We start from the raw sequence: 53,118 nt of genomic DNA, 5'->3' as shown, positions 1-53,118 counted from the left end.
TGTCTTGTCTGTCGGTACAAGTTTCCAAGAATAGATAAATTGTGGCTTTCCGTATATATCGGTATATTTATAAACGTATCTTCCGTCTTTTCGCTGGCTCTCTCCATTACGCAAATTGCGATTTTTACTGTCTTTTCGTTTTACATTAGACATAGTGTAAAGCTCCTTTCCGTCATGGAACGAGCCGTGATACGCTATATTTATTATACCATATCTACGGCTCAATGACATTAGATTTCGTCCAATGTATCTATGATTTTTTCAAATTGTTTTCGCTTAATCTGAATACGGTTGCCGTTCACGATAACCCAGCCAGCGTCAAGATTTTCTTCGGCTAATTTACGCAATTTCTTTTCGCCAATGCGGAAGTATTTGGACGCTTCTTCAACCGTCAGCGTATATTTTTCCCAAATAGGCACATCAGTATTGTTCATAATCTATGCACCCCCCTTTACTGTGTGTCGTTTTTTACAAGCAGGCAGACGGCTTTGGAAAGCTCCATTAGTATCTCAACTATTCCCATTCTTGTGGGCAGAACCGCACCATGCGGACGTATCATTATTCTGTGAGGATAGGTCGTGGCAAAACAACTTTTCCAACAGTCGCTCTCGGATCACTGCGTGGGTCGCTCGCTTTCTTTTGAAAAGGTCGTGGCGTACAGTCCCCGTGGCTCGCCATCTCACAAACGTATCTGTCTGCTTTATTCAGTTGTCAAAGAGCTGTGGTGAAAGCGTGTTGCTTTCATATAAAAGCAGGTGGCAGAGCAGGAAAGAGGGGGATATTAAATCATGCTCCGCTAAAAACTGCTTATTCTTCTGGTTCTAAGTCCATATCTTCAATATCAAAACCTAAAATCATTTTGATAAGTGCTTCTCTGATACGTCCTTTTAATTCCATATCTACAACGATATAAACATTGCCGTATTCATCATAAAGTGAACGCAAACAGCACTTTGATATGTAAGGGTCATAAAATGCCAGTAATTTTTCAATCGCTTTTTCGTTTCCGTCCATAGCTGATGAAATCAAGTAATAAGACGGTTTCTTAAATAACTGTTTCATTTTCTAATGTTCCTCCTTGAGTATTTTTTTCATAGTTTCCAAAGCGTGATGTCGGTTTCTAAATACACCGCTTTGCGTGATTTTCTGCAAGTTGGCATTTTCACTTTCTGTCATTTCCAAGAAGTAATACATCAACAGAGTATTGCGTTTTCTTTCTGGAAGTTTCTTCAAGGCTTCTGCCAATTCATCATCAAGGACACGAATATCAATGCCACATACTGAAAAGATTGTATAATCTGTTTCGTAGTCGTCCCAAACAGCCATTTTATCAACAAGGACATCTGGCAATTCGCTGAAAGATATTTCTTTATTCTTACGACGGTTTAATTCCTTGTAATAATCTTTCACGACACTACGGACAACTTTCTTTAAACAACTTTCAAAACGACATTGAACTGTTTTCTGGAAGTCAGACGGTTTCATCAATCTCACCTCCTTTCCTTTATGATTTGAAAAGTGTTTATCCCTCTTTCCGCACCATATAAGGACAGCTAGGTGTGATTTAATGACCTCTTTTGAAAAATTTTTTAAATTTTTTCGGGTATGAAAAAAGCCCGCACAAAACATATAGTCTGTACGAGCCTTTAAAGCTAAAACATAGTAATATTGTATCATTAAGAATCACAAATCACAAGTGATTTGTGATTAATCACTTGTGATTTGTGATAAGTGATTTGTGATTAATATATAAAAGCCCTCTTTAAAGGGCTTTTATGTTTATTTTGAAAAAGAGATAAAATCAATATATCCCTTTTCCCCAATTTTTACAACGGCATTGTAGGGCTTTTTCTCTTTGTTTTTGATTCCTTTTACCAGGGTTTCTTTTCCCTCCAGTAATTCTTTTACATTCGTTTTGGTTAGTTTTTTCTTTCTAAAATGTTCAGCTAAAGTAAACTTACATTCAGGATAATTTGAACAACCATAAAACGATTTTTTTAATACAATATTGTTGCCACACTTAGGACATTTTCCTACAAGGGGTCCCGAGCGCTTAGTGGGAATTTGTACCCCTTATCGATACAAATTCCCCGTAGGCGCTAGGGACCTCTTTAGCTTCTTGGAAGCTGTCAGTAGTATATCTAATAATTTATCTCCATTCCCTTTAGTAACGTGTAACTTTCCAAATTTAAAAAAGCGACTCATAGAATTATTTCCTCCCGTTAAATAATAGATAACTATTAAAAATAGACAATACTTGCTCATAAGTAATGGTACTTAAATTGTTTACTTTGGCGTGTTTCATTGCTTGATGAAACTGATTTTTAGTAAACAGTTGACGATATTCTCGATTGACCCATTTTGAAACAAAGTACGTATATAGCTTCCAATATTTATCTGGAACATCTGTGGTATGGCGGGTAAGTTTTATTAAGACACTGTTTACTTTTGGTTTAGGATGAAAGCATTCCGCTGGCAGCTTAAGCAATTGCTGAATCGAGACTTGAGTGTGCAAGAGCAACCCTAGTGTTCGGTGAATATCCAAGGTACGCTTGTAGAATCCTTCTTCAACAATCAGATAGATGTCAGACGCACGGCTTTCAAAAACCACTTTTTTAATAATTTGTGTGCTTAAATGGTAAGGAATATTCCCAACAATTTTATACCTCTGTTTGTTAGGGAATTGAAACTGTAGAATATCTTGGTGAATTAAAGTGACACGAGTATTCAGTTTTAATTTTTCTGACGATAAGTTGAATAGATGACTGTCTAATTCAATAGACGTTACCTGTTTACTTATTTTAGCCAGTTTCGTCGTTAAATGCCCTTTACCTGTTCCAATTTCGTAAACGGTATCGGTTTCTTTTAAATTCAATTGTTTTATTATTTGGTTGAGTACTTTTTCACTCGTTAAAAAGTTTTGAGAATATTTTATATTTTTGTTCATGTAATCACTCCTGAAGTGATTACATCTGTAAATAAATACAGAAGTTAAACGATTTGTTTGTAATTTTAGTTATCTGTTTAAAAAGTCATAAGATTAGTCACTGGTAGGAATTAATCTAACGTATTTATTTATCTGCGTAATCACTGTTTTTAGTCTGTTTCAAAACAGTAGATGTTTTATCTACATTACGCATTTGGAATACCAACATGACGAATCCCTCCTTCTTAATTACAAATTTTTAGCATCTAATTTAACTTCAATTCCTATTATACAAAATTTTAAGATAACAGTCAAGAACATATCTGCACAAGTTGTAGATATACCATAAATGCTGATAATCAACATGATTACGCTTACCATCAAATAAGTAAGTGTTTCTTGCTTATTAAAATTATCCATAGTACAACGTGAATTCCAGAGAAAAAGAGAAATCGCACCAAGAATAATACTTAAAACAAAAATGACATTTCTTTTTTTACTGTCACGGAACATTTTCTTTTCATTTTGTTTGTCAAAATAAAGAAAATCACGTATCGTCATTTTACTTATTCTTCTTAATAGATTAAGCAAAACCAAAACATAAATAGTTAAAAAATAAATTATCAATAGTCCAATAGAAACGAAATTCAAAGAAATAAAGAGAGTTTTTGGAATACCCAGTAAGTTTACAATTACTAACGACACAAACTGGCTGAATAAAAAGCCAATAGGAATAGCTAATACAAATGCTAAAATTCCCAACAGTATATTTTCAATTACAACTAAGTGGGCAATTTCTTTTTTCTTAATGCCAAGAAGCATATATGTTCCTAATTCTTTACTTCTTTTTTCAAACATAAATTTCGTTGTATAGTTGATCAAAAAGCATATCACAAAAATAATAAGAATATTTACAGCGAACAATGAATTCTTAAATGCATCCATACTGGAACATAACTTTACAATTTCATCAGAATTTGCCACCAAATTAAAAGCAAATATAAGAGAAAAGGATGCAGTAACGGTTATCAGATAAATCAAATAATCTTTAATATTTCTTTTTGTATTTCTATACGCTAACTTACCTAACATTTCCCACTTCACCTCCGAGCAAGGTTAATATATCCAGTATTTCATTGAAGAAATCTTTTCTGCTTTTTTCCCCTCTGAAAATTTCATTGAATATTTTACCGTCTTTCAAGAACAAAATACGTTCACAGAAAGACGCACTAAACGGGTCATGTGTTACCATTAAAATAGTAGCCTGCATTTTCTTGTTGATTTCAGACATTGTTTCCAGTAATAATCTGGAAGCTTTTGAGTCCAAAGCTCCCGTCGGTTCATCAGCTAAAATCAGTTTCGGTTCATTGATTAAGGCTCTAGCACAAGCACAACGCTGTTTTTGTCCGCCAGAAACTTCATAAGGAAATTTCGATAAAATATCACGAATACCCAATTTATCGGCGATAGCATGAACTCTTTTCTCAATATCAGTAGGGTTCTGTTTGTTGATAACCAATGATAAAGAAATGTTTTCTCCAATCGTTAAAGTATCTAAAAGGTTGAAATCTTGAAAAATGAACCCTAAATTTTCACGTCTGAAATCAGCAAAATCTTTATCCTTGATTTTGGTAATATCTTGATTATTGACTGTAATGTGTCCGCTGGTTACAGTATCAATCGTAGAGATACAGTTTAATAGGGTAGTCTTTCCAGAACCACTAGCTCCCATGATTGCGACAAATTCGCCCTTATCTACATACATAGAAATACCGTCTACTGCCTTTGTGATATTTCCAGAGTTACCCCCGTAGTATTTTTTTACTTGCTCTAAATTTAAAATGTGTTCCATTAAAAATCGCTCCTTTCTTCCTGCCACATTTATTTGTTTTGGAATACAATTAAATTATAGCAAGGGCAGTATTCAATTACACTTACAGTTTTGAAAGTAAACAGAGAGTAAAAGAGCCGTGATAATGCAGATCACAATTTTGTGAAGCATTTCCACGACCCTTTTATTATAATTTTGCCTTTGTCTTTTTCGTAATGATATAAATATATTCTTCTGGTGTAGGGCGTTTATTCCCAAAATACTTTTTGAAATTTGCCTGCACCTCTGGGTCGGTGCTATTCATAGCTTCATCAATCGTAGCTTCAATATCCGCCCGAACATCAGCCAATGATACACCGCCAGCTTTTGCACCAGCTTTCAATGCCTTTTTTATATCTCTTTTGTTCAGTCCTATCATATTCATACCTCAATTCTACTTTTTAAAGCTAATAAGTTTTCCATTGTATTTTACAATGATGAATATGATATAAAACACTCCTACAACAATCAAAATAAGACCTATGTAATAGCCTAATTCAGAATGAGAGATTAAATTGATAATCGGCATAACAAGAATACCAATACTAACCAGTAAAGTGCCTATTCCTATTTTTTTTGTAAACACCTTTTTATCTTTAGGGTCAAGTTGTGTATAATGATAACCATGTAATAAAGTAATATTCTCTTTTATACCTATTTGATAAGATGTAAAAAGTAAAAACAATCCTATAACTATTTCAACAATCAATTCCTCTAATTCCATAATCGTTCTCTCCTTTAATCAAAATAAAATAATTCTTCAAATTTTTTATCTAAAGCTATACAAAGCACTAATGCCAATTTTGCTGTTGGATTAAATTGTCCAGTTTCAATAGAACTAACTGTATTCCGAGAAACCCCGACTAGTTCAGCTAATTCTGTTTGTGATAATTTTTTTTCTTTTCGTACAGTTTTTAATCTGTTTCGCAAAATTAAATGTTCGTCCATTCTATAAACCTACCATTAAAAATTTATAAAAGTAATACCCCATAAATAGAAAAAAGAATAAAGCAATAACAAATTTGGATTTATTTTTTGAAATATGTGCTTCATAACCCATAGAGCCAAATGCCACAGACCCAATAATTGTCATTATGTCATAGTAAGGTTCTTTACAAACTGCTTTAATGAAAAGAATTAAAATGCAGATAAATAAAACAAACATTAAGCCAAAAGATTTCCCTTGAAGTTTAATATGTTTTTCGTATTCATCAAGATATAGATTCTCTTTTTTGTTTTGTGATAGTATTTTTTCTTTATCCATTATATAACGCTCCCTTCAAATAATACCAAGTACACTTGTCATTTATATTATAGCATTCGGTCATTACAAGTCAATATTTTTGCACAGTTTTCTTGTCGTTTTGTAAAAGCGTGCAAATCTGATAGGAAATGCACGCTATATCATTTATCCTACAATCTTCCAGTTACTATCCTTATGTAGCACAAGCTCATACTGCGATACCTGCGTCGCTTTTGTCTGATTATCAATGAATTTTACCGCAACCTTGACTTTCACATTGTCGCCGTCCTTTATAAAGATAGGGTTTACCAGTTCAGAATAAAGGTAGTCCCTGCCGATAGGTTCAATCACATTTCCCAATACATAGTAAGCAAGCTCTTTTTCCGTCGCTGTTGGGTACAGCTTAAAGAATGTTTCCAGAAAAGCGGTAGCGTCATTTACCGTATCAGCGTCCACGCTTGCGTCTGCTTCTGGTGTCTTAGGCTCATAGTCTGATTTTTCAACTGCTGGTGCAAGGGTAGGGTTTTGAACGATTACCATATCCCCGTCTGCGTCCACATAGACTTTTACAGTATAGGTTGCTTTCACATTGCTTGTCTGTTCTCCCTCTTTTATCTGCTGATCTACTTCGTAGGTAGCAGAAAAAGTGTCCGCTCCCGATTGCTCGATATGCCATACAATCACATCTGTAACCGTGGAGCTGGTCGGTATATCGGTTCTAATGGTGTCTACATTTAAGTCCTGCAATTCCTTTGTCAGATAACCGCTGATTGCCTGCGTCCTTGCTTCGATAGCTTCTTTGCTGTTATCCCATGTGTAATAGGACTTCGCAAAGTTTTTCACGAAATTTTCTATCCCGTTGGTGTCCTGCAAGCAAAGTTCAATGATTTCTTTTTCATGGGTGGTGTGCTGGTCGATAGCCGTAAAATTCTTATACACCCCAAAGCTCACGCTTGCGACAAGCACCACCCACAACGCAATCACGGTTTTCTTATGTGTGCCTACCTTGACAGTACGCACCTTTTTTTCTTTTGGTTCTTTGATAGTTTCTGTCTGTTTCTTATTCTTCTTAAACATATTTTTCAAGTCCTTTCTATTGTTTTACTCGTCCTGCACCGATTAAGTGCTGTTGCCAGTAACTACTACTTAGGTCTGCATATCCTATCGGGTCGCCTGCGTGGTACATCTGTGTCGGCGAAACAAGAATACCGACGTGTGTTACATACGAACCAGCGTTATAGGTGGAATGGAAAAACACCAAATCGCCTGCTTTTGCCTGCGAGAGTGGCAGATGTTGGGTTGCGTCATACTGTGCTTGTGCTGTTCTCGGTAAGGAGATACCAGCTTTTCCATAGCACCATTGCGTCAATCCCGAACAATCAAAGGAAGTATTCGGGTTACTGCCACCATACACATACTTCCAGCCTTGATATTTCAACGCTTCATTCATTACCTTTTGTGCCAGTTCTCCCGATACCTGCGGAACTGCTAAATACTGATTGACTACTTCCACATAGAACATATTTCCATAGCCATACCGCCAGCCCCCATTCTTAGCAACGGCTATCGGGTTGGTGTAGGTTACTTTCTTTCCACCCGATTTCTCACGGGCGAAGCTCTCTGCAAGATTAAAAGTGTGTTTTTTTCCTTTTCCTGCCACATATCCCACATAGCCACCGCCATAGTTATAAGACTGTATCGCTACATTCAAGTCGTCGATACCTTGATTTTTGCAGGAAGAAAGCAGGGACGCAAAATACTTACACCCCTGCTTGATTGAGCTTTCCGTATCTAAGGAATTAGGCGGTAAACCAAGACTTTCCGAACTCTGCATAACATCTTCTGCCGTACCGCCACTTTCTACTTGAATGATAGCAAGTAACACATTGACATACTCGGAGATACCGTTTTCTCTGGCGTATTTTTCTACCATAGGCTGATGTTTCAAGACTTCTGCGGATAGGTTCATACCCGTAATGCCAGAAGAAAAATTGCTGTTCTCGTCGTCGCTGTCCGCACTAATGAGGACGCCAAAGAAAAGCACCAGAGAAAAGAGGATAGGAAACAGACTGCCAATGATAGCGATATGTTTCAGTTTCATTTTTTCTTCTGTCCTTTCTTCGTTACAAGGTTACGGGTTTTCTCTATGGTCTGCTGGTTCTTCTGGACGCTCTGGGTCTGCTGAACCTTTATCCTGCGGTCTTTGGTGTCATTCTGGCGTGTTTCCTGCGATACCACTTTTTCTACATTCTGCCTATGTACTGTCTGTGTAGGCTGGGGTGCTTTCTTATCAGAAGCACCAGAAGATAACGGACGCTCTTTGATAACATTTGTCTTGACTGGCTCACTTGCTTTCGGAGTTGGAGCTGTGGCTGGGCGTTTGACTTCCTGCATTTTTTCAACACTCGGCTTTGGAATGGTTGAAGCTGTGACTGGTCGCTCATGGGGACGGGTAGCTCCCGTTGTCGCTGATCCGTCAGCCTTTCGCTGTACCTGCCTTGCTTCTTGTGCCTTTTGAAGCTCCATACGTTTGTCAGCGATATTTTTCTTACGCTGTTCCTGCTTTTCCAAGCGTCCCGTCTGTCTGGACTGCTGTTCCTGCACCATGCCACGCTTGAAGTCGGACACGCTGGACTTTGCCTTTTCCTTTGCGGAATACACCGCATAAGCGGTCTGTGTCGGCATATCCTTGATATTCTCTTTGACAGCGTTTGCCTTGTCTTTCACTTTATTTTTCGTATCTAAAACAGCACCGACTTTTGAACCTGCACGCTGTCCCATGCTGGAAGTGGTATTGCCCCGATTTTCTTTAGAAGCCGTATTTTTTCTTTCGGCTCTCTTGCCAGCAACGGCACTTCCAGCCACCGCACCAGCTACACCGCCCGAAATACCGCCAGCACTTACCGCCCTTGCAATACGGTGTTCCATACGCCTAGCCCGATGTCGCATAAACAGATACGGTCTGCGGAATATGCGTCGTCCCATGCTTTGACTGTCGCCAGCATTAAGTGAGAACATACTCATTAAGTCGCCCAGCTTCATGTAGATACCAGCGAAACATACTATCTGCAAGAACGCCACCATAAAGAATGGGTAGTCTGTGGAAATGTTGTAAAACATACTGGAAATACTAAATGCCACCGTTACAATGAGCGTTATTCCTGCCCGTGTCATTATGGTATTAAATACTCTCACGATTGCCTGCTTTGCCATGCTTTCATAGCTCGGTATCATGGAAAGTAAAAAACTGATAGGTAAAAACATTGCAAAGATAATAAAAAGTATCTGGCTGAACAACATCATGCCCGTAAGCAAGAATACAAATATCGTGATACCCAAGTTAAAGAACAAGAGGAAGAACACCATACCCAAACGGTTCACGACCTGCGGTATTGTCAGATTGTTATTGTCGTTGTCCTCGATTTCTGTTTTCACGACTTCCTCTCTGGTTTTCCCGTCCTCGTCCTCTGGACTTGCCGATACGAGAGCTTCTACACGGTCTGTCCCGATTTCTTCTGCGTTGCTGTTCCCGAATTGAAGCAAGAGCCACGGCTGTTCCACTTGAATAGAAAATAGGCTGTCCCGTATCAAGTCCACGCTGTCCTTACCCTCGCTGTCGGAGTTAGGGAGCATGATTTTTGTTCCCAAATCCAAAGAAGCGGTACTGATGTCTGATGAAAATTCATTTATCTTCTTGATATAGTCGGGAGCATAAGCAATAAATGAAGCGGACAGCACGAACACCACCACAAAGTTGATAACAGCGTGAAGTGCTTTGCTGGTTTCCCGTTTTATCAGTCCCGTATAAGCAACGTACATTCCCACCACTAAGATAATGAGAAGCAGGAAACCAACATAGAAGCCCGTAGAAGAAAAGCCGTTCTCGGTAACGCCTGCAAGGGTCTGTATGCTCTTTCCGATACTGTCTGCCATATCATTGATGAAGTCCAGCTTATAGGCTTCCTGCACCACATAGCCCGTTGCATTACTCAAATACAAACTGATAGTCCAGACAAAGTTGGTAATGCAGTACAGCCCGTATTGTACCGATTTTCCGATACCGTCGAGCCAGTTCCACGGAAGCCACGACCAGCTATTATCGACGAAAAAATCAAGCTGGTAGTTGGAAAGGGGATATTTTGAATAAAGATTTTCTGCGTTTATGGTATCGTCTACAAGCCCCGTCGCATGAGCCACCGTCCCCAAAAGTGAAAGCAGGATAAGGGAGAGTGCCACCACGAACAGAGCCATTTTGAGAAAGTGGAAAATCTTCTTTTTTGTGAACACACCTTTTATCCTTTCTTTCATCACTCCACCTCATTTCTCTGTACGGGCGGTCTGGTATCAAAGGCGTGTAGCAGTTCTTCAAAGACTGGGTGTATCTGCACCACACCGACACGCCCGTATAAGTCCTGCAATAAGCATTGTCCGTTCTCCAAATCACGCAAGCGTTTCTGGTTGTTCTCATCGTCCTTGTCGATACCGAAAAACTCTAAGGTCTGCTTTATCTCGTTTATATCCGTGCTTCTAAATGCAAACTTTAAGCCGATATTGTTTTTCAGACTTTCCTTTGACACGTCATAGGCAGACTGGGTAACGAAATAAACGCCTGCCTGCATAGCTCGCCCAGCACGAACCAGCTTATTTGATAAGGTTTCTCCTTGTGCCACATTTAAGAACGCCCACGCTTCGTCTAAATCGACAATCTTAAAAATGCTTCTGTCCGAATGGATAAAATCAAGGGCAAAGGTACTAATCACAATCAGCATAGACACAGACAACAATTCAATGGTCGTGTATTCTTCAAAAGTGGTATCTTTATCTGGCAGTACAAGGTCGGCTACTTGAATGATATTGAGCTGATTATCCAGACTGATAGCATTTTCTACCGTACCGTCTGAAAACAGCAGGTGTGCAAAGTCGTAGTCCGTGAAGCTGTCGATATGGTCTGCGATATTTCTTGATATGGGCGTATCTTCACGGCGTAGCTCGTCTATCACATGGAGCAAGCCCCGACTGTCGCTCTGGGTAACGGAGCGTACTGCCTTACGAAGTACGGGGAATTTTTCGCCGTCCCTTGAAGAAATACCCGTAAGGAATGTTAAGATGTCGATTGCCAGACTTTCAGCGTCTTTTACATTCTTCATAATCACAAACGGGTCAAGAAGCCCTGCATTGTCCTTATCGCTGGTAAGATTTACGATATTGATTTCATGTGCAATCTCTGGGAGCGTTTCTTTCCAGTTACCACGCTCACTTTTAGGGTCTAACAGAAGTGCTTGACCGCCAAACAGCACCGCATAATATACCAGAAGATTGTTACAGAACGATTTCCCACCGCCAAGCGAACCGACAAAAGCAGACGCTAAAGCGTTGGTAACTGTACCTTTTACACCTTGACTGGCAAGGGACGGTTGCAGGTACACATTTCTTCCCGTATCAACAGAATAGCCCATATAGATACCCGTAGTTTCTCCTAACTGCTGTGTCGCACCAAAGCCAAGCCCAGCTAAAAAATCTGATTTTACATACTGCACATAGTCATTGATATATCGCTTGCTGGCTGGTAAAAATTCAGAATGAAGCCCCAGCATATCCCCAGCAGGACGCACCAGCTTTACATTGAGGTCGTCGTAAAAGTCCTTGACTTCATCACAACGGCGTTTCAGCTCGTCAAGATCGGGTGCAGACACCCGTATGACGTAGCTTAACTTATACATACTTTCTTTTGTCTGGTCTAAATCAGTTTCCAGCTCGTCCACGCTGTCTAAAGCGTCCACCACATTTGAGCTGGTTTCACTTCCTGCTTGATAGGCGTGATTATCAAGGTCTTTCAGTTCCTTTTTCTTGTTGCGGACGGTCGTTAATGCTTTCCGATTTTCCACGATTTCTACATTCATGCTCGTATCAACGGGGAATGTGAATTGCTGTTGCTGGAAATAGAAGATTTCAGACGACGGAAAATCAAGCTCTCCTACAATCGCATTGACGGTAAAATAGGACACATAGCTTTCCTTGTCCTCATGTTCCAATCGTAAATACCGCTGGCTTTCCTCAATCACACACCTTGTCGGACGGATAAGGTCGTAGTATTTTATCAGCGTCTCTTTGTTCAATTTTTTCTTTGGTAGCTGGTACTCATAATCTTCATAAGCGATACCGTCCCTGCCGTAAAGATGTTCCATGAGATACCCAAAATCATGGATTTCCAAGCGACGCACCTTAAAGCGACGGGAGATTTTATTTTCCAGTAACTTTTCCATTTTTATGTAACGGTTGATTTCATCATTCGGCATGGAAACAAAATCATTCATCAGCGTGTGGTTCACTTCATGGAGAAATTCTGTGAACGTCAGCCACACCGATTTTTTGATGTTCTTCAGATTGAGCTGTTCTTCCGTAACCATGAGCTTAAAGCCAAGAAAAAAGCGGTAGTCCACTTGATTGTCCCCAATCATAGATACTAACGCTTCGGTCTGTTCGTCTATCTTCTGGCAGGCAACTTCCTTTAATTTTCCAGTTACCAGCTTCTTTGACTGTTCCTGCATACTGCGGATTGAGCTTTCTGTGGCAATCTGCAACGCATGAATTTTACCCTCACGGGACTGTGCGATAAGCTGTCGGAAACTGTCATGCACGATAAATTTCTGCTCTGCGGATAGAAAAGAATAGTTGTATGGTATCAGCTCATAGTAGGCGAACACCTCATTGTCCTTGTTCCAGACAAGGTTATTGTCAATATATTTTATCGGGAACATAGTTCACACTCCTTACTGCCGTGATTGTTTCATTCAATATCTGCTTATGCAGTTTTACGGCTTTTCCTGCATAAGTGATTTTTGGTCGCAGGGCATAGGTTATCTGTGATTTCAAAAAGCTGTACGGCTTCTTTCCGTCAAAGGTTTTCTGCGACATGAACCAAGTGAGAGCAACGGGAATACCAAAGTATTTGAGAAATGCTCCCTCAATCATGGAAAGTGGGGGAATATCCCCAAACAGAATGATGATAAATTCCGTAATCACAAACCATGTAATCTGTGTAAAAGTAACGGGAAAGGGTAAGTTAAAGTCATTGATTGCATACAAGACTTTTTCCACGTTCCAGATACCCGTGTAGCTTTTAATCTTTTTCAAGTTCTTTCAGCTCCTTTCAAAATAGAAAAGGACAGCCATTTTCAGACTGTCCCTTAAAGAGAAATACGCTGTCAGTAGCAACAATGCTTGTCGCTGATCTTCCAGCGTTAATATGGTATCTCGCACATACCTCGGCTTGTTTCAATAAAGCAACCGCCCATATCCAAATCTCGCCCGTAGGCTTCATAGTCAATGTAATTCTGTAAGCTGGGTGGAATGTCCCCAAGTGCCTGCAATTCGTCTATGTAGTAGTAGGCAACATCTGTCATGGTTTCACAGTCGGGATAATAGTAAATATCGTCCTTATGTTCCACGACTTCTTCCAGCGTCCCATAGTGGCTGATAAATTCGTCCAGACACTCTACAATATAGTCGGGAAGTTCCTCTATCATTTCATACATCTCATTGAGTTCTTCAATGGAAACATACTCGCCAATCGCAATGGGAAAGTTGTCGGTATCATGGATAGCGTATTCCTCATACTGTTCATTCAAGCCGATTTTTTCTTTCACATCTTCCTCGTCAATGGGGAACGTGAACCAAGCACCGACTAAATAGCCCTCATTGTATTTGCCAAGATTAGCAATATAAACCGCCATATCATCAATCATAAGCACCACCTCATTTCCTACTCTGGCAGTTCAAAGATACCGTGTTCTGTTACTAAAAATTTCCCGTGTTCCTGCAAGTGAGAAGCGTAGGCTTCAAAGTCAAAGTAGTATTCTTGACAGTCCTCGGATAAATGCTTGAACATCGGGTCGTTCATCAGCTTTTGCCTTGCAACATCTATCATGCTTTTACAGTCGGGATAAACAATAATCACGTTCCTGCAAATATAAAGTGCTTCTAAATTTTCAAACACCGTAAGTAGTGATACATATTCTTCCTGCATATCACTTGAAAGCTGGCGGTACATAAAATCTAATTCGTTGAGCTGGTACACGCTGGTGTGTTCGTGGACTTCATCAGCATAAGGCAACACCTTTTCGATAATACGATAATCCCCACTTTCTGCACCGATACCTAACTTTTCTTCAAACTCGGCAACATCTATCGGCAGGTCGAACCAGTATGATATTGTTTCTTCGCCAGTTGTTCCTCTCGTTTCCACCAGCACCCTTGTTTCCTGCATTGTTCCTCACGTCCTTTCTGTTGCTTCATCACATCTTTTAAGCTCTGGTACGACATACCAAACACATACTTTGAAAAATCTTCTAACTGTTTTATATCATAATTCGTAAGCGGTAATCGCTTCATTTCATGCCACACTTTACGCTTGTAAGAGGGCAGGTTAGAAATATAATCACAGCCGACGTTTGCCTGCATATCCTTAAAAATATCGCTCATTTCATCACTCCAATCTGATTTTAGGTAAGAAAAAAGCAGTCAATCCTAAGACTAACTGCTTTATGTATATGGATATAATTTGATTAAGTTTTAAAACCAGTTTGTTTTTTCATCTCTAAATTGAGGGTTATCGCTGTGTTGATATGGATTATAGTTATTCAGATTGCAACCATATTCTTTTAATGATTTGATTTTGTTATCTTCTGTCCATTCAATTAAGGAAATACCGTCAAATTCTTCAACGCTTCCCGTATTCATTTCATTTTTAAAATACCATTCTACGACAGTTTGATTTTCTTTATGAAAGAACTGTTTAATATCCCAAATAATGACTTTACCACGAGTATTCCATTCATTAAACCAATGTTTTACTGTTTTAAGATTTTCATATTTAGGACACCAGCTTTCCGTATAAACAACATCTTCTGTAAAAATTTTATCTATTCCTAAGTCTTGCTGTTTCAACCACATATCAAACCATAAACGAATAATTTTTTCTCTCTCATTCAAAATAGAACACCTCGATTACTTCTTTTTTCACATTATAGCACCCATACATCAGCCCCACAATAAAATTTTATGCACCGATAATCTTATTGAACAGCTCTAACAGTACATCTTTCACACCGCCAGCATTGAATACCAAGCCGACAGCAATCAAGGCAACTACCAAGAAACCGATAAGTTTTGAAAACTCACGCTTGAACCCTAAGTAGATACCGATAACCACAATCGACATAAGCACTAAGCTCTGTGCGTTGCTTAAAAACCATTGATACAAATTTTGCCCGAAATTCATGTTATTTGTCCTCGCTTTCTTTTAATTTCTTCATTTCATAGTCAGCTCCTTTGCCAACACTTAAAATACACATCAAGGCTACGCCGATACCCGTTCCAACAGATACCAGCAGGAAGTCTTTCAATAATTCCCACATTTTTTCATCACTCCTAACTTTCTACTAAATCTTTTGCAGGGGTCGTCTGCTGTTTGATTATCATTTCATGCTTTTCTGTGAGCTTTGCCTGCTGTTCGATAGTTTTCATGTAGTCTGTTCCGTTTCCCTTATCAATCCTTTTCAGCATTTTCAAGGTCGGTGCTACCTGCCGTTGTACCCACCGCAATGTACGGTCTAAGGTGTAAGGCTCTGGCTTTGTCGTCAGCTTCAAGCTCTGTCTGTTATCGCCGATAAACCACGCCCAGCGGTCATTGAGTTTCCAGTCATTTTTTCGCTTGTCTGCTTCTTCATCAACAAACCGCACATACTGGTTGATGATAGAAAAGGCAGTCTGCTCTGCGTCATAATAGGTCAGCAAATCTCGTACTGCATAATAGGCACGTTCATTTCTAAGCCGTATCTCAAAACGGTTGATAATGTCGGCTTCTTCCAGCGGTGTCCCTAACTTGACGTACTGCTCATAGTCCTTTTCATAGATACAGAAATACACATCTGATTTTAGCGAACCAAGATAAAGGGTGCGTCCCATATATTCTCTGTCGTCCTCTCTATGCTTGATAAGCTCGCCCGACTGATAAAACTTATAACTTCTGGACTTTCCGATATATTCCCGTTTCCTGCATTTTTCCGCAAGCTCTGGAATATCCAAAATACCCGTATGGTCGTTGATAGCAAGGTCGATACGCTTCATCACGCCACCGTCTATGAGTGCGTCCATGAGAAAGTCATACCAACTTCTTTGTTGTGCCAGCAGGTAACTTTCAAACTGTCGGCAACCACGCCCCTTTAACTCTAAAAGGACACCTTTTTCTTCGTCAGCCGACGTATAGATAAAGATGTCCCCTAAAGAATAATGCTCCGTATAACTGTAATGTCCGTAATCTTCATGGAGCATATAATTGATATTCAGTTTTAATATATCTTTGATGATGTGCTGTATATCCAGCGTGGGAAAACGAATTTTCACATAATCAAACAGCATGGTAAGCGGTACTTCTGGATTGAACCTTGCCAGTTCCTTATGCAGAGTTTCCAGAAGTTCCTTTGACGGCTTCATTTTTCCACTTTCTATCTTGTTGAAATATTCCCTTGTGATACCAGAAGCCACCGCCAGCCTGCCTTGTGAGATACCGTAAGCAATCCGTTTCTCCCGTAATTCTTTTATCCGTTGTTCTTCATTCAGAACCATACCCCCAATCTGTAAAGTGTGAAGTTTTTTAAGGCGACTTCACAGCCGATTTTTGCTAGAAAACCATGCCAGAAGCCTTATGTTTCCTATGTTTTTTGTCTATTGTCTATTTGCAAACGTACCCCTCTGTTAGATACCGAGGGGTTTTACCTGCTGGCGTGGCTGACGCCACACCAGCAACGGCTAGTCCGTGCCGTCGCCTTTCGCTTCGCACGTCGCCGTCCCGTCCTGCCTTGCTTGTGCAAGAGAGCTGATAGTCTGTAAAAAATCATGTCCTTTTGGGACTAAAGGCGTGTAAAACTCACTTATGACGCTTGTTCCCACATCACAATAGCCACGCCCCTTGATACGCTTCTGGAAAAACTGCTTTTTCACATCTGAACCAAACAGCATACCGTAACCTAATTCGCTGATACGCCCAAGTCCCACACGGAAATTGAAGTTATCTCTGATACCATCTGAAAAATACTTTGCGTCTGGACGCTGGCAGGCAACAATAAGGAAATAACCTGCTTGTCGCCCTAACATAACGATTTTCTTTAACTGGCTAAGTAAGCTCACGCTTTCTTTTGTCCCCAACATTTCAAAAAACGCTACATATTCATCAAAGATAAGAAAGCAGGGTGGAAGTCCCAGATAGGCGTAGTTTTCGCCCGTCTTATAGTTCGGGTGTTGCTTCATTTCCTCACTTCGCCGTACCATGCCCTCATAAAAGGCATTGACGCAATCAATCATTTCTTCTTTGGTGTGATAGACATTAGGCATGACTGTTCCCAAGTCTGCAAGGTCGCTGTTCTTTGGGTCTAAGATATAAAGGACAGCGTTGGTATGCAGTAAGGCTTCAATGAGCGTCAGCAGAAAATAAGTTTTACCGCCACCAGTCCCACCAGCAATCAAAGCGTGAGGGAGTGCGTCATATTCCCACACAAGATTTTTCATCAGCCTAAGACAGCCGTTTTCTGCCCATACTTCATCAATGGTAATGCGGTTTGCTATCATGTCATAAAGCAGGGTGTATTCAATATAGCCGTCATGTAAGGTCTTGTCGGTCAGCTCGCAATACAAGCCACTTTCCAATTTATCCTCTAACCGTAAAAGCTGGTCTTGATATTTTCCTAACGTGATTTCACAGCGGATATGGAGCAATCCCTTTTCCATTTGATAATAAATCTTTGGAAACCAGACGATTTTTTCCCTTGATCTGCTTTGCAGGTCAGTAAAAAAACCGCTGTCTTGTACGGTATCGGCTTCATACCACTTATTTTCCAGTATCATTCGTGCCAGCTTTTGACGGTGCAATAGCTTCTTGAAACTGTCGTAACAGAAGCGGTAATACAGAAAAGCGACCAATGCACAAACACCAGTCGCTATCAGCACAGTTATGAAGTTGTAAGGGGAAAGCGTCAAGCCGTTTTCTAACAAGCTGAAATGTTCCCAGTCGGTACGCATGAGCTGTTTGATGTTCAGTAGCAGAAGAACCGCCATGAATACAAACAGAAGCGTCCCTATGGAAAAGTGGTAGACAAGGTGCTTGTCGCTGGCTCTGATACGGTGTCCTTTGTTCCAAATCATACGCATAAATCAATCCTTTCTAGGTATGAAAAAAGCAGTCAATCCTAAGACTAACTGCTTAATCAACAATAAAGTGTAAATTTTATTGTTTCTTTTCTTCTTTTTTATCTTTTTTATTTTTTCTATCCCACCAAGTACCTGCTAATGAACAACTTCCGCCCATAACTATAAAGCCAATCATAATAAGCCAAAATTCCATGATTTCTCCTCCCTTTTAATTTGTTAAATGCTGGCAAATAAAAATTACAACAAAACATATAATAAGTGCGATTACACCTGCAATGAATGCAAATATGATTTTTTGATAATTTCTTTTTCCTATTTCTTGTTGTGTTTCATCATGCGTTAATTGCTTTCCGTCAATAAATGCCAAAATTTCTTTATAGGTTTGAATGTCATGGCTCTTTTTGAATTTTTCAATCTTACTTGCCGTATAGAGCGTTATTGCAAACAAGCATAACCAAATAATAATTCCTATATTTCCCTTAATACTAAATAAAGGATAGGCACTTATGGCTACGACTATCAATTCAATTAGGAAAACTACACTTATCACATTAAACTTTTTAATAGTTGCTTTTTCTACAATCTCCCTCATCTCCTTTATATCTTCTTTTATAAAATTATCTAAAGACACATTGAAGATATTAGATAAAGTAATTAAACTTTTAACATCTGGACAACTTTTATTTGTTTCCCAGTTAGAAATTGTTTGTCTTGAAACAAATATTTTAAGAGCCAGTTCTTCTTGAGAAATTTTTTGTTGTTCCCTAAATTTTTTGATTTGTAATCCAATATCCATCTTGAATCTTCTCCTTTATTGTATATGAATATAGCTATTTTGTCTGTCAAAAGCCTTTGACATTGCCATTTTCCCTTGTCAAAATAGTTTTACATGGCTTAAAACAGAACTTTTCAACTAATTATATCGGTTCTATATATAAGTTACAAGAAAAATATGGGCTCACATTTATTTTTTCATCTGTCCTTGCGGTACATGGTTCTGTGGATTGCCTGCGTTCTGATTGCCTTTATTCTTCAACACAATATCCTCTGCCTTTACATACCAGTCCACATCTGCACCCGTATAGGTTTTTCGTGATACCGTATCGGCTACTGGATTGACAAGCTCCACAACTGCATTGTACGGAAATTCCCTTACTGGTACTTCTGGCGGTACAGACACGGGGATAATTCCACCATGCAGACTGCACTTCAAATCATAGATACGCTTTTTAAGCTGGGTACTCGGTGTCCCGTCCTCATTCTGCAAGAATACATCACGCACTGCTGTAAATTTTAATTCTCCAAATGTTTTCTCTTTGTCAATAACAAAACCGTTTGATAATCTCATAATATTTTCACTCCTTTACTTTTCTTCAACTGCTACAATATCATCAGCAAGTAACACATAATCGGTATGTCCCATATCCCCAATTGCGTAACCTCTGCCGTATAATTTCGGATTGACAAGTTTTACTTTCTGTTCATACTTGAAATGCTTTTCGCCAGCCTGCACGGGAATTTCCACGACAACATTTTCGCCTTTCTGCACATCAGAATAAAGGTTGTAGCTTCGTCTGGCTAAGACCCTGCGGTTATTTTTATCTCTTTCAAAGATAGGCTCGCTTTCGCCTGCAAATTCAAGTGTTCCAAAAGACTGTGCCATATCTGGCACGACATATTTCATTTCCATATTGTTTTACCTCGTTTCTTTCTATATTTGATAAGTTTTTGATAGTGATTTCTTATTCTGGCGGTTAGGGAAGTACCAGCAAGTCCCCAGATAGTAAAGGGTAAAATAAATGCTTACGCACCCTTGACTATCCGTGTTCTTGCAGGTAAGTAGCAGACAAGCCAGAATAAGCGGAAGTCTGCCGACACGGTATCGGCGGAGAACGTGATTTTTCTTTTCTCATATCGTTACCGCCTTATGATTTCTTCATTTTACGGCGTTTGCAGAAGAAGATACCTGCCAGTCCAGCACCAGAAGTTAGTAATAATGCAAGCAGTCCGTAAAGGTTCGTGTTATCGCCCGTTTTTGGACTGTCTGTTTTATGCGGTGTATCTGGTGTCTGTGGTGTTTTGGGTTTCTCTGGTTCTTCTGGGACTTCGGGTTTTTCCTTAAAGGTAATCGTCTGTCCCTCGTTGTCAATGTCTTTATGCTCGGTAACTTTCTTCGGCTCGTCTGGATTGCTTAAATCGTACAATTCTTCAAAAGTTACAAGCTGTTTGCCGTCAAGAGAAGTAGCGTCAAAGGTAAAGGCAACTTCCGCTTTCATAGTTTCGCTGTCTGCGGTAAAGGTGTAATCACTTTCCACACGTTTTCCATTGATAAGAAGCTCTGCATTTTCTTCTTTCAACATCTGCCAGCCTACAAGTTTGTACTGTGTGCCGACTTCTAAGCCCTCTAAGGTTATGGTATCAATGATTGTTACCTCTTTTCCAGCTTCAAGCTCTTTGTTGCCGTCCTTATCGGTAGCAGTCGTATGAATTTTGATGATACGCTCTGTGATAAGTACCGTCTGTCCGTCGTCCTCAATGTCTTTATGTTCCGCAACTTTTACGGGTTCTTCTGGATTGCTCAAATCGTATAATTCCTCGAATGTTACCAGATTTTTACCGCCAAGCTCGGACGCATTGAATGTATAAGTAATTTCCACTTTCATAGCTTCATCATCAGCGATAAAGGTATAGTCATTTTCTACACGCTTTCCATTGATAAGAAGCTCGGTGTTTTCTTCCTTTAACATCTGCCAGCCTTTGAGCTGATATTTTGTGCCTTTTGTAAGTCCGTCTAATTTGACGGTATCAACGATTGTTACCTCTTTTCCTGCAAGGATTGTCTTTTCGCCGTCCTTACTGGTCGCTGTGGTATGGATAGAGATTTCTTTTTCGTATTCATCAGTCAAAGTACCTAAATCAATCACAAGGTTATTTCTTGATACCACGATTTCAAAAGGTGGGATAAGCTCAAAGCCTTTGTTACTATCGCAACGCATTTCTTCAATGATGTAGGTATCATAAGGCAACGCCCCTTTGCTGTCGTCTGGTTTAGAAGTTCCAAACCATACACCGTCCTCGCTGGTCTTTCCTGCGTTGGTATTATGCTTATGAGAAGCCCAGTCAGAAGAAGTGGAGAATTGCCCGTTATCATCAGTTACCACAACATGACTTTCGCCCGTTGTCTTGCTTGTGATCCTAAAGGGAACATCAGCAAGACGCTTGTGTGTGCCTGCTCCGATTTTTACGCCCTCAATATCTCCACGCTTAATCTGATTGTAGATAGAATGGGCTTCGTCGGTTAAATCAACGATTTTTCCATTCTCTGTGATTGCAAAATCAATCGGTTTTGCACCGTCTGTCAAATATCCGTTTGGAGCTTCACTCTCAACGATACGGAATTTTCCATAAGGTAAAAGGTCAGCAGACGTAGAAGCGACACCCTCAATGTCTGTATGGATTGTCTTTACCACTTCATTTTTCTTGTATAGCTTGCCCTCAACCAGTACCGCATTATCATTTAAGGAAATGATGTCAAAGGCAGTATCTTTCAAAGTGGCACTTCCTTGTGGTTTTGTATCGCCCGTTTCTAAATCTCGTTTCTGAATTTTCACACCGCCACGGATAACCTTGTCTGATACAGAAAACTGGTTACTTCCAGTCAATACGGCAAGGTCGCCGTCCTCGGTAATCTGTGTTACATATAAGCCCTTAATCTGTTCGGACTTATCGCCAGCCTGCATATATGCACCGTCCAGCAAGTAACCGTTTGGAGCTTTTGTTTCTTCTACGGTTAGTGTTCCAAGTGGAAGAACGGCTTTGCCGTCCTGCATATAGAAACTGTCGCCAGATACCTTGTATGCGTCCGCTAATTTTGTAACATAGTGGATTGTACCGTCGCTGTCTGTTTCGGCGATTGTCTTTGTAACCCATGTTCTTGTAGCTTCGGCAGGGAGATTGTCTTTATTGTAGAAGCCAGTATAATACTTCCATGTAAATTCCGCACCTGCTAAAGAAGCGTTCCCCTGCGGATTGTCTTTCTGTGTTTCCATATCAATCTTGAAGAGTTCAATCAAAGTGTCTGTTACCTTTGGTGTATCTGATACGTTCAAGGTCGCTGTCTTTCCAGCTTCAACCTTTAAGGAATATATATTTGTATCAACCTTATATCCTGCTGGTGCGGATAATTCCTTGATATAGACTGTGTCAGCCGTTACCTCTACGACATCTGTATTTCCGTTTTCATCAGTCGTAAGGGTGGCAAGCTGTTTCGTGCAGTCCTTATCAGCAAAGACACCGTATGTCGCACCAGCGATAGAGTAATTCCCGTTACCGTCTGTAATGCTGGTATTACTGGAAGTCTTTTGAAGTTTCGCATTTCCAACATTGAGTTTCGCCCAGAATTGTCCCAATTCCTGCCCCTCGCCAGAGTAGATATAACCGCCACATTCATAGCGTCCTTTATTCTCTTTGACAAAGGCTTTTGCACCAGCGAAAACTTCGTCCTGCGTTGCCTTTGGAATTTCATCATAAGAAGCTCGCACGTTATCGCATTGCCAGCCAAGATGTACGCTTAATCTCTGCCAGACAACAAGCTGTCTTAAAAGGTAGGCGTGGTTTTTGCTTATTCCGTTGTGGCTGTCTGTGTACTGTTTTACATATTCGATAGATAAGGCAACGTCGCTTATCTGGTCGGCACTCATACGGGTGCTTGCGTCAGCTCTGGTCTTGTAGCCATTCTTAAAGTCTGTGTTAATGTCGATACAGTAAGCGTCCTCGCCCTCAACGGTCAAATGTCCCTCATTAAAGGTAGAACCAATCGAACCGTCATTCATTACTTTTTCAACGATACCGACACGCTCTTTTGACTCCGTCCAGTATTGCTTACTTTCTGCATGAACGGGTGTAGTCGGCAAAGCAGTAACGACAGTTGCAAGAGCTAAGAAGCCCGTACACAATCGTTTTAACATCTTTTTCATAAATCTAATGCTCCTTTCATTTTTGGTAATAAAATAACCGTCCATAATGAACGGCTGAAAATAGAAAAGGAACGTCATTTTAGGCGTTCCATAGTCTATGAGTTATTCAATTTTTCTTGTTTCAATACTGATGTGCTGTACCATATCTTTGCATATCTAGGAAAACTTGCGTATCAAGGCTCATTCAATGGTAGTAAATAAGTAGTAAATTGATGTGTTTGTTTCCTTGAAAATGCTGATAGATACTGTGTTTTAGCGGATAATCAGATTTTTATTGTGTTTTTGGGTTAAAAATTTTCCTGTGTCAGGTATGCATCCAGATCCTTATCTGTTCTTGAAAAACGAACTCTGTTACATGGATACCCATATTCGCTGACTGTTTTTTTTGAAAGTTCATAAATAATGCTTTTCCCATCCTCTGTTTCCTTCGAAGAAACTGCATTTGTCCGAATCAATTCCAGGAATTTCTGTGCTTCTTCTGCCCTTCTGTCAAAATTTCCTGCGTAATGCACTTCCTGTTCTTTCTCCCTCAGGCTGTTCCCCGCCATCAGAACACCTGTCATGCACGCTCCCAGAATCATTGCTGTACGGATTCTGAATTTCTGATTTTTATTCTTTTCCTTTTGATTTGTGGACCATTCCGGTTTCTTTTCCTCCAGAAGTGCTTCTTTCAGTTCTTTTATAGAAGCATAACGGTCATGACCATCCAGTGCCATTCCTCTGAGCAGTGCCTTTTCCTGTTCCGGTGTGATCTCTGCCCCATACATAGATGGTGGATACAGGGTATCCTTTTCTTTGCGGAGCAGAGAGTCTTCCGGAATCGCTCCTGTGATCATCTCATAAAGCACCGCACAGAGACTGTAAACATCCGTCCATGCTTTCTGTTTCCCATGTGCCTGATATTGTTCCGGTGGAGCATACCCGCTTTTAAAGAGAACCGTCTTTGTCCGGTCATCCTCTGTAATTTCCCGTGCAGAACCAAAATCTATAATACAGAGACTGCCATTTTCCCGAAGCATCAGGTTATCCGGTGTCAGGTCTCTGTGCAGGATATGTTTCTTATGCATCTGTTCCAGTCCATCCATAACCGGAAGGAGCAGATTCCGCGCTTTTTCAAAAGACAACGGTTCATCCTGGCATTCCAGATAATATCTCAGACTTGTCACCCTCAGGTATTCCATCACAATATACGCATTTCCCTGTTCCTCAAAATAATTTAAAACCTTTACGATTTCTTTTACAGAATGCAGAGAAGCCATCACTCTCGCCTCACGAAGAAAATTTCGGATTTCTTTTTCCCTTGTTTCTCCAGGCGGAGGACACAATTCTTTTATTACAACTTTTTGCTCATTTTCCTGGTCGACTGCAAGCCAGGTAATTCCAAAACCACCTTTTCCAAGTGTTTTTTCCAGACAATATCGATTATTTCCTACATATCTTTTTTGTGTTGTTTTTCCCATATCTTTTTCCATCAGTGAAGAAGTCCTGCATCAGAAGCAGCTATTTTGACATAATATTGTACCACTTTATTCTCTGCATCAATCTGACTAAAAAAATTGATCCAGCCGTGAGGTGCCGCCTGAATAATGATACTGTCTTCTGATTCATTCAGCTGTTCCCGAATATCTCCAATCTCATCTGTCGTCAGATATCCCTCCGGACAGCAGACCGGAAACAATGCTTTCACAAAACTTTCCAGCCGCCTGGGATCAGTCATGCTTCCATACAGGCTGATCACTCTTTTGTCTGTCGGATCATAGACGATTTTGTATGTTTCTGTTTCTTTCTCGGGAAACTGCACACGATATGTCTCTTCTGCACTGGAAGTATTCTTAAGCATTTCATAAGATCCGTCCACACTGCGGCTGACAAAACCTGTGCAGTCTTTGTCTGTTTTTATCTGAATATCTTCTTTGTAAAATCCCATCTCCAGAAACAGTGCTTTTCTGATCGACTCTTTGTCAAGATACATTTTCCGTCCGAAGTTATCCGGCACATTCCATTTAAGCAGCTGCGCTTCCGTAAGTTCGCAGGAAATACTGCCTGCTTCCAGTTTCTCTCCGGCTTCCGGTGCATACTCTGTAAGCTGTTCCAGAATCTTGCTGTAATTCTGGCTGAGACTGGAAACCAGCCTGTCATCCTCTCTGGCAACGCCTGCCTTTCTGGCATTATCGGCCTTTCTTTTGAAATACTGTACCGGATAATGATTCTGGAACCACAGATCACCACCATAAAACAAAGCTCCCGCCAGAACAATTCCCATCGTTCCCAGCGCAATTCTCCTTACCATACGCCGGCTTCGCTTCTGGCCTTCACGATGATATCCGATTCCCTGCCCACTGATCTGAATCCATTTCTGCCCCCAGAAATGACGGGTACTTCCTGCAAGGGCTTCCAGCTCTTCGGCCGCGGTTCCAAATCCATGAAGAAGAAGTTCTATACTGAAATATCTCTGTTGTATTTCCAGCCGCAGACCATGCATAACTGCCAGCTCCGCCTGTCGGTTTATTTTAATGTATGTAGAAAGAGGTCTCAGTTCATCTTTCTGGAGGCGTTGTGCTGCCGATGGGATTTTCTCCCCACTCAATGTTTCATAAAGAACCGCGCAGAGTCCGTAAACATCCGTCCATGGTCCAATCCGCTCTGTGTCCGTGTACTGCTCCGGTGCACTGTATCCATCTTTCAGAAATTTTTTCTCGCAGGAAATCCCACTTCCACGGCAGGCTCCAAGATCAATCAGCTTCAGATTCCCCGTTTCATCAAACATCAGGTTATCCGGGCTTAAATCACAATGAACCAGCCCTTCGCTGTGCAGAAAAGCCAGCCCCTCCATCACCTGTTTAAATAAATCCAGGATTTTTTCAGGAGATTTTTCGCTGCGGATCGTGCTCATCTGTTCTTTCAGAGTCCCACCCGGCAGATATTCCATGACCAGAAAATTCATTCCGGCTTTTTCAAAATAATCATAAATCTTTACGATCCCGGGAATGCGTTCTTCCCGCAGAAAAGGACTGTTTTCATATGAAAAGATTTCTGTCTCACTTCCTGCCTTCCAGACTTTTATCGCAGCTTCCCGGTGGTTCTTTTCATCCAGAGCATGGTAAATCACTCCGAAAGCTCCCTGCCCGATCTGTTCCCGGATAAGATAACCGCTTTTTACCATTTCTTCCATAGGTCAGTCCTCTCCCTTTTGCTGCCATCGGCTTGCCGCATATGGAAAACTTTCGTCATCCAGAAGTCCGTGTGGTGCAAGAATAAGCCGCGGTACCCGATCATCATCTGTAAGGATCATCCAGCTGAGATCACCACAATTCTCCTGTGCCAGCGAGGAAGCTTCCAGTTCTGATGCATTCTGTTTCAGTTCTTTCGCAAGCTTTTCTTCTGATTTCCTGTTGTCATCAGAAAGTGCCCCGATCAGTTCGGCTCCAAGTCCATAATTCCACTCTCTCGCAGAATCAACAGAACCCAGACAGATCTGGACAATTCGTTCTGAAAGAAAATCATACTGAAGAAAAATTCTCTCTCCCTCTGTTGTTTCAATCCGCACCTCCCGCACAAATTCCGCTTTCAGCGCACCAATTCCGGCATCTGTCACCTGGAAAATATCTTTTTCGGATTTTATCTCAAAACTGCAGCCGGATTTTTCCAGCGCCCGCATAAAATCCGTTCTGGTCTTTTTCAGAAGTGGCACATTAGATGGCTGGTTCCAGTTCCGCACCGCTTCCTCTTTCAGTTTATAAATAATCGTATCTGATATCATTTCTGTCTTTACTGCATGTTTTTTTACAAAATCCATGAATTCCCTGTATTCTTTGGAATCTCTTGCATAGCTTCCCGCTGCTTCCTTTTCATCCTGCGGTTCTCTGGCACAGGCAGTAAGGCTTAAATGATACCATTCCTGCTCTTTTTCTGTTTCCCCATAACTTTTCTTCTTCCACAATGTCATCTGAAATTTTCCATGTGCATCAAAGCGGTAAAAGCCATCCTGGGTTCTGTCAAAAGTTCTCTCAATTTCTTCCTCTGTCAGATAAGTTTCCGGAATGATCTGCGAAAAAATCTCCTGAAAAAACAGCTCCATTTCTTCTTTCGAAAGAACAACTTCACAGGAATTTACCCTTCTGTCTTCTTTGTCACTGAAAATTTCTATCTGCTCTTTTCCTGCTTTTTCCGGCGATGCATAAGTACAGCTTTCCTGATAGGGCATCTCCGAATAAGAATTGCGGCTTTTTTCTTCCAGCGAAATTCCAAGTGTCTGTTCCATTAATTTCTTAAGATGAATGTCTCCAATTGCAAATCCATCTGTTTCCTTTCCGGATATCCTGTGATATTTTGTGCGGTCTTTCTGAATCTGCCATTCCAGGATCTGCCGTTCATGTGTATGGGTATACCAGAAACCCACACACCCTGCGACAGCAATACTCACCAGAAAAATCCCCGTTATGTTCAGAATATTTCTCCATTGTTTCCTGGTCAGAAATGCGTGTTCTTCGTCCAGATATGCTTCTTTCTGATACTTTTCTGTCAGGTTCAGCCAGGATTCGCCCCACACAGACTGAATTGCTCCAAGATAGACTGCCAGAGGTTCATTCTGCATTCCAAGCTGTTCTGCCAGTGCATAGAATCCGAAACAGCCGCCTCCAATCCCATAATTCAATTCGCGCAGAAGCGTCTCATCTACCCTGCTGCTGACGGTAGTCCAGATACTGACTGATCTGATTTTCTTTTTGTTCCAGAGACATCCTGCCTGCAATGGAGACTTGCCGGTAAGACATTCGTACAGGATTTCTGACACGGCTCTTACATCCGTCCACGGACCATTTGCCTCTGACTCTCTGTTTCTCAGAAAACAGTCACCGATCCCCGTCAGACATAATCTGTCATTCTCATCAAAAATCAGACGGCTCATCCTGATGCCACCGTGAACCATACCGTTGCTGTGCATCCAGGAAACTGTATCCAACACAGGAAAAAGCAGTGTCCATGCTTCCTCTATTGTGATCTGGCCCTTTTTTTCAGCATTCAGGTACTCTCTGAGATTTTTCCCCGGCAGATATTCTATTGCCATATAAGCATGTTCCTCGTCGCGGAAAACATCTGTCACTTCTGCAATTCCCTGATACTCATAAACTCCGAAGAATTTTCCTGCTTCCTCTATAAAGTTCCCGGTATCTGTTTCCGCCATATCAGGATTCTCAGGAACAAATTCTTTGATCGTGATCTCCTGATCCAATACCGTATCATATGCACGGTAAATCCGGCTGTGTTCTCCTTTTTTGAGAAGATCACCAATCAGATAACGGTCTTTCAGCAGATGATATAACTCCAGTTTCTGTTCTTCTGTAACGCTTTCTTTCATTTTCACGGTCCCCAGGAGTAGGCTGCGTGATAGCGGAAATATGCATTATAGTAGCTCTGGTATCTGCTCTTTGATACGGATCTTCCGTCAATCCAGTAATTTACTTTGATCCTGCCATTTGACTGACGCTGTCCGACATAATCAGACATGGTAAGATTGATATAAAGTGTACGTCCTTTGATCTTAAAAATATTTCTGGAAACACTTCTTCCTGTGATAAGGGTCTTTACGATAAATGTCTTCTCTCTTTTATTGTAAAGAAGCTTCTGAGGTCCAAAATAGGAAGTACGCATGGTTGCAACCGGCTGTACCTGTCCTCTGTAAATTGTCCAGACCAGCATTACTCTTGCGCGTTCACTGTAGAAAAATGCTTCCGGAATATTGTCGCCATTTACATCACGGAAAATGTAGCGGAGGTTATTATCACAATGCACTGTTTTCATGGAAACATTCTTTCCGCAGTCATTATATTTCCAGCCGGAACGGCTTCTTAAATCGTAGTTGATATTCAGGCGTGTGCCTCTTCTTCCCCAGTAGCTTAATTTGTTGTTGTACATTCGAACTGCTTTCTGATAACTGATTCCGGCTGCCTGTACCGGTGTTGCTGTGATTCCTGCACTCAAAAACAGTCCCGCCATAATTCCTAAGATTGTTCTGATAAAAAATGTTCTGATCTTTTTCATTCTCTTTCCTCTCCTTTGCTTTATTTCCTGTGTTCTTTATATGATTACAGTATATAAGACCATTTGGAAAATTTGTTTTTTACACAAGATAATCCAGCAATTCTTTCTGATGACAGTAAGAATCACGGTATACTTTGTAGAGATAGAAATTCTTTCCCTGGATCACCTGCTTCTCCACCTCTTCTTCCAGAACATCCAGCGGTTCTGTAGAGCGGAGAAAACGGATCACAAACCGGTCAAACTCCTGGTCTGGTTTCAGAACAGAAAATCCACAATTCATCAGAATACGGTTGAGACGGTTCATTGTGATCTTGTTCTCATCGTCCAGCGGAACTCTGACCTTGACAAACAAAAGGAAGCTGATCAGAGTCGCCCTGTTGATATCTCTTCCGCCTGTAATAAATTCCCGGAAGAAATCCTCTCCGGAACGACCTCTCTGATAAGCTTTTTTGCGTTCTCCTTCGTTTCTGCCTCCGACAAAATCTTTTGCCTCTTCTTTCTTTCGCTGTTCTTCTTCCATCTGGAAAAGTTTCTGTGAAGCAGTTTTCCATTCCTCAGAAGACGGGTTCTGGCTGCAAAGTCCCAGTGAATGTGCAACGCGGATCTTCATGTTCTGTGGCCACTGATCAAAGTTTCCATAAAGTTCAAAAAGAATTTCCATCCAGTCGACCGATACATAGCCAAAATAAAAATAATTGAATTCATCAAAAATGCCTCCCGGTGTCAGGGCAGTGTTTTCGAGATATTCCTTTTTTTCCTCCAGAGACATGTTGTTTTTCTGTTTATCCGCGTCCTTTTTTAATTTTGTCAGCGGTTTCAAAAAGGCAAGTTCTTCCAGAGCAAATTTCTCTTCTCTGCCGCGTTCTCCCTTCTCAAGCATGTTTCCATACTGATTGCGGAGTTTTTCTTCCCGGATACAGCTTTCATAGTATCGGTCACAGCGATCCTGTATGTAAAAATAAAGATATTTACAGAAATAATATCTTGCACGCTCTCTTACAGAAGAAAATTTCTCTATATTTTCCTGCACAAAAGACCAGAATTCTTCCGCTGAATCGCTCTGTATGATTTTTTCTTCCAGTGATCTCGTCAGAAGCATTGTCTCCAGTTCTTCAGAGACAGACTCTGCCTCCATATATTCCTCAAGTTCTTTTAATGTAATCTTTCCACCCCTGAAAAAACGCTTCTGTGCTCCGTCCGATTCCTCAAAAATCTTCCTTCCCTCGGTAAAAAGTTCTTTCCATTCTTCATATCCCATCTGTCGTTCAAATGCATAGATCAGACACGCTTCATAAAAACTTCTCGCATAGAGTTTCTCACATCCACTTTCTTCCAGCTTCTGGTTCACCTGGTCAAGATCCCATCTGGATGCAAATCCCTCTGCCAGAATCTCCAGTCTTGTTGGAACAGATTTCAGCTTCTTCTCCTCTGTTTTAGAGAGTTCCTCTGTATCTATAGAAAAGTTCATAACAAGGTTTTCAAAAATGCTGCTCTTTTTCATGATTCTCCTCCATTTCCCGTGATAAATAAAATTATACCTTTTTATTCCTTTTCAGACAACAAAAAAAAGCAGAACCCGCAAGGATCCTGCTTCTTATTGTTGTGATTAGTCTTCTACTTTCACGATTTCTTTCTTGTTGTAGCTTCCGCACTCTTTACAAACTCTGTGAGGCATCATCAGGGCGCCGCATTTGCTGCATTTTACCAGGTTCGGAGCACTCATTTTCCAGTTAGCACGTCTTTTGTCACGTCTAGCTTTGGATGATTTGTTCTTTGGACATATGGACATAGGTTACACCTCCTTAAATTTACTAAATATATCACTGATGGCGGCCATACGTGGATCCTTCGGTTCCTCTGCACATCCGCAGGGTCCCTGGTTCAGATTCTTCCCGCACTGGCTACAGATTCCTTTGCAGTTCTCCCTGCAGAGAACCTTCAAAGGCCAGTTCATCAGTACCTCAAGATAGACCAACCGGTCCACATCCAGGTCTATTCCCGTGAGATAGTCATTCTCATCCAGATCTTCTACTCTGTCTTCATCAGATTGTTTCATATCCAGTTTGCGCTCAATGCTGTATGAAATCTCAACGGAAACCTGTTCAAGACAGCGGTCACACGGAATACCGACTGTGACACTTCCGTTACCGGTTAATTCCAGTACCTTATTGCCGGTATTGGCAATGGTAAGTTTCACCGGAGTCTTATCCAGGATCGGATATTCTCCCAACTGAAATGAAATTGTATCTAGTTCAAGCTCAGGAGTGATCTGAATGACCTTTCCTTCACTATCAATAATCTCTGATAAATGAATCTGCATAATTATCTCCTACTCACACCTTATCAATTATACATAGATGACCTTGGTTTGTCAATCTGATTTTTAAATTATTTTGTATTTTTCTGCCAGAAAATCTGACAGGGTATACTGTATTTAGCATAGATAAAGAGAAGGAATCTGCCGATACGGTAAATTCCCTCTCTTATTTCTTATATTTGAGTCATGAACCCTGGCATTACTTAACCAGTGCTACTGTATCTCTGCAGATTGCAAGTTCTTCGTTGGTAGGAATAACTGCAACTTTGACTTTGGAGTTTGGTGTGGAAATAACGATTTCTTCTCCAAATGTGTTGTTTGCAGTGTCATCGATCTCAACTCCGAGGTATCCAAGGTAATTACATACATCTTTACGAAGTGCTCCTACGTTCTCGCCGATACCAGCTGTAAATACGATCGCATCTACACCGTTCATAGCTGCTACATAGCCGCCAACGAATTTAGCGATACCATAGCAGAGTACATCGTATGCATTCTTAGCGTCTTCGTTTCCTGCTTCGATCGCTGCTCTGATGTCACGCATGTCACTGCCGACTCCTGACATACCCTGAAGACCAGATTTCTTGTTGAGAACGTTCATAACACCTGCAAGGTCAAGGTTCTCTTTCTTTGCGATGAACTCAACGATTGCCGGGTCGATGTTACCGGAACGTGTTCCCATAACAACGCCTTCAAGTGGTGTAAGTCCCATTGTAGTATCTACGCATTTGCCGTTCTGAACAGCACTGATGGAAGATCCGTTTCCAAGGTGGCAGACGATAACTTTGGAGTTGTCTTTGTCAAGGCCGAGGAATTCTACAGCACGTTTGGATACGAAGCTGTGGGAGGTTCCGTGGAAACCATATCTTCTTACTTTGTATTTCTTGTAGTATTCGATCGGAAGTCCGTACAGATATGCTTTTGCAGGCATTGTCTGATGGAAAGCTGTATCAAATACGCCAACCTGCGGTACGCCTGGCATAAGCTCGGAGCAGACACGGATACCGATCAGGTTTGCCGGGTTGTGAAGTGGTGCAAGGTCGTTGCACTCTTCTACTGTTGCGATCATCTCGTCTGTGATCACTGCTGAGGAAGCGAATTTCTCGCCGCCGTGTACGATACGATGTCCGATCGCATCTACTTCTTTAAGACTCTTGATTGCACCTGTCTTGTCGTTTGTCAGTGCATCCAGTACGAACTGGATTGCTTCTTTGTGTGTAGGCATTGCACACTCTGTGATCTCTTTGTCAGATCCGGCTTTCTGATAAACCAGTCTTCCGTCGATTCCGATTCTTTCGCAAAGACCCTTTGCCAGAACATCCTCTGTATCAGAGTTGATGAGCTGATATTTCAGAGAGGAACTTCCGCAGTTAATTACCAATACATTCATTTTAAATTCTCCTGTTCAATATGTTTCAATATGTAATATTTGTTGTGGAAAAATTATTTGTCTTCAGCCTGGCACTGTACAGCTGTGATAGCAACAACACCAACGATATCATCTGCAGAGCATCCTCTGGACAGGTCGTTAACCGGTTTTGCGATACCCTGTGTAACAGGTCCGTATGCTTCTGCTTTACCAAGACGCTGAGCAAGTTTGTATCCGATGTTTCCTGCATCAAGGTCAGGGAATACAAGAACGTTTGCCTTACCTGCAACTTCGCTTCCCGGAGCTTTGGATGCACCAACGCTTGGTACGATTGCAGCGTCAAGCTGGAATTCTCCGTCCAGTTTGAGTTCCGGATGCTCTTCTTTTGCAATTCTTGTAGCTTCTACCATCTTGTCTACGTCAGGATGTTTTGCACTTCCCTTTGTGGAATGTGAAAGCATTGCAACGATCGGCTCTTCTTCAACAAGAAGCTGGAAGGATTCTGCAGAAGAAGCTGCGATTGCAGAAAGCTCTTCCGGAGTCGGGTTCTGGTTCAGACCAGAGTCAGCAAATACAAATGCTCCGTTTGCACCGTATTCGCAGTCCGGAACTACGATCAGGAAGAATGCAGATACAAGCTTTGTTCCCGGTTTTGTCTTCAGGATCTGTAAGCATGGACGAAGTGTGTCTGCTGTAGAGTGGCATGCACCGGATACCATACCGTCTGCATCACCCATTTTTACCATCATTACACCATAGTATGGGTACTGAGTATGGAGGATTTCTTTTGCTTTCTCAGGTGTCATACCCTTCTTAGCTCTCAGCTCTACAAATTTGTCAATGTATGCCTGAGTTCTGTCAGATGTCTCCGGGTCAACGATAGTTGCTCCTGAGATATCAAATCCGCCTTCAGCAGCTTTCTTATTGATTTCTTCTTCGTTTCCGATGAGAACGATCTTTGCAACTCCCTCTTTCAGAATCTTATCAGTTGCCTCCAGAGTTCTCATGTCCTCTGTCTCTGGCAGTACGATAGTTTTGATGCTTTTTTTGGCTCTTTCTTTGAGTAAATCAACAAATCCCATGATTAAATGGCTCCTTTCGTTATTTCGGTCTTATGACCATGTGAGAATCCTGAATATGACCTCACAGCTAGTTTCATTATACCCCCAGTTCTGGCTCTTTTCAAGTGGTTGACAGGGAGATTCTTCCAAGTAAAGGTATTTTTTGAAGTGCAATTTGGGGAAAAATCACGAACTTTTTCAGTCCTTAAAGAAAAATCTGTAGATCCTCGCATATTTTTTCTTGTTTACATCTATTCTCCACATAAAGACTGTCATCGCAAGAATCACTGCCGCCAGCCCTGAGATATAAAACAGATTTGTTTTTCCGCTGGAATAATAAGAAATAAACACATTTCCATCTTCATCTTCCAGATATCGCACCGTATAATACATCTCCTTTTTTTCTCCTGCCAGCTCTGTTTCCAGTTTGAACTTTTTGCCTGCCAGAAGTTCTTCCTGAAATAATTCTTTGTTCAACAGAACATCTTCATAAGCAGCTATATAGATTTCTTTTCCATCCATATAAAAATTTATGTCTTCAGCGTATTGCTCGAGTGGCTCCACATGAATCTGTCCATAAAATTCTGTTTCTTCTCTCGGCGGAAGTATACTGGCGATCCCCATACATGCCATGCACATACCCCAAACGGCAAGCACGACAAGAATGACTGTATGCCTGGATCTTTCCCAAAGTTCCGGCATTCTTTGTCCACAATGATATTTTGTATATTTTCTCTCTGCAACCTTGACGAAACGTTCTTTTCCCTCGGTCGCATCATCAAGCACGATCCTGCCGTTTTTAAAGTAGAGGATGACCTCCTCAAAATTGTTCTGAAAACAGAACCCTTCCAGATCCTGATAATAAAATTTTTTTGTTTTTCTCCGAAAATCTCTGACCATGATTTCTTCATCATCATACGTAATGCAGAAATTTCCGGCATTCAGAATTCCATACAATCCGTATATACCGATCAAAATACCAACGGCGGCCATCGATATTTCTGCCCAGGATAAGTTTTTGACGATCAACACACCTGCTGCGAGAATTCCAATGCATAAAAGAGGAATACAGATCTGCAACTGTATGCGGGCCTTTTTCAGAGTTCTTTTTTTCATGTCTGTCTCCTTTCTGCGATTTATCTGTATAAACAAATTATATCATTTGGTGACATTGCCTACAATACACTTCATGATATCAGCTTGCCGCGTCTTTTTGCGTATGCTACAATAGGAAAAACCAGATAACTTTTGCCGTGGGCAGAGAGGATTTTATTATGAAAGTAACCGGGATCATTGCGGAGTACAATCCGTTTCATAAAGGACATAAATACCAGATAGATTACTGCAAAAAAAAGCTGAATTCAGATTATGTGATTGTCGCCATGAGCGGAGATTATGTACAAAGAGGCACTCCTGCGCTTCTTCCGAAGCATGTACGGGCTGAGATGGCACTTCGATGTGGCGCGGATCTCGTACTTGAGATGCCGGTGTCTGTAAGTACCGCCAGTGCGGAAGCCTTTGCCATGGGCGGCGTGTCCATGCTGGACGGACTGCATGTTGTGGACAGCCTCTGTTTCGGAAGTGAGTACGGAGAAGTTTCCGCTCTTATGGAACTGGCAGAAATTCTCGTAGAAGAACCAGAAGAATACCGGCAATTACTGAAGGAATTTCTGAGTAACGGACTGTCTTTTCCTTCTGCCAGATGCCAGGCACTGACAGAATATTTCAAAAATCCCCATAATTTTACAGGAGATGATTTTGATGGTGTTCTTACTCCGCTCCTGAATCAGATCGTACAGATCCTGAATTCGCCCAACAACATTCTCGGGATCGAATACTGCAAGGCACTTCTCCGCCTTAAGAGCAATATAAAACCGGTCACCCTGAAACGTCAGGGAATGGGCTATCATGAAACACTTGCAGAGACTGACGGTTCCGACAGATTCTCCTGTACGGATGGCAACACCTTTGCCTCAGCTTCTGCGATCCGCGAATTACTGAAAGCCACACTCACACCAGAAACAATTTCCCGGATTGCCTCACAGGTTCCGGATGAGATTTCATTACTCCTTGCCTCTTCTCTGCAAAGGAATGGATTCCTGACAGAAGATGCCCTGGATCCGCTTCTATCCTATTGTATATTAAAAGAAAATGCAGACAGCTTTTGCAGTTACCTGGATGTCTCCAGGGATCTCGCAGAACGAATCATGAACCGCTCGAATGAACTCAATGGTTTTCTTCAGGCTGCCTCCTTCCTGAAGACAAAAGAACTTACCCAGAGCAGGATCCAGCGGGCACTGCTCCATATCATCCTCGGAATCCGGGAAGTGCCCGCCACCGTTCCTTACGCACGCGTACTTGGTTTTCGCCGGGAAAGCAGCACATTACTGAAGGAGATCAAGGACAGCAGCTCGATTCCACTCATCACCAAGCTTGCTGACGCAAACAGCCTTCTCGATGAATCCGGAAGATCGCTTCTATATGAAACCGTCTTCTCATCCAACCTCTACGAAAAGCTGCTCTGCCGGAAAAATGGCAGAAACTTCGTTCACGAATACCAGAAACAGCTTGTCATCCTGTAAATACTGACATAAAAAAAGACCATCACTGACTTTTGAATCCTGCAAGCATACAGATTTCCTTTATCAGTGATGGTTTTTATTTTTCACTCTGACAGAAGAATACGGTCATTATCAAGAGCCTTGCCTGCTCCTGTCTTGAATTTCTCAAGAAGTGCATCCACAGTCATATTCTTCTTCTCTTCCTCGCCGATGTCCAGCACAATATTACCGGAGTCCATCATCAGGATCCTGTTTCCGAGATCGATCGCAGACTGCATATTGTGAGTGATCATCAGACAGGTGAGCTGATGTTCCTCCACAATACGTTTTGTCAGGTTCAGGACCTTCTCGGCAGTCCCCGGATCAAGCGCTGCTGTATGTTCATCCAGAAGCAGAAGCTTCGGTGGATTCATGGTCGCCATCAGAAGAGTAAGTGCCTGCCGCTGTCCACCGGAAAGAAGTCCTACCGGATGGCTCATACGTTTTTCCAGACCAATATCAAGTTTCTTTAATTCTTCACGAAATCTTTCTTTTTCCTGGCGGGTCGTGTGAGAAAGCCAACCGCCTTTTCCCGCTGCAAGGGCAAGGTTTTCCTCAATCGTCATACCAGGTGCTGTTCCACGCATCGGATCCTGATAAAGACGGCCGATTTCTTTTGCACGCACATGCTGTGGCATAAAAGTAATATCCCTGCCATCCAGTTCGATCACACCTGTATCTGTCATAAAGTCACCACAGATTGCATTAAAAAGAGTGGATTTTCCCGCTCCGTTGGAACCGATGATCGTTGCAAAATCACCTTTTTTTAATTCAAGTGAAAGATCTGTGATCGCTTTTTTCTCATTGACGGTTCCCGGATTAAATGTTTTTGAGATATGGCTGATTTTTAACATGATCATCTGCCTCCTTTTTTGTGTGTTAGTCTGCGGCGGATCTGCGGCCACTGTTTCTTAAGATATGGGCCGGAGATCGCAAGGACAACGATGACAGATGATACGAGTTTCAGCATGAACGCCGGCATGTTGAAACGAAGCGCGATCGTATAGACCAGACGGAAAATAAAGGAACCAAGGACCATTCCTACGGCTCTTACAAAGATTCCGCCGCGGCCGAGGATCGTGCCTCCGATCAGCAGGGATGCCAGTGCGATCGTGACCATTCCCTGTCCGATGTTGATATCTACAGATTTCTGTGACTGGGACAGAAGGCATCCGGAAAGTGCGGTAAAGGAGTTGGCTACACACAGTCCGATGATCGTTGTAAATACCGGGTTGATCGAGGAAGATTTGACCATATCAGAGTTATTTCCGGTTGCACGGATCGCAAGACCAAGTCTTGTCTTCAGGAAAAATACCAGAAATACGATGACAAGGATCACCGCGATCGCAGCAATGAGGATATCCTCTCTTCCCTTCAATGGTGTACCTGCAAGCGCATCTTTCATCATGGTAAATACGGTCGTAGTCCTGTTCATATTGATGAGGGAAGAACCTCCCATCACCGCAATGTTCACAGAATAAAGCGCTGTATTTACGATGATTCCTGCGAGCAGGCTGTCAACGCCAAGCTTCGTCTGCAGGATCGCAGTCACAAATCCGGAACCCACACCGGCGAGCATGGCCGCCAGAATAGACAGGAACGGATGACCGCTGACTGCCACGACAGCACCTACGGCTGCTCCAAAAGTAAAGCAGCCGTCAGTGGAAAGATCGCAGACATTCAGCATAGAATAGCTAAGAAACAGAGCAAGGACGGTCAGTGAACAGATCAGTCCGAGCTTCAGGGCAGTCTCTCCGAGGGAGAGCATTGTTGCAATCGTCACGATGAATTCCTCCAGTTAGGTTTTATTTGTTACTGTTCCTTCCATTCACAGTAACTTTATTTCGCTTCTACATCGTCGAAGCTTTCTGCTGTGGTAATCTCGTTTACCTGTGTGCAGAGAGGTTCGAAATCTTTTTTGATGGTCTCAAGGTCAAGTCCGAGAGCTTCACATGTTTCTGTATTTACTGTTGCAGTACCGTTGTCAAATGTTTCAACTGCTGTTTCTTCCGGTTTTGCACCATCTACCAGGATATCAGCGATCATGTCTGCTGTTTTCTGTCCGAGGTTTGCATAGTCAACACCGTATCCTACAAATGCACCGTTCAGTGCGAAGGAATCAGCTCCTGTGTAGTGCGGGATCCCCGCTTCAATAAATTTCTCATAGATGGAAAGCTCTGCTGTCATGATAGTGTTGTCGGTTGGTGTAAAGACTGCATCCACACCGTCTGCGATCAGTGCTTCTGCTGCAAGCTGAACTTCGTCTGTTGTGGTTCCGGTACGCTCTACGTATTCGATTCCCTCTTCATCCAGATAATCCTTTGCTTCCTGGATCGCTGTTGTGGAGGAATCCTGTCCTACATCATAGAGAAGACCGATCTTCTTTACATCCGGGTTCTGTGCCTGGATCAGCTTCATGATGGAAGACGTATCCAGATAATCACTGGTTCCTGTAATGTTTGCTCCAGGAGCATCCAGAGATTCTACAAGACCGGATCCAACCGGGTCAGATACTGCGGAGAAAACAACCGGTGTATCGGTTCCTTCTGTTGCGGACTGCATACGCATGGCAACCGGTGTTGCGACACCTACCATCAGGTCTACATTGTCAGCCTGGAAATCAGAGATGATCTGCTCCATAACGCTGGCATCTGCATTACAGTTATCATAAGATACATCAAAAGTGACACCCTTCTCTTCGCCGATCTCCTCAAGGCGGGACTGGATGTTGTCTACGATCTGGTTCAGGGAAGCGTCATCTACATAGTTGCAGATACCTACCTTGAAATCATCCGCCATTACCGGTGAAGCCATCATCATGCTGGTTGCTACTGCTGCTGCGATTACTAACATTCTTTTTTTCATTGTTTTTTCCTCTCTCTTTCTACATTCATTTTAATGTGCCATGAGAAAAAAAGAACCGTCCCAAGCTATGCTTGAGACGGTAATAATTTCTTATTATCGCGGTACCACTCAAATTGACGTATCGTCCACTTTCTCATGTACAAACATACACTCCTGATTGATAACGGGTTCGGTTCCCGTCAGTGCCTACTCTCTGGATTCAAATTTCGGACTGCCCTCGGAAGGCCATTCGATCATCCGCTTCATACAGGCTTCCACCAGTACCTGCTCTCTGGAATGTTGCCGGATCATTTACTCTTCTTCCTCATCGGTTTTGTTGTTTTATACTTTACCACACGAAATTCTCCCTGTCAATCATTTTTTGACTTCTTCGAGATTTTTTCACTGTCAAAGGTATCGCAATTAATCCTGCCTTAGTTCTTGAAGCTGTGGATCGGAGCCGGGATACGTCCGCCTCTCTCTACAAATGCCTCACAGGAGAACTGGTTTACCGGCATGATCGGTGCATAACCAAGGAGTCCGCCAAACTCTACGGTCTCGCCTACGCCCTTGCCGATCACCGGGATCACTCTGACTGCTGTTGTCTTCTGGTTGATCATACCGATCGCAGATTCATCTGCAATGATTCCGGCGATGGTAGATGCCTTGGTATCTCCTGGGATTGCGATCATATCAAGACCTACAGAGCAGACACAGGTCATAGCTTCGAGTTTCTCAAGTGTCAGTGCACCAAGATTTACAGAATCGATCATTCCCTGATCCTCGCTGACCGGAATGAACGCACCGCTTAATCCGCCGACTGCCTGAGCTGCCATAACGCCGCCCTTCTTGACCTGGTCGTTCAAAAGTGCAAGAGCTGCTGTGGTTCCCGGTGCTCCTACTCTCTCAAGACCGATCTCCTCAAGGATCTCAGCAACACTGTCACCGATCGCCGGTGTCGGTGCCAGGGAAAGGTCAACGATGCCGAACGGCACACCAAGACGTTTGGATGCTTCCTGTGCAACAAGCTGGCCTACACGTGTTACCTTGAAAGCGGTTCTCTTGATCATCTCACAGAGTGTCTGGAAGTCTGCTCCACGAACGGATTCCAGAGCTGTCTTGACAACGCCAGGGCCGCTGACACCAACGTTGATGATGCAGTCTGCCTCTGTTACGCCATGGAAAGCTCCTGCCATGAACGGGTTATCATCCGGCGCATTGCAGAATACGACCAGTTTCGCGCAGCCAAGGGAATCCTGATCTCTGGAAGCTTTTGCTGTCTCCAGAACGATCTCGCCCATTAATTTGACCGCATCCATGTTGATACCGGTCTTGGTGGAACCAACATTTACAGAACTGCACACGCGTTCTGTCACAGCAAGTGCCTGCGGGATAGAACGGATCAGAAGTTCCTCTGCCGGTGTCATTCCCTTGCTTACAAGTGCAGAATATCCGCCGATGAAGTTGACTCCGATGGTCTTGGCAGCTCTGTCAAGAGTCTTGGCAACGGATACGAAATCCTCGGTGGAGTGACATGCCACGCCGCCTACGAGAGCGATCGGTGTCACGGAAACTCGTTTGTTTACAACCGGGATTCCAAACTCTGTTGCAATCTTATCACCGGTAGCTACGAGGTCTTTTGCCTTTGTGGTGATCTTGTCATAGATTTTCTGGTTCATAGTGTCAAGGTCACTGTCGATACAGTCCAGAAGGCTGATTCCCATGGTGATGGTACGCACATCCAGGTTTTCCTGCTCGATCATTTTGTTTGTTTCGTTTACTTCAAAAATATTTATCATGTCGGTGCTCCTTTGTATAAGGTTTATCAAGGTTTTAGATTCTGTGCATTACATTGAAAATATCTTCATGCTGGCAGCGGATCACTACACCGATCTTGTCGCCGATTTCAGAAAGTTCCTTTGAAATGGTTGCAGCATCCTTCTCTGAACCGCTGGTGTCTGCAATCATCATCATGTTAAAATACCCCTGTACGATAGTCTGGGAAATATCCAGAATATTTACGTTGTTGTCTGCAAGATAGGTACATACCTTTGCAATGATTCCTACGGTGTCATTTCCTACTACTGTAATGATTGTTTTTTTCATGACTTTCTCCCTTTCTCTTATACGGTAACTGCCTCAGAAGCAAAATCTCTGTGCGCTACCTGAATTCTGAAATCTTTTGATTTGTAAGGGTTGTCTCCCAGTGTTACCTCTGAACATACAGTCTCGTAAGCAAGTTCTTCGTAATTATTTTCCCTGCTCAAATGTCCAAGAAAAATTGCCTTCATGTTGTCATGGAGGAGACGGCACAGAAGCCTGCCTGCATTTTCGTTGGACAGATGCCCTCTGTCACCCAGGATCCTCTGTTTCAGGTAATAAGGGTATCTGCCTACCTGAAGCATCCGGATATCATGGTTTGCTTCCAGAAGAAGGGCATCCAGATTCTGAAGATTTTCGACAATATACTCATCATATTTACCAAGATCCGTCGCGATCCCTACGGAGCTGTCTCCACATTCCACGCGGTAGCCAACAGGCTGTGCCGCATCGTGGGGGATGCCAAACGGATTGATGGTCAGATCTTTGACATGAAAAGCTTCATCCTCCCGAATCTCATGAAAGATCCCCTCAGGAAGTTTTCCCAGGGATCCGCTCTCCAGCATTGCATCTATCGTCCCTTCCGTCGCATAGACCGGAAGTCCGTATCTGCGCGCGATCACTCCAAGTCCTTTGATGTGATCAGAATGCTCATGGGTGATCAGGATCCCGTCCAGGTCGCGTCCGGTAAGGTCAATGCTGTTAAGCCCTGCCTCCATCTTCTTCCCGCTGATCCCGATATCCACCAGCATATGTGTCTGCTCAGATCCTATGTAAATACAATTTCCGCTGCTGCCGCTTGCAATACTGCAAAATCTCATAATGCCCTGATCCCTTCTTCGATCTGACGCCATGTTTCGTCCAGATCTCCATTATTCTGTATGATATAATCTGCATGTTCCCGGAAAAATCCTTCCGTTGCCTGACGTGCGATGATGTTTTCGGCTTTCTCTCTTGTGTAGCCACGGCTGCTCATCAGACGTTCAATCCGGATTTCCTGGTCTGTATGAATATACCATACTTTGTCACAAAATGCATCATAATGATCTTCCAGAAGAAGTGCAGCCTCCACTATCATGAGCGTACAGCCTGCCTTTTTTTGTTCTTCGATCTTATCCAGAATATAGCTTTTTACAGCCGGATGGATGATATCATTCAGTTTCTGCCGCATTTCTTCATGGGCAAATACTACATCAGAAACCATCTTCCGGTCAATGGTTTTATCATTTTTTATGATTTGTTTTCCAAATAATGCAATCACCTGCCCATAGCAGATGCCGCCCGGCTCCATGACAAGATGACCGATCTTGTCCGCCTGGAGCACACAGGCATTGTATTGTTTTTCGAGATGGTCAAGGACGGTGCTCTTGCCGGCACCGACCCCGCCAGTGATTCCTATGATCTTCATTTTATTTTGCCTCATACCAGTTTTCGCCTTCGTGCATGTCGATCTCAAGCTCCACGGAGAGATGTGCAGCACCCTTCATTTCTTCTTCCAGGATCTTTGAAACGGTTTCGATCTCTTCTTTCTTTGTCTCGATCAGAAGCTCATCGTGTACCTGAAGGACAAGCCTTGACTCCAGTCCTTCCTGTTTCATCCTCTCATAGACGCGGTTCATCGCAATCTTGATGATATCTGCCGCACTTCCCTGGATCGGGGAGTTCATCGCCACTCGTTCGCCAAAAGACCGCTGCATGAAATTACTGGATTTCAATTCCGGTACCGGGCGGCGGCGTCCGAGCATGGTGGACACATAGCCTTTTTCTTTGCCCGTTGCAACGAGTTCATCCAGAAATCCCTTGATCTTTGGATAAGTCTCAAAATATTTCTCGATATAGGCAGCCGCCTCTTTGCGGGTGATGCTTAAGTCCTGACTGAGTCCGAAGGAGCTGATCCCATATACGATACCAAAGTTGACCGCCTTGGCGTTTCTTCGCTGCAGTGGTGTCACTTCGTCAAACGGAACGTGGAATACCTGAGATGCTGTCAGGCGGTGGATATCCTGTGCCTCTCTGTATGCCTGGATCAGCTTCTCGTCCCCGGACATATGCGCGAGTACTCGAAGTTCGATCTGCGAGTAGTCTGCATCCAGAAATACAAAACCATCTTCCGGCACAAAAACTTTGCGGATCAGCCGTCCGAGTTCCATTCTGACCGGAATGTTTTGAAGGTTCGGTTCCGTACTGCTGATACGTCCCGTCGCTGTGATCGTCTGGTTAAAGGTGGAATGGATCCTTCTATCCGGTTCGATCACGGCACTCAGTCCGTCTGCATAAGTGGATTTGAGTTTCGCAAGCTGGCGGTATTCCAGGATATTTTTGATGATTTCATGTTCCGGTGCAAGTTTCTCAAGGATATCTGCGGCTGTAGAATAACCTGTTTTTGTCTTCTTGCCGCCCGGGATCCCCATTTTTTCGAACAGGATCACACCGAGCTGTTTCGGGGAGTTGATGTTGAATTCTTCTCCTGCCTGCTCCCAGATCATTTTTTCCAGTTCCTGGATGCGGACGCTTAATTTTTCTCCGTAGCTCTTTAATTCTTCGCCCTTGACACGGATCCCCCACTCTTCCATGGAATTCAGGGTAAATACCAGCGGAAGCTCGATCTCTGTGTAGACTTTCCACATTTCCGTCTCGTGGAGGGCTTTTTCGATCGGTCCTCTGGACGCCAAAGCTGTATATGCCACATAGCAGGCGTAGGTCCCCAGTCCTTCGGAGGATTTTTCCCAGGCTTTTTGGATGCTGTCCTTGCCAAGAAGGTCCTCACGGGTCGGAAGGAGTTTCCCATCGAGATATTCCTTTGCCACGTCGTCGAAAGTGTAGGAAGATTTCAGCGGATTCAGAAGATATACACCGATTCCTGTATCAAACACATGGGAAGTTTCTGTAAGTTTCACATGTTTCAGAACGCTCTTGACATCCATGCAGCAGAGAACCGTCGTGTCGGCGAGTTCTTTTAATTTACCGCAGAGATAGTCGCCTGTCATAAGCCCCTGCGCCGGAATATGATAAACTTCCTCTTCCTCCAGTGCGATCCCGACTCCGTAAACGTCTTCCCTGTCACAGAGAAGTTCTACGCCGACATAAGGCTTCGCTGCTGCCTTCTGGAAAAGTGCCTCTGCCCCAGAAAGGTCTTCGCAGGTAAAAAAGTCATCTGTCATCGTCTGCTGTGACACACTTGCCGCATCAAAACGGCTCAAAAGGTTCTTGAATTCCAGACGTTTGCAAAGTTCGTAAGCTTCCGGCGTATAAAGATCCTGAAGCCTTGCCTCCTCGTAGGCAAATTCCAGCGGGCTGTCCGTGTTGATCGTTGCCAGAGTCTTGCTTAAGACTGCCAGATCGTAGTGCTCCCTGAGAGATTCCTTCGCCTTGTTTGGCTTCACTTCCTCGAGATGCTCGTGTGCATTCTCAATGGAGCCATACTGTACGATCAGTTTGGTCGCTGTTTTCTCTCCGACACCCGGGATCCCCGGGATATTGTCGGCGGAGTCTCCCATCAGGGCCTTGAGTTCAATGATCTGCGGCGGTGTTACCTGATATTTCTCCAGAACCTGCTCTGCATGGAAATTCTCGATCGTTGTCTTGCCCCGGGATGTCTTTGGCAGACGGATCATAATCTTGTCTGTCGCAAGCTGGAGAAGGTCACGGTCTCCGGAAAGGATTGTGACATCCATCCCCTGTTTCTCACTTCGGAACGCCAGTGTGCCAAGAAGGTCATCTGCCTCATATCCTGCCATGGATACGGTCTTGACTCCCATGGACGTGAGTACTTCCCGGATCAGAGGTACCTGCTCACGCAGTTCTGACGGCATCGGCTTTCTCGTGCCTTTGTATGCCTCGTACATCTTATGGCGGAACGTCGGCTCATGAAGGTCAAACGCAACAGTCAGATAATCTGGTTTTTCCTCCTCAAGAATGCGGAAAAGGATATTCAAAAATCCATAAACCGCGCCTGTATGTTTCCCCTCTGAATTGGTCAGATCCGGAAGCCCATAAAAAGCGCGGTTCAGTATGCTGTGTCCATCTATCAATAATATTTTTTCACTCAAGTTTCTGTCCTCCTGTTGCTCATACTCCCAATATAACAAAAATCACAAATACACATAAGGCTACAGCTGCTGCCATGCTGATAAGGCCTACGGTAAAGCGAATCCCTCGCGTCTGGCGGATAGAACGTCTGGATCTCCGGATCTCCTGCTCCAGAAGTTTCTTAAAGTCAAGGACTGTCCCGTCCTCCTTCTCATCAAGCTGCTGCATTGCCTCATGTACGATAAAATAAGTCTCCAGTTCATCATAGCAGGAGGGACAGGTCTCTATATGATCCAGAAATTCCTCCAGTTCATTCACAGACAGACTGTGATCGATAAAACGTGTGACCATACTCTCTGCTGTTCTGCAATCCATTCCCGACACCGACTGCACCTCCCTTATTTCTGTCTGGCTGCCCATTCCGACCGGGCAGTATTCATTCTTCTTCGTAGTATAGCATAAAAAAAGACAGTTCTCAACGAATTTCGCCGGAACTGTCTTCTGTTCTTCTGCCGCACGCTCAAAATAGCGGTGTCTTTTATTCTTTTGTAAGGCTTACACCCGGGATCTCTGACGGAGCCTCAAGGATCTTCATGAATTCTTCGCCTGTGATCGTCTCATGTTCATAGAGATACTTCGCCAGCTCATGAAGCTTGCCGATATTATCCTGAAGGATCTTGAGCGCCTTCTCATGCTGGGTGCGGACAAGGTCTACAACCTTCTTGTCCAGAAGTGTCTGTGTCTCAAAAGAGCATGCAAGGCTGGAATCGCCGCCAAGATACTGGTTGCTGACTGTTTCCATCGCAACCATATCAAAATCATCACTCATACCATAGCGTGAGATCATCGCTCTTGCGATCTTGGTCGCCTGCTCGATATCGTTGGATGCTCCGGTTGTGATGGAGTGGAAGATCAGCTCCTCCGCCGCACGTCCACCGGTGAATGTAGCGATCTTGTTTTCCAGTTCTTCTTTGGTCATGAGGTAGTGTTCCTGCTCATCGACCTGCATGGTGTATCCAAGCGCACCGGAAGTACGCGGGATGATCGTGATCTTGTGGACCGGTGCGGACTCTGTCTGCTTCGCAGCGACCAGCGCATGCCCGATCTCATGGTAGGATACGATCAGTTTCTCCTTGTTGGAAAGCACACGGTTCTTCTTCTGATAACCGGCGATAACAACCTCGATACTCTCCTCGAAGTCTGCCTGTGTTGCGAACTTACGTCCGTCACGGACAGCACGGAGAGCTGCCTCATTGACGATGTTGGCAAGTTCTGCACCGGAAGCACCTGCTGCTGCCTTGGCGATCTCGTCAAATCTGACGGTATCTGCAATCTTGATCTTCTTCGCATGGACTTTGAGGATCTCCTCACGTCCCTGGATATCTGGAAGTTCTACAGGGATCCTCCGGTCAAAACGTCCCGGACGGAGAAGTGCCGGGTCCAGGGAATCCGGGCGGTTTGTTGCGGCAAGGATCACAACACCCTTGGAGCCGTCAAAACCATCCATCTCTGTCAGAAGCTGGTTCAGTGTCTGCTCACGCTCATCGTTACCGCCTGTGAATCCGGCACCGTCACGCTTCTTACCAATGGTATCGATCTCATCGATGAAGACAATACAAGGTGCTTTCTCATTCGCCTGTTTAAAAAGGTCACGGACCTTGGCGGCACCCATACCAACAAACATCTCTACAAACTCAGAACCGGAGATAGAGAAAAATGGTACTTCTGCCTCACCTGCAACAGCCTTGGCAAGAAGGGTCTTACCTGTTCCTGGAGGGCCTACAAGGAGGGCACCTTTTGGCATGGAAGCTCCGATCTCTGTATATTTGTGCGGATTGTGGAGATAGTCAACGATCTCTGTCAGAAGCTCCTTCGCCTCGTCCTCTCCTGCCACATCAGAAAACTTGATCCCTGTGGATGATTTGACGTAGACTTTGGCATTGCTCCTTCCAAAGGACATCGCTCCTCCAGGGCCGCCGCCCATGGATGCCATCATCTTCTTGCTGAGCCAGCGTCCGATAAAGATAAAGATCACGATCGGCACTACATAGCTCAAAAGAAGTGTCATAAAGATAGACGGGCTCTCAGGAAGTACTTCGTCCATGGTCACATCTGCATCCAGCAGACGGTTTACAAGATCCGGGTCGTCCATTTTGACGGTCTTGCAGAGAACGGCATCGTCTGAATCCTCGGAGCCGATCTCATAGTAAATATAATTTTCTTCTACTGTGGCCTTGGTGACTTCACCCTTCTCCACGCTCTGTATGAAAGTAGAATAATCTGTCTTCTGCACGCTTCGTTCCTGCACTGCCGGAACTACGAGCATGTTCAGAAGAATGATAATGATACCGGCAATGATGTAATAGACATACATTGGTATCTTTTCTGGTTTCTTGTTACCAAATTTCATTTATCTTCTGTCCTCCATCTCTTCGAAATCATTCGGTATATTCAGCATTCCCGTATTCTTTCGAAATCATTTATGTCATGTACCATACCATTTTTTTCATGGTTATTCAATGTTCATTGTATGAATTTTTATAAACTTTTCATAAAGCGTTTTTCGACTGGAAGTTATTTAAGGGCAGAAAAAAGCTCCCTGAACCATTCAGAGAGCTTCTGTAAGTGCCGCTGGCCGGACTCGAACCGGCACGGTTTCCCGCTTGATTTTGAGTCAAGTGCGTCTGCCAATTCCGCCACAGCGGCACAAGAACCGAAAATTATATTATCATAATTTCCGGTTCTCTGCAAGTGTTTTTTGGAATTATCTGTAATAATAACAAAAATTATTTGTAAAGTTTATCTTCGTCCTCAAGAAGTTTCTCATAGATCGGGAAGCTGTCGAAAGTTGCAAAATAATCCTTCGGTGTCTCTGCTCTTCGGATCATCTCGAAGCTTCCATCCTCATGGAGAAGGATCTCTGCGGATTTGAGTTTACCATTGTAATTGTAACCCATTGCAAATCCGTGTGCTCCTGTATCGTGGATTACAAGCAGGTCGCCCATCTCGATCTCCGGAAGGTAACGGTCGATCGCAAATTTGTCGTTATTCTCGCAGAGAGATCCTGTGATGTCGTAGAGATGATCGCATGGTTTGTCCTCTTTGCCCATAACGGTGATATGATGGTATGCACCATACATAGCCGGGCGCATCAGGTTTACTGCGCAGGCATCTACACCGACATATTCTTTGTGGGTGTGTTTCTCATGGATGGCTTTTGTTACCAGGCAGCCATACGGTCCCATCATGAAACGTCCAAGTTCTGTGTAGATCGCAATGTCGTCCATTCCAGCCGGAACAAGAACTTCCTCATATACCTTGCGGACACCTTCACCGATCACTCGGATATCATTCGGAGTCTGATCTGGTCTGTACGGGATTCCGATTCCACCGGAAAGATTGATGAACTTGATGTCTGCTCCTGTCTCTTCGTGAAGTTTTACTGCCAGTTCGAACATTACTTTTGCAAGCATCGGATAATACTCATTTGTTACGGTATTGCTGGCAAGGAATGCATGGATACCGAAATTCTTGGCTCCTTTGGATTTGAGGATACGGAAAGCGTCAAAGATCTGCTCTGTTGTCATTCCGTATTTTGCATCTCCAGGGTTGTCCATGATATCATTGCTGATCTTGAACACACCGCCCGGATTGTAACGGCAACTGATCGTCTCCGGGATCTTGCCTACAGCACGCTCTACTGCTTCGATATGTGTGATATCATCCAGGTTGATGATTCCGCCGATCTCATCTGCATAACGGAATTCTGCTTCCGGAGTATCGTTGGAAGAGAACATGATATCACCTTTTTTGCATCCGATCGCCTTGGAAAGCATCAGCTCTGTCATGGAAGAGCAGTCGCAGCCACAGCCGTACTCCTGAAGGATCTGGATCAGATACGGGTTCGGAGTTGCCTTTACAGCAAAAAATTCTTTGAAGCCTTTGTTCCATGCGAATGCTTCTTTTAATGCTTTTGCATTCTCGCGGATTCCTTTTTCATCGTAGAGATGAAACGGTGTCGGATACTGTGCTGTAATCTCTTTCAGCTTGTCTAATGTTACAAACGGCTCTTTTTTCATAATGTATATCTCCTCGTTTTTATTATTACCTGTTATTTCACATGCTGATGCGTAAACAGATGATCCTGACAATACTCATAATTTCCATTGCATTTGGAACAGAATCTGAATTCCAGGTTCGGATCGTCCTTCTCTGTTCTGCCGCAGATTGCGCATTTGTGCTTGGTGATACCTCCTGTTGCCGGATTGACTCTGCTCTGTGCGACCGCTTTCTTGAACTCTCTTCTTCTGTGAACTTCCTTAGGATTATATCGCTGCATGTTTCTTGTGCTGAAGAAGAACAGCACGAAGTTCAGAAGAGAGGCAATGATCGGAACTGCCATTACCCAGAGTCCGACTCTCAGGTATGTGATCATATCATAAAGAATGATCGCACCATAGACGATCGCCATCCATTTCATCTTAATCGGGATCACAAACCACAAAAGGATCTGCATATCCGGGCATGACATCGCATAAGCAAGAAATACAGAAAGACTGACGTAATATGTCGTAAACACTCCGCCGCCAATCATGTAGCTCACTCCACCGATCGTAACATAACCACCTGTTATAAAATAAGTCAGAAAAGCGGCGATCAGCACAAAGAACAGTCCGGAAAAAATATACAGGGTATATCGAAAAGCACCCCAGGTACGTTCCAGAGAAGTTCCAATCGGATAATAGAAAAACAGGATAGAGATCACAAACAGCAGGAAATTTCCTGTGCTTGGCGGGTAGATCACCCAGGTCACAAGTCTCCAAACCTGTCCGTGAAGGATCTTTGCCACATCAAGGCTCATCATATCCATCAGATTCGGATTCAGGTAAGTCAGAAAATACCCCACCACATAACAGATGATCACATACATCGTCAGGTTCTCAACCCCGAATCGTCCAAACTTACGTTCCAGTTTATCAATCCAATTCATAAAATCACTTTTTCTCCTTTTCAGTCATTATACTGTTTGGAAAGATGAATCCCCCTGCTAGAAATGTTAGAAATATTTCTTTTTTGACAGGAAGATCGCCGCCACGATACTTGCCACGATCGAAAGCAGTATGACGATCAGGAATCCCCACTGTATGCTGGAAAACGGCATACCTGAGGGATTCAGATTCATTCCATAAGCGCTGAACACGATCGTCGGGATACTCATAACGATCGTGATCACAGACAGGATCTTCATGACGTCATTCAGGTTGTTGGAAATAACTGACGCAAACGCATCCATCATGTTGGCAAGGATACCACTGTAGATATTCGCCATCTCGATCGCCTGCGTGTTCTCGATGATAACATCCTCAAGAAGTTCGGTGTCCTCCGGATACTTCTTGATGCTCTCGATCTTGATCAGTTTCTCCAGAACAGCTTCATTGGAACGAAGAGATGTCGTAAAGTATACCAGTGATTTCTCCAGTTCCAGAAGCTCGATCAGCTCCTGATTTCGCGGTGAAAAGTGAAGTTTCTCCTCCACCTGTTCACTCTTCTTGTCAATAATACGCAGATAGCGCAGGTACATACTTGCATTTCTGTACAAGATCTGCAGGATAAAACGTGTCTTCATATAAGTAAAGAAATTGCGGACACGCCCTTCCATAAATCTCGTCAGTACCTGTGTGTCTTCCAGGCAGATCGTAAAGATCATTTTGTCTGTGACAATGATACCAAGCGGAATAGTACCATACCAGTCCTTATCATTACGCTCCTCGATCATCGGGACATCCACCAGGATCAGTGTGTAAGTGTCCTCTACCTCGATACGGGAACGCTCTTCCTCATCCAAAGGAGCTCGCAGGTCGTCGACCTCAATCTGGAACTGTTCTGAAATTTCAAAAATCTCTGTCGCTGTCGGATTTGTCAGTGCAACCCAGCAGCCGTCCTGCGGTTCCTGAATCTCATGGATCGCTCCATCTGATGTTCGAAACATTCTAACCACGATTCCACTCCCCTTCCACTCTTATTTGTCTGTTACTGCTCATTTCATTCACAGCAACTTTTGTTAACCCATAGGTCAAACACAATTTTCATTATAAGTTGTGTGTTGTTCTTTGTCAATTCCAACCGTTTTGGATTTACACAATTTTAATAGAAGCACCGGAAACCTTGTCTATCCTGTTGTTTTTCACGGGTTAACGTGTTAAAATATGGTTGTCTGCATGGTTTTTACCATATCGGACAGTATATTTCAGGAAGGAATCATATATTTATGAATAAATCAAGTTTTGGGAATCATTTTACCGTTACCACCTGGGGAGAATCCCATGGCAAGGCTCTCGGAGCTGTCGTAGACGGCTGCCCTGCCGGTCTTTCTCTCAACGAAGAAGATATCCAGAAATTCCTTGACCGCCGTAAGCCTGGTCAGAGCCGCTACACCACCGCACGTAAGGAAGGCGATCTTGTAGAGATCCTCTCTGGTGTCTTTGAGGGAAAAACAACCGGAACTCCGATCTCACTCATAGTCAGAAACACAGACCAGCGTTCCAGGGATTACGGCAACATCGCTTACACCTATCGTCCGGGACATGCCGATTTTACGTTTGATGCCAAATATGGTTTCCGTGATTACCGCGGAGGCGGCCGTTCTTCAGGACGTGAGACGATCGGTCGTGTGGCAGCAGGGGCGATCGCAGCAAAGATTCTTGAAACTCTCGAGATCTCTTTCTACACCTACACCAAATCTATTGGACCTGTAAAGATCGAAAGTTTTGATGCAGAAGAGATCAGCAAAAACGCTTTCTATATGCCGGACGCCAAGGCAGCCGAGGCAGCAGGGGCTTATCTAGAAGAATGCATGAAGAATCAGGACAGCGCAGGCGGTATCATCGAATGCCGAATCAAAAACGTTCCTGCCGGTCTCGGAAATCCGGTCTTTGAAAAACTGGACGCCGTTCTTGCCGAGGCAGTCATGTCGATCGGTGCTGTCAAAGCGGTGGAGATTGGCGATGGAATCCAGGTTTCTGCGATGAAAGGCTCCGAGGACAACGATGGTTTCCATATGGAAAACGGACAGATCACCAAGAATTCCAATCACGCCGGCGGCATTATGGGTGGAATGAGTGACGGAAGCGAGATCATCCTCCGCGCTGCGATCAAACCAACCCCGTCCATCAGCCAGCCACAGAACACGGTCACAGACAGCGGAGAGGAAACTTCTCTTGAGATCCATGGCCGCCATGATCCTGTTATCGTGCCGAGAGCCGTTGTTGTTGTAGAGTCCATGTGCGCCCTGGCGATCGTGGATGCACTTTTTTCCAATATGACATCCCAGATGGATCGTATTCAGGAATTTTACCAGAAATAATATTCAAAAACTTCCCATACCATATCGGTGTGGGAAGTTTTTGGATTTACCAGATGTTTCAAACACATATATTGGCTAGTCTGTGAACTACTCGGCAACAAGTTACCAGAGCATCTGAAATCTGGCGGGATACCGCCTTTTTTCAGGGTGCGTCCATGACACCAATACTGCTTGCCT

General features: G+C 43.1%; 56 protein-coding genes, 1 tRNA gene and 1 other annotated feature. Of the genes, 2 read left to right on the top strand and 55 right to left on the bottom strand.

What is annotated here, in order from left to right; translation table 11 throughout:
* The 40 genes from WMO75_RS08660 to WMO75_RS08465 all read right to left on the bottom strand — a co-directional run.
* A partial coding sequence (locus WMO75_RS08660) for an integrase DNA-binding domain-containing protein (RefSeq protein ID WP_349077921.1) occupies nucleotides 1–153 on the bottom strand: 153 nt, incomplete at its 3' end.
* 77 nt (nucleotides 154–230) lie between these two features.
* On the bottom strand, nucleotides 231–434 hold the full coding sequence (locus WMO75_RS08655) for an excisionase (protein ID WP_002322728.1): 204 nt from the start codon (nucleotides 432–434) through the stop codon (nucleotides 231–233).
* Nucleotides 435–807: 373 nt separating this feature from the next.
* On the bottom strand, nucleotides 808–1,062 hold the full coding sequence (locus WMO75_RS08650) for a helix-turn-helix domain-containing protein (RefSeq protein ID WP_002322727.1): 255 nt from the start codon (nucleotides 1,060–1,062) through the stop codon (nucleotides 808–810).
* Nucleotides 1,063–1,065: 3 nt separating this feature from the next.
* Nucleotides 1,066–1,485 carry an RNA polymerase sigma factor gene (locus WMO75_RS08645; RefSeq protein ID WP_349077920.1) on the bottom strand — a complete coding sequence of 140 codons (420 nt, stop codon included), beginning with the start codon at nucleotides 1,483–1,485 and terminating at the stop codon, nucleotides 1,066–1,068.
* A gap of 294 nt (nucleotides 1,486–1,779) precedes the next feature.
* The gene (locus tag WMO75_RS08640; RefSeq protein ID WP_002326770.1) at nucleotides 1,780–2,064 is read right to left on the bottom strand and encodes a topoisomerase C-terminal repeat-containing protein; all 285 of its coding nucleotides are present in this window, start codon (nucleotides 2,062–2,064) and stop codon (nucleotides 1,780–1,782) included.
* Nucleotides 2,065–2,209: 145 nt separating this feature from the next.
* Nucleotides 2,210–2,947 carry a 23S rRNA (adenine(2058)-N(6))-methyltransferase Erm(B) gene (gene erm(B) / locus WMO75_RS08635; RefSeq protein WP_001038795.1) on the bottom strand — a complete coding sequence of 246 codons (738 nt, stop codon included), beginning with the start codon at nucleotides 2,945–2,947 and terminating at the stop codon, nucleotides 2,210–2,212.
* Between the two features lie 124 nt (nucleotides 2,948–3,071).
* Nucleotides 3,072–3,155, bottom strand: coding sequence for a 23S rRNA methyltransferase attenuation leader peptide (locus WMO75_RS08630; RefSeq protein WP_001814874.1), 84 nt, complete (start codon nucleotides 3,153–3,155; stop codon nucleotides 3,072–3,074).
* A 20-nt stretch (nucleotides 3,156–3,175) separates the two neighbouring features.
* The gene (locus WMO75_RS08625; RefSeq protein WP_003060411.1) at nucleotides 3,176–4,018 is read right to left on the bottom strand and encodes an FtsX-like permease family protein; all 843 of its coding nucleotides are present in this window, start codon (nucleotides 4,016–4,018) and stop codon (nucleotides 3,176–3,178) included.
* On the bottom strand, nucleotides 4,008–4,778 hold the full coding sequence (locus tag WMO75_RS08620; protein ID WP_003061398.1) for an ABC transporter ATP-binding protein: 771 nt from the start codon (nucleotides 4,776–4,778) through the stop codon (nucleotides 4,008–4,010). Before WMO75_RS08620 ends, WMO75_RS08625 begins: the two co-directional genes overlap by 11 nt.
* Nucleotides 4,779–4,944: 166 nt before the next feature.
* Nucleotides 4,945–5,175, bottom strand: a complete 231-nt coding sequence (locus WMO75_RS08615; protein ID WP_003060191.1) for a hypothetical protein — start codon at nucleotides 5,173–5,175, stop codon at nucleotides 4,945–4,947.
* A gap of 15 nt (nucleotides 5,176–5,190) precedes the next feature.
* A complete protein-coding gene (locus WMO75_RS08610) occupies nucleotides 5,191–5,520 on the bottom strand; it encodes a DUF3784 domain-containing protein (protein WP_003061243.1) in 330 nt (109 codons plus the stop codon).
* Nucleotides 5,521–5,534: 14 nt separating this feature from the next.
* On the bottom strand, nucleotides 5,535–5,744 hold the full coding sequence (locus WMO75_RS08605; protein WP_007286202.1) for a helix-turn-helix transcriptional regulator: 210 nt from the start codon (nucleotides 5,742–5,744) through the stop codon (nucleotides 5,535–5,537).
* Nucleotide 5,745: 1 nt separating this feature from the next.
* Nucleotides 5,746–6,060: a DUF6442 family protein gene (locus tag WMO75_RS08600; protein ID WP_003061887.1), complete on the bottom strand. Its 315-nt coding sequence runs from the start codon at nucleotides 6,058–6,060 to the stop codon at nucleotides 5,746–5,748.
* 144 nt (nucleotides 6,061–6,204) lie between these two features.
* Nucleotides 6,205–7,116 carry a conjugal transfer protein gene (locus WMO75_RS08595; protein WP_003062215.1) on the bottom strand — a complete coding sequence of 304 codons (912 nt, stop codon included), beginning with the start codon at nucleotides 7,114–7,116 and terminating at the stop codon, nucleotides 6,205–6,207.
* A 16-nt stretch (nucleotides 7,117–7,132) separates the two neighbouring features.
* Nucleotides 7,133–8,140 (bottom strand): bifunctional lytic transglycosylase/C40 family peptidase, encoded by a 1,008-nt coding sequence (locus WMO75_RS08590; RefSeq protein ID WP_003059774.1) that lies wholly within the window; start codon nucleotides 8,138–8,140, stop codon nucleotides 7,133–7,135.
* Nucleotides 8,137–10,347 carry a CD3337/EF1877 family mobilome membrane protein gene (locus tag WMO75_RS08585; RefSeq protein WP_003060083.1) on the bottom strand — a complete coding sequence of 737 codons (2,211 nt, stop codon included), beginning with the start codon at nucleotides 10,345–10,347 and terminating at the stop codon, nucleotides 8,137–8,139. Before WMO75_RS08585 ends, WMO75_RS08590 begins: the two co-directional genes overlap by 4 nt.
* Nucleotides 10,347–12,797 (bottom strand): conjugal transfer ATPase TcpF, encoded by a 2,451-nt coding sequence (gene tcpF, locus WMO75_RS08580; RefSeq protein WP_003060327.1) that lies wholly within the window; start codon nucleotides 12,795–12,797, stop codon nucleotides 10,347–10,349. The genes WMO75_RS08585 and tcpF overlap by 1 nt, the downstream gene beginning before the upstream one ends.
* Nucleotides 12,775–13,173: a conjugal transfer protein gene (locus WMO75_RS08575; protein WP_003061368.1), complete on the bottom strand. Its 399-nt coding sequence runs from the start codon at nucleotides 13,171–13,173 to the stop codon at nucleotides 12,775–12,777. Before WMO75_RS08575 ends, tcpF begins: the two co-directional genes overlap by 23 nt.
* 107 nt (nucleotides 13,174–13,280) lie before the next feature.
* On the bottom strand, nucleotides 13,281–13,784 hold the full coding sequence (locus WMO75_RS08570) for an antirestriction protein ArdA (protein ID WP_002323345.1): 504 nt from the start codon (nucleotides 13,782–13,784) through the stop codon (nucleotides 13,281–13,283).
* Nucleotides 13,785–13,801: 17 nt separating this feature from the next.
* Nucleotides 13,802–14,305 carry an antirestriction protein ArdA gene (locus WMO75_RS08565; protein ID WP_003062492.1) on the bottom strand — a complete coding sequence of 168 codons (504 nt, stop codon included), beginning with the start codon at nucleotides 14,303–14,305 and terminating at the stop codon, nucleotides 13,802–13,804.
* On the bottom strand, nucleotides 14,224–14,520 hold the full coding sequence (locus tag WMO75_RS08560) for a hypothetical protein (RefSeq protein ID WP_008687105.1): 297 nt from the start codon (nucleotides 14,518–14,520) through the stop codon (nucleotides 14,224–14,226). The genes WMO75_RS08565 and WMO75_RS08560 overlap by 82 nt, the downstream gene beginning before the upstream one ends.
* 90 nt (nucleotides 14,521–14,610) lie before the next feature.
* Entirely contained in the window at nucleotides 14,611–15,030 is a 420-nt protein-coding gene (locus WMO75_RS08555; RefSeq protein WP_003060053.1) for a nuclear transport factor 2 family protein, read from the bottom strand.
* A 67-nt stretch (nucleotides 15,031–15,097) separates the two neighbouring features.
* Nucleotides 15,098–15,319, bottom strand: a complete 222-nt coding sequence (locus WMO75_RS08550) for a hypothetical protein (protein WP_003060793.1) — start codon at nucleotides 15,317–15,319, stop codon at nucleotides 15,098–15,100.
* A gap of 1 nt (nucleotide 15,320) precedes the next feature.
* The gene (locus WMO75_RS08545; RefSeq protein WP_003061156.1) at nucleotides 15,321–15,455 is read right to left on the bottom strand and encodes a DUF3789 domain-containing protein; all 135 of its coding nucleotides are present in this window, start codon (nucleotides 15,453–15,455) and stop codon (nucleotides 15,321–15,323) included.
* A gap of 13 nt (nucleotides 15,456–15,468) precedes the next feature.
* A complete protein-coding gene (mobT, locus tag WMO75_RS08540) occupies nucleotides 15,469–16,665 on the bottom strand; it encodes a MobT family relaxase (protein WP_003062030.1) in 1,197 nt (398 codons plus the stop codon).
* Between the two features lie 183 nt (nucleotides 16,666–16,848).
* Nucleotides 16,849–18,243: an FtsK/SpoIIIE domain-containing protein gene (locus WMO75_RS08535; protein WP_003062524.1), complete on the bottom strand. Its 1,395-nt coding sequence runs from the start codon at nucleotides 18,241–18,243 to the stop codon at nucleotides 16,849–16,851.
* 208 nt (nucleotides 18,244–18,451) lie between these two features.
* Nucleotides 18,452–19,039, bottom strand: a complete 588-nt coding sequence (locus tag WMO75_RS08530) for a helix-turn-helix domain-containing protein (protein ID WP_003061262.1) — start codon at nucleotides 19,037–19,039, stop codon at nucleotides 18,452–18,454.
* 168 nt (nucleotides 19,040–19,207) lie between these two features.
* Nucleotides 19,208–19,591, bottom strand: a complete 384-nt coding sequence (locus tag WMO75_RS08525) for a YdcP family protein (RefSeq protein ID WP_003062614.1) — start codon at nucleotides 19,589–19,591, stop codon at nucleotides 19,208–19,210.
* A 15-nt stretch (nucleotides 19,592–19,606) separates the two neighbouring features.
* Entirely contained in the window at nucleotides 19,607–19,933 is a 327-nt protein-coding gene (locus WMO75_RS08520) for a YdcP family protein (RefSeq protein ID WP_003059926.1), read from the bottom strand.
* A gap of 235 nt (nucleotides 19,934–20,168) precedes the next feature.
* Entirely contained in the window at nucleotides 20,169–23,219 is a 3,051-nt protein-coding gene (locus WMO75_RS08515) for an SrtB-anchored collagen-binding adhesin (protein ID WP_003060618.1), read from the bottom strand.
* Nucleotides 23,220–23,506: 287 nt separating this feature from the next.
* A complete protein-coding gene (locus WMO75_RS08510) occupies nucleotides 23,507–24,679 on the bottom strand; it encodes a serine/threonine protein kinase (protein WP_349077919.1) in 1,173 nt (390 codons plus the stop codon).
* A gap of 11 nt (nucleotides 24,680–24,690) precedes the next feature.
* Nucleotides 24,691–26,391, bottom strand: a complete 1,701-nt coding sequence (locus tag WMO75_RS08505) for a serine/threonine protein kinase (RefSeq protein WP_349077917.1) — start codon at nucleotides 26,389–26,391, stop codon at nucleotides 24,691–24,693.
* A 3-nt stretch (nucleotides 26,392–26,394) separates the two neighbouring features.
* On the bottom strand, nucleotides 26,395–28,575 hold the full coding sequence (locus WMO75_RS08500; protein WP_349077916.1) for a serine/threonine protein kinase: 2,181 nt from the start codon (nucleotides 28,573–28,575) through the stop codon (nucleotides 26,395–26,397).
* Nucleotides 28,576–28,577: 2 nt separating this feature from the next.
* Entirely contained in the window at nucleotides 28,578–29,258 is a 681-nt protein-coding gene (locus tag WMO75_RS08495) for a hypothetical protein (RefSeq protein WP_022215447.1), read from the bottom strand.
* Between the two features lie 79 nt (nucleotides 29,259–29,337).
* Nucleotides 29,338–30,759 (bottom strand): hypothetical protein, encoded by a 1,422-nt coding sequence (locus WMO75_RS08490; protein WP_296055291.1) that lies wholly within the window; start codon nucleotides 30,757–30,759, stop codon nucleotides 29,338–29,340.
* 105 nt (nucleotides 30,760–30,864) lie between these two features.
* On the bottom strand, nucleotides 30,865–31,047 hold the full coding sequence (gene rpmF, locus WMO75_RS08485; protein WP_005425421.1) for a 50S ribosomal protein L32: 183 nt from the start codon (nucleotides 31,045–31,047) through the stop codon (nucleotides 30,865–30,867).
* Nucleotides 31,048–31,050: 3 nt separating this feature from the next.
* Nucleotides 31,051–31,578 carry a YceD family protein gene (locus WMO75_RS08480; RefSeq protein WP_022215449.1) on the bottom strand — a complete coding sequence of 176 codons (528 nt, stop codon included), beginning with the start codon at nucleotides 31,576–31,578 and terminating at the stop codon, nucleotides 31,051–31,053.
* Between the two features lie 196 nt (nucleotides 31,579–31,774).
* Nucleotides 31,775–32,965, bottom strand: coding sequence for an acetate kinase (locus tag WMO75_RS08475; protein WP_303223538.1), 1,191 nt, complete (start codon nucleotides 32,963–32,965; stop codon nucleotides 31,775–31,777).
* A 53-nt stretch (nucleotides 32,966–33,018) separates the two neighbouring features.
* Nucleotides 33,019–34,026, bottom strand: a complete 1,008-nt coding sequence (gene pta, locus WMO75_RS08470; RefSeq protein ID WP_161286070.1) for a phosphate acetyltransferase — start codon at nucleotides 34,024–34,026, stop codon at nucleotides 33,019–33,021.
* Nucleotides 34,027–34,203: 177 nt separating this feature from the next.
* Nucleotides 34,204–35,121: a hypothetical protein gene (locus WMO75_RS08465; RefSeq protein WP_349077914.1), complete on the bottom strand. Its 918-nt coding sequence runs from the start codon at nucleotides 35,119–35,121 to the stop codon at nucleotides 34,204–34,206.
* 158 nt (nucleotides 35,122–35,279) lie between these two features.
* On the opposite strand from WMO75_RS08465, the gene WMO75_RS08460 reads away from it, so the two are divergent.
* Complete coding sequence (locus WMO75_RS08460; RefSeq protein ID WP_349077913.1) at nucleotides 35,280–36,587, top strand: tRNA(Met) cytidine acetate ligase; 1,308 nt, start codon at nucleotides 35,280–35,282, stop codon at nucleotides 36,585–36,587.
* Nucleotides 36,588–36,670: 83 nt separating this feature from the next.
* Here WMO75_RS08460 and WMO75_RS08455 read toward each other — a convergent pair whose 3' ends face one another.
* The 14 genes from WMO75_RS08455 to WMO75_RS08390 all read right to left on the bottom strand — a co-directional run bounded on the left by WMO75_RS08455 (nucleotide 36,671) and on the right by WMO75_RS08390 (nucleotide 51,576).
* The gene (locus tag WMO75_RS08455; protein WP_299317565.1) at nucleotides 36,671–37,459 is read right to left on the bottom strand and encodes an ABC transporter ATP-binding protein; all 789 of its coding nucleotides are present in this window, start codon (nucleotides 37,457–37,459) and stop codon (nucleotides 36,671–36,673) included.
* 2 nt (nucleotides 37,460–37,461) lie between these two features.
* On the bottom strand, nucleotides 37,462–38,373 hold the full coding sequence (locus tag WMO75_RS08450; protein ID WP_118252424.1) for an ABC transporter permease: 912 nt from the start codon (nucleotides 38,371–38,373) through the stop codon (nucleotides 37,462–37,464).
* A gap of 71 nt (nucleotides 38,374–38,444) precedes the next feature.
* Nucleotides 38,445–39,470, bottom strand: coding sequence for an ABC transporter substrate-binding protein (locus WMO75_RS08445; RefSeq protein ID WP_022215456.1), 1,026 nt, complete (start codon nucleotides 39,468–39,470; stop codon nucleotides 38,445–38,447).
* A gap of 69 nt (nucleotides 39,471–39,539) precedes the next feature.
* Nucleotides 39,540–39,787: a binding site (T-box leader), on the bottom strand.
* A 96-nt stretch (nucleotides 39,788–39,883) separates the two neighbouring features.
* Nucleotides 39,884–41,248 carry a PFL family protein gene (locus tag WMO75_RS08440; RefSeq protein ID WP_022215457.1) on the bottom strand — a complete coding sequence of 455 codons (1,365 nt, stop codon included), beginning with the start codon at nucleotides 41,246–41,248 and terminating at the stop codon, nucleotides 39,884–39,886.
* A gap of 34 nt (nucleotides 41,249–41,282) precedes the next feature.
* A complete protein-coding gene (locus tag WMO75_RS08435) occupies nucleotides 41,283–41,555 on the bottom strand; it encodes an ACT domain-containing protein (RefSeq protein ID WP_022215458.1) in 273 nt (90 codons plus the stop codon).
* A 17-nt stretch (nucleotides 41,556–41,572) separates the two neighbouring features.
* On the bottom strand, nucleotides 41,573–42,370 hold the full coding sequence (locus WMO75_RS08430) for an MBL fold metallo-hydrolase (RefSeq protein ID WP_022215459.1): 798 nt from the start codon (nucleotides 42,368–42,370) through the stop codon (nucleotides 41,573–41,575).
* The gene (gene coaE, locus WMO75_RS08425; RefSeq protein WP_349077912.1) at nucleotides 42,367–42,957 is read right to left on the bottom strand and encodes a dephospho-CoA kinase; all 591 of its coding nucleotides are present in this window, start codon (nucleotides 42,955–42,957) and stop codon (nucleotides 42,367–42,369) included. Before coaE ends, WMO75_RS08430 begins: the two co-directional genes overlap by 4 nt.
* 1 nt (nucleotide 42,958) lies before the next feature.
* The gene (polA, locus tag WMO75_RS08420) at nucleotides 42,959–45,598 is read right to left on the bottom strand and encodes a DNA polymerase I (RefSeq protein ID WP_349077911.1); all 2,640 of its coding nucleotides are present in this window, start codon (nucleotides 45,596–45,598) and stop codon (nucleotides 42,959–42,961) included.
* 19 nt (nucleotides 45,599–45,617) lie between these two features.
* Complete coding sequence (locus WMO75_RS08415; protein WP_173906913.1) at nucleotides 45,618–45,953, bottom strand: anti-sigma factor family protein; 336 nt, start codon at nucleotides 45,951–45,953, stop codon at nucleotides 45,618–45,620.
* A gap of 163 nt (nucleotides 45,954–46,116) precedes the next feature.
* The gene (gene ftsH, locus WMO75_RS08410; RefSeq protein ID WP_118699605.1) at nucleotides 46,117–47,988 is read right to left on the bottom strand and encodes an ATP-dependent zinc metalloprotease FtsH; all 1,872 of its coding nucleotides are present in this window, start codon (nucleotides 47,986–47,988) and stop codon (nucleotides 46,117–46,119) included.
* A 216-nt stretch (nucleotides 47,989–48,204) separates the two neighbouring features.
* Nucleotides 48,205–48,284 (bottom strand) — tRNA-Leu (locus tag WMO75_RS08405).
* A gap of 80 nt (nucleotides 48,285–48,364) precedes the next feature.
* Entirely contained in the window at nucleotides 48,365–49,657 is a 1,293-nt protein-coding gene (locus WMO75_RS08400; RefSeq protein ID WP_022214632.1) for a diaminopimelate decarboxylase family protein, read from the bottom strand.
* 32 nt (nucleotides 49,658–49,689) lie between these two features.
* Nucleotides 49,690–50,568, bottom strand: a complete 879-nt coding sequence (locus WMO75_RS08395; protein WP_302700865.1) for a DUF1751 domain-containing protein — start codon at nucleotides 50,566–50,568, stop codon at nucleotides 49,690–49,692.
* Nucleotides 50,569–50,634: 66 nt separating this feature from the next.
* A complete protein-coding gene (locus tag WMO75_RS08390; RefSeq protein WP_022214634.1) occupies nucleotides 50,635–51,576 on the bottom strand; it encodes a magnesium transporter CorA family protein in 942 nt (313 codons plus the stop codon).
* Nucleotides 51,577–51,846: 270 nt separating this feature from the next.
* Here WMO75_RS08390 and aroC point away from each other — a divergent pair, with 270 nt between their 5' ends.
* Complete coding sequence (gene aroC / locus WMO75_RS08385; protein WP_173907213.1) at nucleotides 51,847–52,941, top strand: chorismate synthase; 1,095 nt, start codon at nucleotides 51,847–51,849, stop codon at nucleotides 52,939–52,941.
* Here the strand turns inward: aroC and WMO75_RS08380 are convergent.
* The coding region (locus WMO75_RS08380) for a hypothetical protein (RefSeq protein WP_302700864.1) at nucleotides 52,929–53,118 on the bottom strand (190 nt) is incomplete at its 5' end. The two genes, aroC and WMO75_RS08380, sit on opposite strands and share 13 nt — an antisense overlap.

The sequence above is a fragment of the Blautia intestinihominis genome (genome assembly GCF_040096655.1).
GTDB classification, from domain to species: domain Bacteria; phylum Bacillota; class Clostridia; order Lachnospirales; family Lachnospiraceae; genus Blautia_A; species Blautia_A intestinihominis.
Note: the sequence above shows the minus strand (reverse complement) of the source record. Positions and strands in the feature narration are given on the sequence as shown.

What these genes read in the sequence shown, in the direction of transcription:
- WMO75_RS08520 (WP_003059926.1), bottom strand. Translation starts at nt 19,933, where the DNA reads ATGGAAATGAAATATGTCGTGCCAGATATGGCACAGTCTTTTGGAACA.
- WMO75_RS08595 (WP_003062215.1), bottom strand. Translation starts at nt 7,116, where the DNA reads ATGTTTAAGAAGAATAAGAAACAGACAGAAACTATCAAAGAACCAAAA.
- WMO75_RS08525 (WP_003062614.1), bottom strand. Translation starts at nt 19,591, where the DNA reads ATGAGATTATCAAACGGTTTTGTTATTGACAAAGAGAAAACATTTGGA.
- WMO75_RS08620 (WP_003061398.1), bottom strand. Translation starts at nt 4,778, where the DNA reads ATGGAACACATTTTAAATTTAGAGCAAGTAAAAAAATACTACGGGGGT.
- WMO75_RS08395 (WP_302700865.1), bottom strand. Translation starts at nt 50,568, where the DNA reads ATGAATTGGATTGATAAACTGGAACGTAAGTTTGGACGATTCGGGGTT.
- WMO75_RS08500 (WP_349077916.1), bottom strand. Translation starts at nt 28,575, where the DNA reads ATGAAAGAAAGCGTTACAGAAGAACAGAAACTGGAGTTATATCATCTG.
- WMO75_RS08460 (WP_349077913.1), top strand. Translation starts at nt 35,280, where the DNA reads ATGAAAGTAACCGGGATCATTGCGGAGTACAATCCGTTTCATAAAGGA.
- WMO75_RS08535 (WP_003062524.1), bottom strand. Translation starts at nt 18,243, where the DNA reads ATGCGTATGATTTGGAACAAAGGACACCGTATCAGAGCCAGCGACAAG.
- WMO75_RS08585 (WP_003060083.1), bottom strand. Translation starts at nt 10,347, where the DNA reads ATGAAAGAAAGGATAAAAGGTGTGTTCACAAAAAAGAAGATTTTCCAC.
- ftsH (WP_118699605.1), bottom strand. Translation starts at nt 47,988, where the DNA reads ATGAAATTTGGTAACAAGAAACCAGAAAAGATACCAATGTATGTCTAT.
- WMO75_RS08570 (WP_002323345.1), bottom strand. Translation starts at nt 13,784, where the DNA reads ATGATTGATGATATGGCGGTTTATATTGCTAATCTTGGCAAATACAAT.
- WMO75_RS08400 (WP_022214632.1), bottom strand. Translation starts at nt 49,657, where the DNA reads ATGAAAAAAGAGCCGTTTGTAACATTAGACAAGCTGAAAGAGATTACA.
- WMO75_RS08440 (WP_022215457.1), bottom strand. Translation starts at nt 41,248, where the DNA reads ATGATAAATATTTTTGAAGTAAACGAAACAAACAAAATGATCGAGCAG.
- WMO75_RS08625 (WP_003060411.1), bottom strand. Translation starts at nt 4,018, where the DNA reads ATGTTAGGTAAGTTAGCGTATAGAAATACAAAAAGAAATATTAAAGAT.
- WMO75_RS08490 (WP_296055291.1), bottom strand. Translation starts at nt 30,759, where the DNA reads ATGAAAAAGAGCAGCATTTTTGAAAACCTTGTTATGAACTTTTCTATA.
- WMO75_RS08415 (WP_173906913.1), bottom strand. Translation starts at nt 45,953, where the DNA reads ATGGATTGCAGAACAGCAGAGAGTATGGTCACACGTTTTATCGATCAC.
- WMO75_RS08450 (WP_118252424.1), bottom strand. Translation starts at nt 38,373, where the DNA reads ATGCTCTCCCTCGGAGAGACTGCCCTGAAGCTCGGACTGATCTGTTCA.
- WMO75_RS08495 (WP_022215447.1), bottom strand. Translation starts at nt 29,258, where the DNA reads ATGAAAAAGATCAGAACATTTTTTATCAGAACAATCTTAGGAATTATG.
- WMO75_RS08545 (WP_003061156.1), bottom strand. Translation starts at nt 15,455, where the DNA reads ATGTGGGAATTATTGAAAGACTTCCTGCTGGTATCTGTTGGAACGGGT.
- WMO75_RS08615 (WP_003060191.1), bottom strand. Translation starts at nt 5,175, where the DNA reads ATGATAGGACTGAACAAAAGAGATATAAAAAAGGCATTGAAAGCTGGT.
- tcpF (WP_003060327.1), bottom strand. Translation starts at nt 12,797, where the DNA reads ATGTTCCCGATAAAATATATTGACAATAACCTTGTCTGGAACAAGGAC.
- WMO75_RS08475 (WP_303223538.1), bottom strand. Translation starts at nt 32,965, where the DNA reads ATGAATGTATTGGTAATTAACTGCGGAAGTTCCTCTCTGAAATATCAG.
- WMO75_RS08530 (WP_003061262.1), bottom strand. Translation starts at nt 19,039, where the DNA reads ATGGATATTGGATTACAAATCAAAAAATTTAGGGAACAACAAAAAATT.
- WMO75_RS08515 (WP_003060618.1), bottom strand. Translation starts at nt 23,219, where the DNA reads ATGAAAAAGATGTTAAAACGATTGTGTACGGGCTTCTTAGCTCTTGCA.
- WMO75_RS08560 (WP_008687105.1), bottom strand. Translation starts at nt 14,520, where the DNA reads ATGAGCGATATTTTTAAGGATATGCAGGCAAACGTCGGCTGTGATTAT.
- WMO75_RS08565 (WP_003062492.1), bottom strand. Translation starts at nt 14,305, where the DNA reads ATGCAGGAAACAAGGGTGCTGGTGGAAACGAGAGGAACAACTGGCGAA.
- mobT (WP_003062030.1), bottom strand. Translation starts at nt 16,665, where the DNA reads ATGGTTCTGAATGAAGAACAACGGATAAAAGAATTACGGGAGAAACGG.
- WMO75_RS08465 (WP_349077914.1), bottom strand. Translation starts at nt 35,121, where the DNA reads ATGAAAAAAAGAACTCTGAAAAAGGCCCGCATACAGTTGCAGATCTGT.
- rpmF (WP_005425421.1), bottom strand. Translation starts at nt 31,047, where the DNA reads ATGTCCATATGTCCAAAGAACAAATCATCCAAAGCTAGACGTGACAAA.
- WMO75_RS08630 (WP_001814874.1), bottom strand. Translation starts at nt 3,155, where the DNA reads ATGTTGGTATTCCAAATGCGTAATGTAGATAAAACATCTACTGTTTTG.
- WMO75_RS08505 (WP_349077917.1), bottom strand. Translation starts at nt 26,391, where the DNA reads ATGGAAGAAATGGTAAAAAGCGGTTATCTTATCCGGGAACAGATCGGG.
- WMO75_RS08605 (WP_007286202.1), bottom strand. Translation starts at nt 5,744, where the DNA reads ATGGACGAACATTTAATTTTGCGAAACAGATTAAAAACTGTACGAAAA.
- WMO75_RS08445 (WP_022215456.1), bottom strand. Translation starts at nt 39,470, where the DNA reads ATGAAAAAAAGAATGTTAGTAATCGCAGCAGCAGTAGCAACCAGCATG.
- WMO75_RS08455 (WP_299317565.1), bottom strand. Translation starts at nt 37,459, where the DNA reads ATGTTAAAAATCAGCCATATCTCAAAAACATTTAATCCGGGAACCGTC.
- coaE (WP_349077912.1), bottom strand. Translation starts at nt 42,957, where the DNA reads ATGAAGATCATAGGAATCACTGGCGGGGTCGGTGCCGGCAAGAGCACC.
- WMO75_RS08435 (WP_022215458.1), bottom strand. Translation starts at nt 41,555, where the DNA reads ATGAAAAAAACAATCATTACAGTAGTAGGAAATGACACCGTAGGAATC.
- WMO75_RS08590 (WP_003059774.1), bottom strand. Translation starts at nt 8,140, where the DNA reads ATGAAACTGAAACATATCGCTATCATTGGCAGTCTGTTTCCTATCCTC.
- aroC (WP_173907213.1), top strand. Translation starts at nt 51,847, where the DNA reads ATGAATAAATCAAGTTTTGGGAATCATTTTACCGTTACCACCTGGGGA.
- WMO75_RS08610 (WP_003061243.1), bottom strand. Translation starts at nt 5,520, where the DNA reads ATGGAATTAGAGGAATTGATTGTTGAAATAGTTATAGGATTGTTTTTA.
- WMO75_RS08650 (WP_002322727.1), bottom strand. Translation starts at nt 1,062, where the DNA reads ATGAAACAGTTATTTAAGAAACCGTCTTATTACTTGATTTCATCAGCT.
- WMO75_RS08645 (WP_349077920.1), bottom strand. Translation starts at nt 1,485, where the DNA reads ATGAAACCGTCTGACTTCCAGAAAACAGTTCAATGTCGTTTTGAAAGT.
- WMO75_RS08430 (WP_022215459.1), bottom strand. Translation starts at nt 42,370, where the DNA reads ATGAGATTTTGCAGTATTGCAAGCGGCAGCAGCGGAAATTGTATTTAC.
- pta (WP_161286070.1), bottom strand. Translation starts at nt 34,026, where the DNA reads ATGGGATTTGTTGATTTACTCAAAGAAAGAGCCAAAAAAAGCATCAAA.
- WMO75_RS08510 (WP_349077919.1), bottom strand. Translation starts at nt 24,679, where the DNA reads ATGGGAAAAACAACACAAAAAAGATATGTAGGAAATAATCGATATTGT.
- WMO75_RS08550 (WP_003060793.1), bottom strand. Translation starts at nt 15,319, where the DNA reads ATGAATTTCGGGCAAAATTTGTATCAATGGTTTTTAAGCAACGCACAG.
- WMO75_RS08480 (WP_022215449.1), bottom strand. Translation starts at nt 31,578, where the DNA reads ATGCAGATTCATTTATCAGAGATTATTGATAGTGAAGGAAAGGTCATT.
- WMO75_RS08600 (WP_003061887.1), bottom strand. Translation starts at nt 6,060, where the DNA reads ATGGATAAAGAAAAAATACTATCACAAAACAAAAAAGAGAATCTATAT.
- WMO75_RS08655 (WP_002322728.1), bottom strand. Translation starts at nt 434, where the DNA reads ATGAACAATACTGATGTGCCTATTTGGGAAAAATATACGCTGACGGTT.